The sequence below is a fragment of the Micavibrio aeruginosavorus EPB genome, from assembly GCF_000348745.1.
Taxonomy (GTDB): Bacteria; Pseudomonadota; Alphaproteobacteria; order Micavibrionales; family Micavibrionaceae; genus Micavibrio; species Micavibrio aeruginosavorus_A.
In genome coordinates, this window is the sequence record NC_020812.1 from 1,555,607 (window position 1) to 1,613,277 (window position 57,671).

The 57,671-nt window shown below is 54.8% G+C and carries 49 protein-coding genes and 2 tRNA genes (2 of these 51 running past the window's edge); 20 read left to right on the forward strand and 31 right to left on the reverse strand.

Annotation, left to right across the window (positions count from 1 at the left end):
• Both A11S_RS07265 and A11S_RS07270 read left to right on the forward strand, forming a co-directional pair.
• On the forward strand, positions 1-241 hold the 3' portion of the coding sequence (locus A11S_RS07265) for a GIY-YIG nuclease family protein (protein WP_321162821.1). 29 nt of this gene lie to the left of the window's left edge; 241 of the gene's 270 nt are visible here — the last part of the coding sequence; the start codon falls outside the window, past its left edge; the stop codon is at positions 239-241.
• A 54-nt stretch (positions 242-295) separates the two neighbouring features.
• The gene (locus A11S_RS07270) at positions 296-2,155 is read left to right on the forward strand and encodes an ABC transporter ATP-binding protein (protein ID WP_235067550.1); all 1,860 of its coding nucleotides are present in this window, start codon (positions 296-298) and stop codon (positions 2,153-2,155) included.
• 10 nt (positions 2,156-2,165) lie between these two features.
• Here the strand turns inward: A11S_RS07270 and A11S_RS07275 are convergent, their stop codons facing one another.
• The gene (locus A11S_RS07275) at positions 2,166-2,537 is read right to left on the reverse strand and encodes a hypothetical protein (RefSeq protein ID WP_015467856.1); all 372 of its coding nucleotides are present in this window, start codon (positions 2,535-2,537) and stop codon (positions 2,166-2,168) included.
• Positions 2,538-2,810: 273 nt separating this feature from the next.
• Between A11S_RS07275 and greA the strand changes: the two genes are divergently transcribed.
• Complete coding sequence (gene greA, locus A11S_RS07280) at positions 2,811-3,284, forward strand: transcription elongation factor GreA (RefSeq protein ID WP_015467858.1); 474 nt, start codon at positions 2,811-2,813, stop codon at positions 3,282-3,284.
• A 79-nt stretch (positions 3,285-3,363) separates the two neighbouring features.
• Here the strand turns inward: greA and A11S_RS07285 are convergent, their stop codons facing one another.
• The 3 genes from A11S_RS07285 to A11S_RS07295 form a co-directional block, all read right to left on the reverse strand.
• Positions 3,364-3,573: a hypothetical protein gene (locus A11S_RS07285; protein ID WP_015467859.1), complete on the reverse strand. Its 210-nt coding sequence runs from the start codon at positions 3,571-3,573 to the stop codon at positions 3,364-3,366.
• Between the two features lie 13 nt (positions 3,574-3,586).
• The gene (locus A11S_RS07290) at positions 3,587-3,823 is read right to left on the reverse strand and encodes a hypothetical protein (protein WP_015467860.1); all 237 of its coding nucleotides are present in this window, start codon (positions 3,821-3,823) and stop codon (positions 3,587-3,589) included.
• Between the two features lie 106 nt (positions 3,824-3,929).
• The gene (locus A11S_RS07295; protein WP_041802571.1) at positions 3,930-4,403 is read right to left on the reverse strand and encodes an Lrp/AsnC family transcriptional regulator; all 474 of its coding nucleotides are present in this window, start codon (positions 4,401-4,403) and stop codon (positions 3,930-3,932) included.
• Between the two features lie 149 nt (positions 4,404-4,552).
• Here A11S_RS07295 and A11S_RS07300 point away from each other — a divergent pair, with 149 nt between their 5' ends.
• From A11S_RS07300 to A11S_RS07320, 5 genes are all read left to right on the forward strand, one after another.
• Positions 4,553-5,506: a mitochondrial fission ELM1 family protein gene (locus tag A11S_RS07300; RefSeq protein ID WP_015467862.1), complete on the forward strand. Its 954-nt coding sequence runs from the start codon at positions 4,553-4,555 to the stop codon at positions 5,504-5,506.
• A 78-nt stretch (positions 5,507-5,584) separates the two neighbouring features.
• Positions 5,585-6,574 (forward strand): thioredoxin-disulfide reductase, encoded by a 990-nt coding sequence (trxB, locus tag A11S_RS07305; RefSeq protein ID WP_015467863.1) that lies wholly within the window; start codon positions 5,585-5,587, stop codon positions 6,572-6,574.
• 34 nt (positions 6,575-6,608) lie between these two features.
• The gene (locus A11S_RS07310; protein ID WP_015467864.1) at positions 6,609-7,499 is read left to right on the forward strand and encodes a LysR family transcriptional regulator; all 891 of its coding nucleotides are present in this window, start codon (positions 6,609-6,611) and stop codon (positions 7,497-7,499) included.
• 332 nt (positions 7,500-7,831) lie between these two features.
• Positions 7,832-9,103 carry a patatin-like phospholipase family protein gene (locus tag A11S_RS07315; protein ID WP_015467865.1) on the forward strand — a complete coding sequence of 424 codons (1,272 nt, stop codon included), beginning with the start codon at positions 7,832-7,834 and terminating at the stop codon, positions 9,101-9,103.
• A gap of 162 nt (positions 9,104-9,265) precedes the next feature.
• Entirely contained in the window at positions 9,266-11,014 is a 1,749-nt protein-coding gene (locus A11S_RS07320) for a patatin-like phospholipase family protein (RefSeq protein ID WP_015467866.1), read from the forward strand.
• Between the two features lie 60 nt (positions 11,015-11,074).
• Here the strand turns inward: A11S_RS07320 and A11S_RS07325 are convergent, their stop codons facing one another.
• The 6 genes from A11S_RS07325 to mfd form a co-directional block, all read right to left on the reverse strand.
• A complete protein-coding gene (locus tag A11S_RS07325) occupies positions 11,075-12,292 on the reverse strand; it encodes a pyridoxal phosphate-dependent aminotransferase (RefSeq protein WP_015467867.1) in 1,218 nt (405 codons plus the stop codon).
• Positions 12,293-12,323: 31 nt separating this feature from the next.
• On the reverse strand, positions 12,324-13,274 hold the full coding sequence (locus A11S_RS07330) for a prephenate dehydratase (RefSeq protein WP_235067565.1): 951 nt from the start codon (positions 13,272-13,274) through the stop codon (positions 12,324-12,326).
• 108 nt (positions 13,275-13,382) lie between these two features.
• A complete protein-coding gene (locus A11S_RS07335; protein ID WP_235067573.1) occupies positions 13,383-14,459 on the reverse strand; it encodes an aminoglycoside phosphotransferase family protein in 1,077 nt (358 codons plus the stop codon).
• 54 nt (positions 14,460-14,513) lie between these two features.
• On the reverse strand, positions 14,514-14,930 hold the full coding sequence (locus A11S_RS07340) for a hypothetical protein (protein ID WP_015467870.1): 417 nt from the start codon (positions 14,928-14,930) through the stop codon (positions 14,514-14,516).
• 87 nt (positions 14,931-15,017) lie between these two features.
• Positions 15,018-16,247 carry a Glu/Leu/Phe/Val dehydrogenase dimerization domain-containing protein gene (locus tag A11S_RS07345; protein ID WP_158497194.1) on the reverse strand — a complete coding sequence of 410 codons (1,230 nt, stop codon included), beginning with the start codon at positions 16,245-16,247 and terminating at the stop codon, positions 15,018-15,020.
• Between the two features lie 101 nt (positions 16,248-16,348).
• Positions 16,349-19,888, reverse strand: coding sequence for a transcription-repair coupling factor (mfd, locus tag A11S_RS07350; RefSeq protein WP_015467872.1), 3,540 nt, complete (start codon positions 19,886-19,888; stop codon positions 16,349-16,351).
• 214 nt (positions 19,889-20,102) lie between these two features.
• On the opposite strand from mfd, the gene A11S_RS07355 reads away from it, so the two are divergent.
• Positions 20,103-20,894, forward strand: a complete 792-nt coding sequence (locus A11S_RS07355; protein ID WP_015467874.1) for a hypothetical protein — start codon at positions 20,103-20,105, stop codon at positions 20,892-20,894.
• Positions 20,895-20,915: 21 nt separating this feature from the next.
• Here A11S_RS07355 and A11S_RS07360 read toward each other — a convergent pair whose 3' ends face one another.
• The 3 genes from A11S_RS07360 to A11S_RS07370 all read right to left on the reverse strand — a co-directional run bounded on the left by A11S_RS07360 (position 20,916) and on the right by A11S_RS07370 (position 22,716).
• Positions 20,916-21,833 carry a nitrilase-related carbon-nitrogen hydrolase gene (locus tag A11S_RS07360; RefSeq protein WP_015467875.1) on the reverse strand — a complete coding sequence of 306 codons (918 nt, stop codon included), beginning with the start codon at positions 21,831-21,833 and terminating at the stop codon, positions 20,916-20,918.
• A gap of 108 nt (positions 21,834-21,941) precedes the next feature.
• Entirely contained in the window at positions 21,942-22,358 is a 417-nt protein-coding gene (locus tag A11S_RS07365) for a hypothetical protein (protein WP_015467876.1), read from the reverse strand.
• A gap of 79 nt (positions 22,359-22,437) precedes the next feature.
• Positions 22,438-22,716 (reverse strand): succinate dehydrogenase assembly factor 2, encoded by a 279-nt coding sequence (locus A11S_RS07370; protein ID WP_041802573.1) that lies wholly within the window; start codon positions 22,714-22,716, stop codon positions 22,438-22,440.
• A 44-nt stretch (positions 22,717-22,760) separates the two neighbouring features.
• Between A11S_RS07370 and recG the strand changes: the two genes are divergently transcribed.
• Together recG and A11S_RS07380 are read left to right on the forward strand one after the other, a co-directional pair.
• Entirely contained in the window at positions 22,761-24,905 is a 2,145-nt protein-coding gene (gene recG / locus A11S_RS07375; RefSeq protein ID WP_015467878.1) for an ATP-dependent DNA helicase RecG, read from the forward strand.
• 80 nt (positions 24,906-24,985) lie between these two features.
• Complete coding sequence (locus A11S_RS07380) at positions 24,986-25,846, forward strand: hypothetical protein (protein ID WP_015467879.1); 861 nt, start codon at positions 24,986-24,988, stop codon at positions 25,844-25,846.
• Positions 25,847-25,922: 76 nt separating this feature from the next.
• Here the strand turns inward: A11S_RS07380 and A11S_RS07385 are convergent, their stop codons facing one another.
• The 4 genes from A11S_RS07385 to A11S_RS07400 are packed head-to-tail and all read right to left on the reverse strand — an operon-like array spanning position 25,923 to position 29,256.
• Positions 25,923-26,930 carry a hypothetical protein gene (locus A11S_RS07385; RefSeq protein ID WP_015467880.1) on the reverse strand — a complete coding sequence of 336 codons (1,008 nt, stop codon included), beginning with the start codon at positions 26,928-26,930 and terminating at the stop codon, positions 25,923-25,925.
• Positions 26,931-26,947: 17 nt separating this feature from the next.
• A complete protein-coding gene (gene cysE, locus A11S_RS07390; RefSeq protein WP_015467881.1) occupies positions 26,948-27,583 on the reverse strand; it encodes a serine O-acetyltransferase in 636 nt (211 codons plus the stop codon).
• Complete coding sequence (gene cysK, locus A11S_RS07395; protein ID WP_015467882.1) at positions 27,580-28,533, reverse strand: cysteine synthase A; 954 nt, start codon at positions 28,531-28,533, stop codon at positions 27,580-27,582. Before cysK ends, cysE begins: the two co-directional genes overlap by 4 nt.
• Positions 28,534-28,548: 15 nt before the next feature.
• Positions 28,549-29,256, reverse strand: a complete 708-nt coding sequence (locus A11S_RS07400; RefSeq protein ID WP_015467883.1) for a DUF502 domain-containing protein — start codon at positions 29,254-29,256, stop codon at positions 28,549-28,551.
• A gap of 394 nt (positions 29,257-29,650) precedes the next feature.
• Between A11S_RS07400 and A11S_RS11700 the strand changes: the two genes are divergently transcribed.
• The 3 genes from A11S_RS11700 (at position 29,651) to A11S_RS07415 (ending at position 31,392) form a co-directional block, all read left to right on the forward strand.
• On the forward strand, positions 29,651-30,313 hold the full coding sequence (locus tag A11S_RS11700) for a helix-turn-helix transcriptional regulator (RefSeq protein ID WP_015467884.1): 663 nt from the start codon (positions 29,651-29,653) through the stop codon (positions 30,311-30,313).
• Positions 30,310-31,029: a tRNA-dependent cyclodipeptide synthase gene (locus tag A11S_RS07410; RefSeq protein WP_041802575.1), complete on the forward strand. Its 720-nt coding sequence runs from the start codon at positions 30,310-30,312 to the stop codon at positions 31,027-31,029. Before A11S_RS11700 ends, A11S_RS07410 begins: the two co-directional genes overlap by 4 nt.
• Positions 31,030-31,188: 159 nt before the next feature.
• Positions 31,189-31,392, forward strand: a complete 204-nt coding sequence (locus A11S_RS07415) for a hypothetical protein (RefSeq protein WP_015467886.1) — start codon at positions 31,189-31,191, stop codon at positions 31,390-31,392.
• 17 nt (positions 31,393-31,409) lie between these two features.
• Here the strand turns inward: A11S_RS07415 and A11S_RS07420 are convergent.
• From A11S_RS07420 to ssb, 9 genes are all read right to left on the reverse strand, one after another.
• Positions 31,410-31,485, reverse strand: a tRNA-Lys gene (locus A11S_RS07420).
• Positions 31,486-31,680: 195 nt separating this feature from the next.
• The gene (coaD, locus tag A11S_RS07425; RefSeq protein WP_015467887.1) at positions 31,681-32,199 is read right to left on the reverse strand and encodes a pantetheine-phosphate adenylyltransferase; all 519 of its coding nucleotides are present in this window, start codon (positions 32,197-32,199) and stop codon (positions 31,681-31,683) included.
• Positions 32,196-32,657, reverse strand: a complete 462-nt coding sequence (locus A11S_RS07430) for an NUDIX domain-containing protein (protein WP_015467888.1) — start codon at positions 32,655-32,657, stop codon at positions 32,196-32,198. Before A11S_RS07430 ends, coaD begins: the two co-directional genes overlap by 4 nt.
• Positions 32,657-35,398: a DNA gyrase subunit A gene (gyrA, locus tag A11S_RS07435; protein WP_015467889.1), complete on the reverse strand. Its 2,742-nt coding sequence runs from the start codon at positions 35,396-35,398 to the stop codon at positions 32,657-32,659. Before gyrA ends, A11S_RS07430 begins: the two co-directional genes overlap by 1 nt.
• A 166-nt stretch (positions 35,399-35,564) precedes the next feature.
• Positions 35,565-36,017, reverse strand: coding sequence for a DUF2059 domain-containing protein (locus tag A11S_RS07440; RefSeq protein WP_015467890.1), 453 nt, complete (start codon positions 36,015-36,017; stop codon positions 35,565-35,567).
• Positions 36,018-36,096: 79 nt separating this feature from the next.
• Entirely contained in the window at positions 36,097-37,065 is a 969-nt protein-coding gene (locus A11S_RS07445; RefSeq protein WP_015467891.1) for an HIT family protein, read from the reverse strand.
• Between the two features lie 84 nt (positions 37,066-37,149).
• Complete coding sequence (locus tag A11S_RS07450) at positions 37,150-38,022, reverse strand: NAD(P)-dependent oxidoreductase (RefSeq protein ID WP_015467892.1); 873 nt, start codon at positions 38,020-38,022, stop codon at positions 37,150-37,152.
• A 48-nt stretch (positions 38,023-38,070) separates the two neighbouring features.
• Positions 38,071-38,694, reverse strand: a complete 624-nt coding sequence (locus A11S_RS07455; RefSeq protein WP_015467893.1) for a class I SAM-dependent methyltransferase — start codon at positions 38,692-38,694, stop codon at positions 38,071-38,073.
• 71 nt (positions 38,695-38,765) lie between these two features.
• A complete protein-coding gene (gene ssb, locus A11S_RS07460; protein WP_015467894.1) occupies positions 38,766-39,263 on the reverse strand; it encodes a single-stranded DNA-binding protein in 498 nt (165 codons plus the stop codon).
• Positions 39,264-39,497: 234 nt separating this feature from the next.
• On the opposite strand from ssb, the gene A11S_RS07465 reads away from it, so the two are divergent.
• The 5 genes from A11S_RS07465 to A11S_RS07485 all read left to right on the forward strand — a co-directional run bounded on the left by A11S_RS07465 (position 39,498) and on the right by A11S_RS07485 (position 49,959).
• Positions 39,498-42,008 carry an AAA family ATPase gene (locus tag A11S_RS07465; RefSeq protein WP_081604772.1) on the forward strand — a complete coding sequence of 837 codons (2,511 nt, stop codon included), beginning with the start codon at positions 39,498-39,500 and terminating at the stop codon, positions 42,006-42,008.
• A 206-nt stretch (positions 42,009-42,214) separates the two neighbouring features.
• Complete coding sequence (locus tag A11S_RS07470; protein ID WP_015467896.1) at positions 42,215-44,719, forward strand: AAA family ATPase; 2,505 nt, start codon at positions 42,215-42,217, stop codon at positions 44,717-44,719.
• A 152-nt stretch (positions 44,720-44,871) separates the two neighbouring features.
• A complete protein-coding gene (uvrA, locus tag A11S_RS07475) occupies positions 44,872-47,745 on the forward strand; it encodes an excinuclease ABC subunit UvrA (protein ID WP_015467897.1) in 2,874 nt (957 codons plus the stop codon).
• A 265-nt stretch (positions 47,746-48,010) separates the two neighbouring features.
• Positions 48,011-48,976 (forward strand): J domain-containing protein, encoded by a 966-nt coding sequence (locus A11S_RS07480; RefSeq protein WP_015467898.1) that lies wholly within the window; start codon positions 48,011-48,013, stop codon positions 48,974-48,976.
• An 11-nt stretch (positions 48,977-48,987) separates the two neighbouring features.
• A complete protein-coding gene (locus A11S_RS07485; RefSeq protein ID WP_015467899.1) occupies positions 48,988-49,959 on the forward strand; it encodes a hypothetical protein in 972 nt (323 codons plus the stop codon).
• Positions 49,960-50,008: 49 nt separating this feature from the next.
• On the opposite strand, the gene A11S_RS07490 is transcribed toward A11S_RS07485, so the two are convergent.
• Positions 50,009-50,425 (reverse strand): Rrf2 family transcriptional regulator, encoded by a 417-nt coding sequence (locus A11S_RS07490; RefSeq protein WP_015467900.1) that lies wholly within the window; start codon positions 50,423-50,425, stop codon positions 50,009-50,011.
• Positions 50,426-50,503: 78 nt separating this feature from the next.
• Here A11S_RS07490 and hmpA point away from each other — a divergent pair, with 78 nt between their 5' ends.
• Positions 50,504-51,739: an NO-inducible flavohemoprotein gene (gene hmpA / locus A11S_RS07495; RefSeq protein WP_015467901.1), complete on the forward strand. Its 1,236-nt coding sequence runs from the start codon at positions 50,504-50,506 to the stop codon at positions 51,737-51,739.
• A gap of 55 nt (positions 51,740-51,794) precedes the next feature.
• On the opposite strand, the gene A11S_RS07500 is transcribed toward hmpA, so the two are convergent.
• The 4 genes from A11S_RS07500 to A11S_RS07515 form a co-directional block, all read right to left on the reverse strand.
• Positions 51,795-51,879, reverse strand: a tRNA-Leu gene (locus tag A11S_RS07500).
• 77 nt (positions 51,880-51,956) lie between these two features.
• Positions 51,957-53,723 (reverse strand): LamG domain-containing protein, encoded by a 1,767-nt coding sequence (locus A11S_RS07505; protein WP_015467902.1) that lies wholly within the window; start codon positions 53,721-53,723, stop codon positions 51,957-51,959.
• A 23-nt stretch (positions 53,724-53,746) separates the two neighbouring features.
• Positions 53,747-55,741, reverse strand: coding sequence for a DUF1566 domain-containing protein (locus tag A11S_RS07510; protein WP_015467903.1), 1,995 nt, complete (start codon positions 55,739-55,741; stop codon positions 53,747-53,749).
• A 14-nt stretch (positions 55,742-55,755) separates the two neighbouring features.
• On the reverse strand, positions 55,756-57,671 hold the final stretch of the coding sequence (locus A11S_RS07515) for a tail fiber domain-containing protein (protein ID WP_235067590.1). Its footprint extends 6,304 nt past the window's final position; 1,916 of the gene's 8,220 nt are visible here — the last part of the coding sequence; the start codon falls outside the window, past its right edge — the gene reads right to left on this strand; the stop codon is at positions 55,756-55,758.

Sequence of the window (57,671 nt, forward strand, 5' to 3'; positions counted from 1 at the left end):
GTATATCGGCGTCACATCCGATCTGCAAAAACGTTTGTGGGAACATAAAAACAAAGTAATTAAGGGCTTCACGTCCCGCTACAATATTGACCGCCTTGTTCATTTTGAAATTTATGACGACCCAAACACGGCCATTCAACGCGAAAAATCCATGAAAGAATGGAAGCGTAAATGGAAAATTGAACTGATCGAACAGAATAATCCGGAATGGACAGATTTACACGACCAGATTTGTACATAAACGGATGAAGATCCCGGCTTTCGCCGGCATGACACAGACGGAAAGAATAAACGCGTGGCTATCACATTCTTAAAACCCAACATTCCCCCCGCCCCCTACGGCGAATTACCTACCAGCTTTGGCGGGTTTCTGCTTTATGTCTGGCGGAAAAATCCGGTTTTGTGGGGGACATTCATGTTGCAGGATATCGTGCATTTTACGCGGTATCCGATTGCGTTCATCCTGCTGGGTAAAATCATCGACATTCTGAAGGACGCCAACCCGGCCGATGGACTGCCCGCGGCAGCATGGTCTATTCTGGGGCTGATGATGCTGGTTCTGGCCGTGGGAGAATTTGCGCATATCTGGACCGCCCACACCATTCTGCACTGGAAACCAAAACTACGCACCGTGATCCGGGGGGACTTCCTGTCTTATACCATGGGGCACAGCCATGCGTATTTTCAGGATAATTTCGCCGGTGCCTTGGCCCGCAAAGTATCCGAAGTGGCGGAAAGCGCCCTGCGACTGCATGATATTATCCGGTTCCAGATCTGGTTCGCCACCATCCATATGGGCATCACGCTGATCTTTATGTTTACGGTCAGCCCGTTGTACGGCTGCGCCCTGCTCTTCTTCATTCTGGCCGTCACCGTCCCGCTGTTTGCGCGCATTCCAAAAATCCGCCAGCGGTCGTTGCGCTATTCCGAACAACGCGCCCATGTCACGGGCATGGTCGTGGATATGCTGACCAACATTCCGGCGGTCAAATCCTTTGCCACCCTGCCGCATGAAATTGACGTGCACGCAACGGAATCGCACATTGAACGCACCCGTCACAGCAAACTGATGCGCAATATGATCCAGATTGAGGACCTGCGCCGTATTTGCCTCGTCACGCTGGGCGGTGGCATGACGGCGCTGGCTTGCCTTGGCTGGGCCCATGGATGGATTACCGTGGGACAGGCCTCCAGCGTGGCCACCATGTCGATGATGTTGACGGGTACGACATGGATTTTGGGCGGCGGTATTATGCAGTTTGTGGATGAAGCGGGTTATATCACCGATGCCCTGCGCATCACCGCACGACCGCACGAAATTTCCGACGTTCCCGGTGCCAAACCGTTACAGGTTGAACATGGCGCCCTTGAATATCGCGGCGTGAATTTTGCATTCGCCAACTTCCCGATTTTCCGGGAACTGAATTTGAAGATCAACGCGGGTGAAAAAATCGCGCTGGTCGGCCCGTCCGGTGCGGGGAAAAGCACGTTTGTGTCGGTCCTGCTCCGCCTGTACGACCTGAATGGTGGTGAAATTGCGATTGATGGCCAGAACATTGCGCATGTGACGCAAGACTCCCTGCGCCAGGCCGTGGCGATTATTCCGCAGGACACCGCCCTGTTCCACCGCAGCCTGATGGAAAATATTCGCTATGGCCGACTGGATGCCACCGATGACGAAGTGATCGCAGCGGCGAAGAAAGCTTACGCCGATGATTTCATCAATACGTTGCCGGAAGGATACAATACGCTGGTCGGTGAACGCGGCATCCGCCTGTCCGGTGGTCAACGCCAGCGCATTGCCATCGCGCGCGCCATCCTGAAAAACGCCCCCATCCTGATTTTGGATGAGGCCACATCGGCATTGGACAGTGAATCCGAACGCCTGATCCAACAGGCTTTGGATGATTTGATGAAGGGCAAAACGGTGATTGCCATCGCCCACCGCCTGTCCACCATTGCGCGAATGGACCGTATTATTGTGCTGGACCGGGGCGTGATTGCGGAGCAAGGCAACCATGAAACCCTGCTGAAAAATCACGGGCTGTATGCACGGTTGTGGTCGATGCAGTCCGGCGGGTTCCTGCACGCAGACGACATTGGCGGAGAAATATCCCCCGCCAATGCCGAACCTGTGAAATCAATTGATGGATAGGTGAAGCGGCTTACGGCTCCAGCGGCTCAATCGGGCGAATGCCGTTTTTACCGACTTTCAGAACGTTATTGATCTTGCAGATATCAATGCCAAAACGCACGTTATGGTCGCCGATATACATGCTGACATTCGTGTCTTTGCATGTCATTTCATCAATGTTGCGGCCAAAACGCTTGCCGTAGCCTTTTACAGCGGCGTGCTTCTCGTCTTCGGTCATTGTGATACCGGCACGGGCTGCATCACGCGCGATATAATCGCCCATTTGTTTGATCAGCGGATCATTCTGGTGCGGAGTGTCTTCAGCGGCGGCGCATGTTGCCACCGCGCCAAGGAAAAGAGCGCCCAAAATGCGGGATGATGTGCGGGAGAAAGATGTCGTCATTGCGGTGTCCTGCCTGTTCATTTTTATCGTTATTATGAAACATCGTTTATGGCACGCCGAACCCGGGGGCACAAGAAATTATAATCCATTGAAAATCAATCCATTACCCGCCTGATTTTATCCCTATTGACCTTTGCTCCGGCCTTGGCCTAATGTGGAATTAACAGTTCTGGACCAAATCCCAATCCCGTCGCTCGCGGCGGGGTTTGTTTTTTTGGAAAAATTCCAGAGCAATCGAAAAGCAACAAGAAGAACAGACGAAGGAATATTGTCATGGATAAAGTCCCAATGACCAAACAAGGGTTTGACGCGCTGGAAAAGGAGCTGCGCACCCTCAAAAGCGTTGAACGCCCGGCGGTGATCGTTGCCATCGCCGAAGCCCGCGCCCACGGTGATTTGTCCGAAAACGCCGAATACACCGCCGCGCGCGAACGCCAAAGCTTTATCGAAGGCCGCATCAAGGAACTGGAATCCGTTATTTCGGCGGCCCAGATTATCGACCCGGCCAGCCTGGCCGGCAGCACGATCAAATTCGGCGCAACCGTCTTCCTGGCTGATGAGGACAGCGGCGACGAAGTCACGTATCAGATCGTTGGACCGTACGAATCCAACGCCGACAAGGGCATGATTTCCACCACCGCCCCGATCGCGCGCGCGTTGATCGGCAAAGGTATTGGCGACAGCGTGGAGGTTGTGACCCCGGCGGGCAAACGCTCCTACGAAGTGCTGGACGTGCAGTATCGTTAAGCGCCATTGAGTGAACAAAGAAAAAGACCGCCCTTTTTTTTTTTTTGCGGTCTTTTTTATTATTCGGTCTTCACGGGCTTTAAAGCTTCAGCTTCAAGGCCGCAATCTCTTTTTCCGTTCGCGCAATGATGGACTGCGCCGTTTTTTCATCAATCCTGATCATCGCACCACCATGGGAACCAGTGGCAATACTGAATCCGCCTTTTGCGGCGCTCAGCTCTGCTTCCAAGCCGACCAATTCCATTTTGGTGTGAAAGCGGCTGATCGTATTAAAAATCTTTGCCCACATGGTCGGCTCTTTCTTATCCCAGCTTGGCTCTCAGCTCTTTGATCCGCTGTTCGGATTGCTTGATAATCGATTGTGCCGTTTGCGGATCAATATCGCGCAAACCGTTGACCACAGACCACGGGCCGCGCATCTCCATCGGCACGAACATTTTGCCTGCTTTGGCGGCCTCGATACGGCTTTCCTGATCCTTGATTTCCAGACGGACAAAAAAGTTCGCAACAGGTTGAAAGATTGATTTCAGAGACAGCATGGCAATTCCTCCGCTGGTAGCCGGAATAAAACTAAGAACTTATGTAAAGAACTTACGCTTACCTGTCAAAGGCAACAAAATTATTTATAAAAATCAAATATTTAGGCTAAACTTCAATCGGCACGCCCGGCACATCTTTGGTCGAGCGGATGGCCAGAGAGGATTTCACCGAGGTTACGTTCGGTGCCGCGGTCAATTGTTCAGTCAGGAAATGCTGATAATCATCCCAATCCTTGGCCACGATTTTCAGCAGGAAATCCGTCTCACCCGCCAACATGTGCGATTCACGCACCATCGGCCAGGTTTCAACCAGTTCCATGAACTTCTTCAAATCATTCTCGGCCTGGGACACCAGCTTCACTTGCGCAAACACGGTCACGCCGTATCCCATTGCGGTTGAATCAACACGCATGAAATAACCGCGGATGTAACCGGATTCTTCCAACGCGCGCACGCGGCGCAAACAAGGCGGTGCGGAAATGCCCGCTTTTTGGGCCAGTTCTACGTTGGTGATGCGTCCGTTTTCCTGCAGGTGGTGAAGGATTTTCTTATCGATTTTATCGAGCTTGACGCGTCGCATGGGGATATGTATTTCGCAAAATTGTTATATGAACGAAGGACGCTCTGATATAAAGTTGCGCGTGGCCCTATGCAAGCCCTTTCTGAAGGTGTTTTTCGCATTGGTATAACACCGCAAAACAGCAAGATAATCTTTGGAAAATCCCCACAATGACACGCTGCTGGATCGTCACCGAAGGTCTGACCGGAACGGAAAATCAATGTCTTGGCGTGGCCGAAGCGCTTGGCGTTATTCCGGAAATAAAGCGCATTAACCTGAAACAGCCCTGGCGCACCCTGTCCCCATGGCTGGGGTTTGAACATGCGGGCATATTCACGGGCGATCCCATCACCGCCCCGTGGCCCGACCTCGCCCTGTGTTCCGGACGCAAGGCCATTGCGGCCGCGCGATATATTCGTAAAGCCAGCGGTGGCAAAACGCTGGTCGTACAAATTCAGGACCCGCGCGTTTCGCCGGACCAATTCGATATGGTTGCCGTTCCCGCGCACGACCCCACACGCGGACGCAATGTCATCGTGACGACGGGCGCACCAAACCGCATCAATAAAAAAACGCTGGATGATGCGCACGGTGATTTTGAATCATTGCTCTCGCCACTGCCCGCGCCGCGCGTGGCCGTGATGATTGGCGGCACCAGCAAGGCCTATGGCATGAATGATGATGTCGCCCGCACATTGGCGGCACAGTTGAAAAATTTACGCGATCAGGGATGCGGTTTGATGATCACCGCATCACGCCGCACAGGTGAAAGCCAGCAAGCCATCATCCGCGATACGTTGAAAGACGACCCGAACGTTTTCTTCTGGGATGGCACAGGCCCCAACCCTTATCTAGGGTTCCTCGCCTGGGCTGACGCCGTTCTGGTCACCGCCGACAGCGTGTCGATGTTGTCCGAGGCAGCCACCGCCGGGAAGCCCGTTTACATCATTCCCATGGCCGGGGGTGCCCCCAGGATTGATGCCCTGCACCAGGCCCTGATCAAACACGGGGCGGCCCGGATGTTTGAGGGAAAACTGGACCAATGGACATATCGCCCCCTGAATGACGCCGGAATCGTGGCTTTGGCCATATGGAATGCTCTGAAAAACCCGAAAAAGGGATGATTTTGCCCTTTACCCCTCCTCCTCCGCCAATTAAGACTATGTTATTCAAGTCATTTAGTAGAGTAAGGACGGATCGTCATGAGCACTGGCGCGGATACAACGACGCACACGAAAGTTTTGATTATTGGATCTGGCCCAGCCGGATACACGGCGGCCATCTATGCCGCGCGCGCCAACTTGAATCCGATTCAGGTGTTGGGTCTGGAACCCGGCGGGCAATTGACCATCACCACCGACGTTGAAAACTTCCCCGGCTTCGCCGATGTGATCCAGGGGCCGTGGTTGATGGACCAGATGAAGGCCCAGGCCGAACATGTCGGCACCACCATGGTTTATGATTTTATCAAGGACGTGGATTTCAACGTCCGCCCCTATCGCGCCGTGGCCGATTCCGGAACGGTGTACACCGCCGACACCGTGATCATCTGCACGGGCGCGAAAGCCCGCTGGCTCGGCCTGGAAGGTGAACAGACATTCCGTGGCCTGGGTGTATCCGCCTGCGCCACATGCGATGGGTTCTTCTTCCGCGGGAAGAAAGTTGCCGTTGTCGGTGGCGGGTCCGCCGCCGTGGAAGAAGCCATCTTCCTCACCAATTTCTGTGAAAAGGTCACGCTGATCCACCGCCGCGATACATTGCGTGCGGAAAAGATCGCACAGGACCGCCTGTTCAAAAACCCGAAGATCGAAGTGATCTGGGACAGCGTTGTCGAAGACATTCTGGGCGATAACGCGCCCGGCGGCGCGGGCGTGACCGGATTGTCGTTGAAAAATGTCAAAACGGGTGATGTTTCGACACTGGATGTCGACGGCATGTTCGTCGCCATCGGCCACGTTCCGGCGACGGAGATTTTCAAGGGCAAGGTCAATCTGGACAGCGAAGGCTATATTGTCACCGCACCGGATTCCACAGCGACCAATATCCCCGGCGTGTTTGCCGCGGGCGATGTGAAAGATAAAACATTCCGTCAGGCCGTCACCGCCGCCGGTATGGGATGCATGGCCGCGCTGGAAGCGGATCGCTATCTGGCCGTGCTGGAATCCGACCACCGCGCACAAGCCGCCGAATAACGAAACACCAAACGCAGAACAGGACAGCACGGCAATGGATTGGGACAAGCTTCGCATTTTTCACGCCGTCGCCGAGGCCGGAAGCTTCACCCATGCCGGTGAAACCCTGAACCTCAGCCAATCCGCCGTATCGCGGCAGATCAGCTCGTTGGAAGAAAGCCTGGGCGTGACCCTGTTCCACCGCCATGCGCGGGGCCTGTTGCTGACTGAACAAGGTGAATTGTTGCACAAAACGGCGCGCGATATTTTCGGCCAATTGTCGATGATCGAAGGGCAATTGCTGGATTCCAAACAATTGCCCGAAGGGCCGCTGCGCATCACCGTCGCCGAATTTATCGGTTCCACATGGTTGGCCCCCAATCTGGGGCGCTTCCGCGAACAATATCCAGATATTCAACTGACCATCCTGTTGGATGATCGCATCTTGAATCTGGGCATGCGCGAAGCCGATGCGGCCATTCGTTTGTACAAGCCGGAACAACCCGATTTGATCCAGCGTCAATTGACGACGTTGAATTTCCGCATCTGTGCGTCATCGTCTTATTTGAAAAAACACGGCACACCGAAAGACATCAAGGACCTGCAATCCCACACTTTGATCGGGTTCCCGGAAAACGTGCCCGCCCCCTATGCCGATCCGAACTGGCTGTTCCGCATCGCCGGTGTGGACCCGGAAGATTACAACAAGATCATTATGATGAACTCGCTCTATGCCATCCAACGCGCGGTGGAGAGTGACGCCGGGATCGCATCCCTGCCCGATTACATGATCCGGCAGAATCCCGACCTGCAAATCATCCTGCCCGAGGCGGAACGGGCCGGTGTCGACATGTATTTCGTCTACCCGGAAGAACGCCGCCATTCCCGCCGCATTGCGATTCTGCGGGATTTTCTGGTCGAGAACATTCAGAAGGCCGGAAAATAAACCGATTTTCGGCACTGCAAACGGCCTTTACAACGCCCGGTTACGGGCGTTTTCTTTATGAAAATCAATACACTAACCCCTCGATATGCAGAAAATGCATAGCAGGCTCTGCAAAAAATGCTGTAGACGCGAAGGAGCGAGTGGGTATATAAAGCGGCCATCGACGTTTCGACGTTGATGGGATCTTCCCAGATCCTACGTCTCCCAGACGTGAAACCTCCCTGTTCAACTCGCCGGGCCCAAGTGGTCCGGTTTTTTTTTGCGCGAATTGGATGGGGCCGCGATATACTGGATACCCGATTCACTTTCAGCGTTTTTACAGAATCACATCCGTGTCCGAATCCAACAGAACCCAGATTGCCCTTTTCAACTATGGTGGCGGCTTACGCGGCCTGATCCCCGCCTACATCATGGCGCGGATTGAGGATGTCACCGGTCTGCGCATGACCGATATGGTCGATATTTTTGCCGGGCCCTCCACCGGATCAATTTTGAACGCGGCGCTGAATTTGCGCCACCCGGAACATCCGGAACAACCCAAATACCGCGCGCGCCACATGGTACGTTTTTATGAACGCGAAGGCGCCCGAATTTTTCCGGCGGATTCATTCCGCGAGATGCGCGGCCTGATCCACGACTTTAACAACCGCACGATGAAATTGAACCAGCTGAACTGGCTGTTCAAACACGGGCATTATGATCCGTCCAATCTGGGCCATGCGTTGCAGGCGTTGTTTGGCACGGCGCAATTATCCGACTCCCTGCGCAGCCTGATCATTCCCTGCTACAACATTGATGGCGATGGGATTGAAGCGGTGACGGAACGTGGTGAAACGGGCAATTCCCCCGTACACACAAAAAACAATTTCATCAACGAAGGGGGCCATGCGCTGTGGTTGAAAAGCATGCGCACGGGTACACCGGCGGAACACCGCGCCAATACGCCGCATGTTTCTTTGTATGATGCCGTAATGGCCAGTTGCGCCGCCCCCACCTATTTCCCATGCCACCACTTCCCGGCCACATTGCCCGGGGATTCCGAACGCAAATATTACTCGGCGATTGACGGATGTATTTTTGACAACCCGTGCATCAGCTATCTGGGCGCGATCCGCCAACATATTCAGCCGGGCCAGAACTTGAAAATGATTGTTCTGGGCACCGGTTACACCAACAAATCCATCAAGCGTGATGAGTGGAACCGCTTTGGCGCGTTGGGGGTTGTCGACCCGGTCAATGATTTGCCGCTGATCAACATCTTCTTTAACGCATCAGAATCCGCGTTGATGGATTCATTCGCGGCGGAGATGGGCGACAATCTGTACGTCTTCAACAAATCCCTGCACGCTGGACGCCATGGCGATTTCCCCAGCATCCAGATTGACGACGCCAGCCCGGAAAATATGAACCGCCTGCGCCTGTTCTTCGAAGCCATCATGGAAGACAATGCCCGGATGTTTGATGATGTCTGCCACATCCTGGTCAGCAACCGCGACCGCCGGTCCGACGAAGATCGCAGCAAGCGCAAGGAAGGCATTCTGCGGTATTTCGTATCCATGTTCGATGGCCGGGATTCCAGCACGGACCGCTCGCTGGACGATTAAAAAACGCTGAATTTAGCCCCCTAACCCACTGAAACGCCGCGAATCTGGGGATATTTTCGCGCCGCACAACACCGCAAACCTGACATCCCGGGAAATATGGTCTAAGTTTCCGTTGCGATATGCAAAACAAGTCACCCGCGTAAACAAAAAGTGACGTTATATATGAGCAACAGGGATAACACCGATCATCAGGAACCGCAGGATTACGTTCTCTACGTACCCGGCGGCGTGCTTTGGGGCATTTACCCCCTGGTCGTTCTCAAGTTTCTTGAGGACCTGACCCAGCTTCCCGTCAGCAAGCAATTCAACAATTTCGCCGGATCATCCACCGGGGCCGTTGCCTTGGGCGGATTGAATATTCCGAAATCCAAAGGATCGACCGAACCGCGTTATTCCGCCGCCGATGCGCTGGAGTTTTACAAGGTCGTTGGCCGTCGTACCTTTCCACCACGGTCCGCTTACTATGAACGCCAGTTGATTATGGATCTGGTCAAGCTGGGGCATGAATTCACCCGTGAAATCGTATGGATGGCGTTTGAAAAAACGGATGCCCTGCTCTCTGCCGGGGTCAACGGTGCCGGGCGATTGATGAACCGCCTGAAGCGATCGACCACGCCGTATGAACCGTTTATCCTGAAACCCATGCGGTTCCTGCACAACACGCTAATCCGCCCGGTGGACAATGCCGTGGAACGGGGGATTGACCATTTGCTGGCCAAATCCCGCTATGACATCAATGTCCTGCGCGAGGCGCTGGACACGGCCTATCGGTTTGAAGATACAAACGAGCCGGTCAAGCTGCACGAAACGATTGTCAGCCATCATGTCACATCCATGAACGTGACCCGGAACGAACCCGCCATTTTCTTCCACTTCAAGGACGAAAACGGCATCACGCGGCATGTTTCGCACCCCGACATGGACGTCGTCGATCTGACCTGCGCCAGCAGTGCGGCCCAGACGATTTTCCAGCTTTATAAAGCCAGCAACGAAAACCATTATTGCGACATCGCCCATTTTGACACGCCGCAAACCCCGATCAACAGTTATCAGGGCCGGATGCAAAAGAACAAGAACATCAAGCTGATCATGATTGGCACCGCCAAACGCGATGCCGAGATTGATGTCCAACGATTGAACGGCATGCTGTTCCTGCAACAATTGATTGGCCGTTTGGGCGCACACCTGCTGGGCCTGCCGCAACGCTTCATTCTGCAACGCGACCTGATGAATTTGCGCCAGAATTTGGGTGCCGATAATGTCGTCGTGGTCGACAAGTCGATGAGCAAGGACACACTGCGCGCACAGGTCCTCAGCAATCCACGCCTGATCAATGCGGCGGCCCATTTCGGGGTTGACCTACGCGCCCGGTCACAGATCAGTCACCAAGACCGCACCCCATCCCCGGATTTATTCGACTCGCGCGACGATAACATTGAAAAAATGGAATCGTTTGGCTGGGACATGGTGTGGGAAAATATTGATACGCTGGTCCCCTTGGCCAAGGAACTGGTCCAGAACGCGGCCCTGCGCGGTCATATTACAAATGATCGGGCTGCCGAAATCATTCGCGGGATAGACAAAATATATCCGATGAATGAAACCGCCATGGCCCACGACCATGATAACGACAACACTCCGGCCCCGGAACCCAGCAAACCCAGCAAATGGCTGCAGTTTGATGAGCGCGCCCCAACCACGTTGCGCCAATCCATCACGGGCTTGTTTAACCGCATTGTCCAACGTGACAAATATACACCGCCCCCGCCGCCTGCGGCCCCCTACATCCGTGATCGCGACACCTTTGCGCCGCACCAGGATGCAGAGTCCTGCAATGTCTGCGCCAGCGGGAACATAGACCCGAAAAAACAGCGTCCGCCCTGCACACACAAGGGACCGGAACCGAAGTAGAAGACACAAAAAAACGGCCACACACAGGTGGCCGTTTTTTCATTCCCATATCAGATTTTGTTACGCAACCGCGCGTTTTTTCAACGCCGCGCACGCGCGCTGGATGCGGGTGCAGGCCTCGGTCAAATCCTTGTTCGACGTGGCATAGGAAATGCGGAAATACGGTGACAAACCAAACGCCGCCCCCTGTACCGCCGCAACGCCTTCGGTTTCGAGCAGATAGGTCACGAAATCGCTATCGGACTGGATCACCTTGCCATCCGGCGTTTCCGCACCGATGCACCCGGCGCAGGATGCGTAGACATAGAACGCGCCTTCCGGTGTCGGGCATGTGATGCCATCCGCCTGGTTCAGCATACCCACGACGAGATCGCGGCGTTCCTTGTACACGCGGCGCCATTCGTTCAGGAATGTTTGGTCCCCGTTCAGGGCGGCCACGGCGGCAGCCTGCGAGATCGATGACGGGTTGGACGTGGAATGGCTTTGAATGCCGCCCATCGCCTTGATCAGTTCTTTCGGGCCCGCGGCATAGCCAATGCGCCAGCCGGTCATGGCATAGGCCTTGGACACGCCATTGACGGTCAAGGTGCGGTCTTTCAAGCCCGGCTCAACCTGCACCGGAGTGGCGAATTCAAATCCGTCATAGACCAGATGTTCATAAATATCGTCCGTCATCAGCCAGACATGCGGGTGTTTCATCAGCACATCCGTCAAAGCTTTCAGCTCGGCTTTCGTGTATGCGGCCCCGGTCGGGTTGGACGGGGAGTTCAGGATCAACCATTTGGTTTTCGGCGTAATGGCGCGCTCCAGATCGCCCGGCTGCAGTTTAAAGCCATGCTGTTCACCGCATTCAACGAACACCGGCGTGCCTTCGGCCAGAATGGTCATGTCCGGATAGGACACCCAGTACGGTGCCGGGATAATCACTTCATCCCCCGGGTTCAGCGACGCCATCATGGCATTGTACAAAACCTGTTTCCCGCCTGTACCAACGGTGATTTGATCCGATGTGTAATCAATACCGTTTTCGCGTTTGAATTTTTCGCAGATCGCTTTTTTCAGCGCAGGCGTACCGTCAACAGCGGTGTATTTCGTTTGCCCGGCTTTCATCGCGGCGGTGGCGGCGTCCTTAATCCACTCCGGCGTATCAAAATCCGGTTCACCCGCACCCAAGCCAATCACATCACGGCCCGCAGCTTTCAGCTCGGCGGCTTTGGTCGTCACGGCAATGGTCGGTGACGGTTTAATTTTCGACAGGCGAGAGGCCAGAATAGACATGGTTCAGATCTCCTTCAGAGGTTAAAACTGTTTAAGCGGCAACGGGCAGGAACGGATTGCCATGCCCGCGTAAATTACTGGCGGGATAACACCCCATAATCCGCATCGCGGCGGTGTGGCCCGCAAATTCATCCAGAACCGGTTTCATCGCCGGGTCCGTCATGTTCGCACCCACATCGACATAGAATGTCGGATTGGGCCGCGCCGGGCCGGCCATGTATGTTTCCAGTTTGGTCATGTCGATATTGTGGCGTTCAAACACGTTCAGAACGCGGAACAACGCCCCCGGCTTGTGCGCGGTTTCAAACAGGATCGAGCTGATCGCCGGGCCGGATATGGCCCCCGCCGCCAGCGATTCACGCGCCAGAACCAGGAAGCGCGTGGTGTTCATATCCACATCTTCAATATTTTTCTGCAAGATCGTCATGTTGTACAGATCCGCCGCATCTTCGGATGCAATCGCCGCAATGTCCGGTGACATGGAATTGGCAATGGCACGCGCGGCCCCCGCCGTGTCGTAATATTCCTTCGCCGATGCACGCGGCAAATTGTCGGCCATGAATTTGCGGCACTGGGACAAGGCCTGCGGGTGGCTGCGCACTTCGCGGATGGATGAGAGAGCCGCGGCCACCTCCTCCGCGCTCAAATCGCTTTCTTTCCACGCGACGATGTCTTTGGTGGTCATATTTTCCGGCGGTGCGCCACGAAAGGCCTTGTGCGGGATCATCAAACAATGATGGATCGGCACCATATGTTCACCAACGATAAACAAACCGGATTCAGGCAGCAGGTTATAAACCTCCATCACCCGGCCGGATGTGGAGTTTTCAACCGGGATCATGGCGAAATCGACATCGCCGTTTTCAACGGCGTTCAACGCGTCCTGAAATCCGCGATAGCCCTGGTAATACCCGCCGGGGAAATATTCGGAACAGGCGCGATAAGAGAATGATCCCTTGATGCCCTGATAACTGACCCGCATTGGCTTGTTTTCCGTATCGCCCAAGATATCCCATCCGGTAAAAGTGACCGTGAATTTTTACTATGGGAAGTACGGCGATGCAACAGCGCCTATGCGTAAAAACGGCCCTTAAAACGCGTCCGGACGGATCAGTTTTGCCGTATCCGCGGAAACAACCGGGATAACGGTGAAATCCAGCCCCGCCCCCTGCGCCCAATCGGCCAACGGTGCCAGAAGCGGGTCCTTCAACCCCTCGCGGATATATCCGGCCAAACGCGGCAAGTGGGCCAGATACCGGTCCTTGCCATCGCGCACGGCCAGGCGGATAAACTGCCCCAGAACACGGCAATGGAATTGCGTCGCCAGCACGCGATACCACGCGCGGAAAATATCACGTTCATCATCGGTCATATCCGCACAATACCGATCCAACATGGCATTGCGCAGATCAACGGGAACATCCACCCGCGCATCTTCCAACAGGTTGGCCAGATCATACGGGGCCGGCCCCGTCATTGCGCCCTGAAAATCCAGAATACCGCAACGGTTCAGATCATTTGCCCCCGGCAACCACATCAGATTTTCGAAATGATAATCGATATGCAGCAACCCGCGCGGCACCGGCGGCAGGGATTGTTCAATTTTGTCCCACGCGGCCAGGTAATCATCGACGATGCCATCAATATTCTTCCGCCCCAACGCCGCAGGCATATACCAATCCACCAAACGGCGGCGGCCGGTATGCACGTGGCTGGCGTAATAATCAGGCAGCTTTATATCGCCAACCTTTGCCCGTTGACGCAGGGCGATCAATGCATCGGTGGCCAGGGCGTACAGATCTTCGCGTGTCGCGGCGCCTGTTTCCAAAGCCCGTTTAAAGGACACATCGCCGAAATCTTCGATCAGCACGTACCCTTCCGCCGCATCCGTATCATACACGGTGGGCGCGCGAAGGCCGATGGAACGCAGATAGGCGCTGATGCGCAGAAAATCGCTAATCGAATGACCCGGCGTGGCCATCGGGTGGCCGTCGGGCATGGCCTCCATCAAAACGCGGGTTTCACCATCCGGCTTTTGCAAGCGAACATAACGGCGGAACGCTGAATCTTCACCCACGGGATGAATGCTGGCATCCCCCCACCCGGCACGTGACAAGAAATCCGCACGCAAAGCATGGCGGGCATTAAACCATTCGAGTGGAGTCATGGATGGGGACGCAGTTGGTTTGGATTTTGATTTGGGCATTGAAGAAATCTTATTCTATTTTTTATCGGCAGGCGGTGTGCGCCCCGCCAACTTCTTCAACGCGTCAATATGCGATTGCGAAGCCTTCTTCCGTCGGCCGGACAACGCGGGTGATCCGCTTTCGTGACCGAAAATGGCCGTGCCCGCACCGGATAACGCTTTCAATATTTCCTTGCCGAATGTATCGGGGGCCATATCCAATGTGCGCGGCGTGGCGGGAATGTCCTCGTCAATAATCGCGCCTTCCGGGTGTTCGACAACGCGATTGACGGCGTGGGCCACGATACCGGTTAAGTGTGGTTGCGCCAGCGCCATCAGCAAGCGCGGGTCTTCATAACTCCACGCGATCACTTGCTGACGGGCCTTGGTGGCATTTCCACGTGACAGGCGCAGGGCCTCCCGGATGCGGCTTTCGGCATATTCACGGCTCATGGTCTGGCCCTCCGATGGCCTGTCTTTGATCCTTCCTCCAGTTTGACACAGTTTACGCCCGCGTCAAAACCGGGAAGATCAAAAACACTAACCAACTGTTTTTAAATCAAAAATTCGTGAAAGCGCCAGATATAACCCGGCCTGCACCGGGGCCACATTGTGCAGACAGGCGAGATCGACCACACGCCCCACATTTTCGGTAATTTTTGCGATCGTCATGGATTTGGCCGCCGCCACCTTGTCGCCCGCATCATGGGTCAGCTCGACAAAGGCCGCAATAATGCCCCCCGGGTTGGCAATGAAATCCGGGATCAGCATGACGCCCCGATCGTGCAGGGCCAAACGCGCGGAGTCGCTGACCGGGCCATTGGCCCCCTCGACCACCAGACGGGCCTGAATGCGCCCGACATTGTCATCCGTGATCACATTTTGCACGGCGCATGGGAACACCACATCAACATCGTGATACAGAACATCCGCCGCATCGACGGAAGTGAGCGTGCCCTCCATCGGTAACAATCCGGTGGCCGCATCAAAATCCATGCGGATCAGCGCATCGCGCAAATCACCCGACAATGGTTTTTCAAACACCCATGTGCCGCCATATTTCGGATCAGCCATGGACGCCAGTTGCGCACCGTGTTCGCTGAAATACCGCAGAACCGCCGCCCCCATGGCCCCCATGCCCTGCACCGCAAAGCGGACAGAGGACAGATCGTTTTGATTCAAGTCCAGAAAGGCCTTCGCCGCCGTCGCCACACCCAATCCGGCAATGCCTTCACGGTCGTAATCGGTGCCACCCATGTGGACAGGTTTGCCGGTAAAACTACGTGTGGATTGCAATTCATCACATGCCCACAGCGCATGTTCCGGCTTGCCACCAATATCAAACCCAAACCCACCGAACACCCCGCCATTTTCATGCAGGAACGGTTTGCACAGTGAAACGAACCGACGATATTGCGTTTCAAATCCATCGGCGGATGAATTGGCGCACAATCCCGATTTCGCCCCACCCAACGGCAACCCGGCCGCCGCGTTTTTCAGCGCCATGGTCCGCGCCAACATGCGCACTTCGTCCAGCGTCAGGTTCGGCGTGATGCGCGTGCCGCCCTTGCCGGAAAATTGCAACGGCCCGCCCGCACTGATCTTCGTGTTCCAGACGACCACATGCCCTTCGACACCGAGCGCAGGGTCGCGCACGGTCACTTCGAATTCCGGTTTCATCGCGGCGAAGCGTTGTTTCAAATTGTCCAGTTCATTGAGAAATTCAGAACCCGTGACGGCGGCCCGATCCAGCGCGGCATTGTTGGTCATGTGAAAACCCTGATCCATTTGTTTTTCAAAGAATGGACGGATTTTCGCACGCCCGCACAACCCTCAGCAAGGCGGTCACAGGGCGGTGCAACATAATGATTTCAGGTGGTTGCCAGACCCGCCAATTCGCGGATCAGGCCCTGAATCCCCTGGACCCGATGGGCGGGGCGGTCCCAAGACCGGACGGCGGCCAGTTTTTGATCGGGGCGCAGCTTGATCGACCCCGCTTTGGATTGCAGCCATTGCATGATGGCCACCGGGTTTGGCGGCGCGTCTTTATAGAATCCGATGACGGCCCCCTTCGGCCCGGCATCCACCCGGTCCACATGCGCGGCGCGGCAGAGTTGTTTAATTTCGACGATCTGCAACAGGTTTTCGACCTCGTCCGGCACGGGGCCGAAACGGTCGATCAGTTCGGCGGCGAATCCTTCGATATCCGATTTTGTTTCCAGTTCGGACAGACGGCGATAGAGGCTCATCCGCACGTTCAAATCCTCGACATAATTTTCGGGGATCAATACGGATGTACCGATATTGATTTGCGGGGACCAGCGTTCTTCATGCGGGGCCGCGCCCAATTCGGAACCCGCGCGCGCTTCGGCCACGGCTTCCTCCAGCATCTGCTGATACAATTCCACGCCCACTTCGCGAATATGACCGGATTGTTCTTCGCCCAGCAAATTCCCGGCCCCGCGAATGTCCATGTCATGGCTGGCCAATTGGAACCCTGCGCCCAGCGTATCCAGTGTTTCCATCACCTCCAGCCGCTTTTGCGCGGTGGGGGACAATTTTTGGTCCGGGGCGTAGGTCAGATAGGCATAGGAGCGCAATTTCGACCGCCCCACCCGGCCGCGAATTTGATAAAGCTGGGACAGGCCGAACAGATCAGATCGGTGGATAACAATGGTGTTCGCGGTGGGAATATCAATCCCGTTTTCAATGATGTTGGTGGCCAACAGGACGTTATATTGCCCGTCATAGAACGCCGTCATGCGGTCTTCCAATTCCTGCGTGCTCATCTGGCCATGGGCGGCGATAACTTTGACCTCGGGCACCAGCTCTTTCAGCATACGTTCGACTTCGTCCAGATCCTTGATACGCGGGCAGACATAGAAACTCTGCCCACCGCGATAATGTTCACGCAACAAGGCTTCGCGGATCACGACCGGATCAAACGGCAAAACGAAGGTGCGCACGGCCAGCCGGTCCACCGGCGGCGTCGCCATCAACGACAAATCCCGCACCCCGGTCAACGACATCTGCAATGTCCGCGGAATCGGCGTCGCCGTCAGGGTCAGAACGTGGACGTTATTTTTGATTTCTTTCAAATATTCTTTCTGCTTCACACCGAACCGTTGTTCTTCATCAACGATCAACAGGCCCAGATTTTTGAACTTCACGCTCTTGGAAAACAGCGCGTGCGTGCCGATGACGATACTCACATCCCCATCACGCAAACCGTCTTTTGCCTTTGCCGCATCACGGGCGCTGGCAAATCGGGAGAGTTGTTCGATGCGCAGGCCCAGCCCGGCAAAGCGTTTTGAAAAATTCTGGTAATGCTGGCGTGCCAGCAACGTGGTCGGCACGACCAACGCCACCTGCGCCCCCGACATGGCGGCGATAAAGGCGGCGCGCAGGGCCACTTCCGTCTTGCCAAACCCGACATCGCCGCAGACCAGACGATCCATTGGATGGTCGGTATTCAAATCTTCCATCACATCCATGATGGCGCGCAATTGATCATCCGTTTCCTGATACGGGAAACGGGACACAAATTCGTCGTAGATGCCATCGCTGACATGCAGTTTTTCGCTTCGCTGCATCATGCGGGCGGCGGCGATTTTCAGCAGCCCCTCCGCCATGCGCATCAAATCTTTCTTCACGCGGGCTTTGCGCGCCTGCCACCCGGCCCCACCGAGTTTATCCAGCTGAGTCGTGCCCTCGTCACTGCCGAAACGGGACAGAACCTCGATATTCACCACGGGAACGAACAATTTATCGCCCCCGTCATAAACGACCTTCAGGCAATCATGCACGGTTCCGGCGGCGGAAATGGTTTCCAGCCCTTCAAAACGGCCAATGCCGTGATCGACGTGAACGACCAGATCGCCGGGCGTCAGCGATGACACTTCGGTCAGGAAATTATCGGCCTTGCGCTTTTTCTGTTTCCGCCGCGCCATACGGTCGCCGAGGATGTCCTGTTCCGTCAGAATGGCCAGATCAGGCGACACAAATCCGTTTTCCAGCGTCAGGATGGCCATGCCCGTCTGGCCGGGGTTCAGCGATTTGACGTCATCCCAATGATCGCAATCCTTGAAATTGGCAAAGCCCGCATTGGTCATCAAACTGCGCAAACGTTCGCGCGATCCGGGGCTGTAGGCCGCGATAACAATCTTGCGGCCTTTTTCCAAACGCAGATGGGCGACATGGTTCGCCAGTTCGCCGAAGACATCGGCATCGGGGCGTGCGCGGATATCGCCGAAATCGCGCCCTTTGCGTCCGCCCGCATCATCGATCCCCGCTTCGTCGGCAGCGCCAAAGGGTGATAATTGCGTTTCATTGGCGGCCAAGCGGCGCCATTCATCGGTGCCAATATACAAATCATTGACGGGAACCGGGTGATAGATGGTCCCGGACAGGGACACATCACTGCCCTCTTTCCGCGCTTTCTTCTTGTCCTTGGCGGAATCTTCCAGCGTGCGGCGGGCGGCGTAGAAATCTTCCACCTGCGCCAGACGTTCGGCGCGGGATTGTTCGGCCAGATGATCAACCGTAACGGACGCACCCGGCGCATAATCGAACAGCGTATCCAGCCGATCAAAAAACAACGGCAACCAATGGTCCATACCGTTATAACGGCGCGCCGATGATACGGCTTCGTACAGCGGGTCATCGTTGCGCACCACACCGAACAAATCACGGTAACGGGCGCGGAACCGGGCGATGGAATCGTCGTTCAGGAAAAATTCTGTCGCTGGGCGCAGGGCAAAATGCGACAATTTCTTATCCGTGCGCTGGCTGGCGGGATCAAAGGTGCGAATGCCCTCCAGCGTATCGCCGAACAGATCAAGGCGCAGCGGGTCATCATAGCCCGGCGGGAACAGATCGATAATACCGCCGCGTTGCGCGAACTCGCCCGCCTCGCGCACCGTATCGGTGCGGACATAGCCGTTCTGGCCCAGGAAATTCATCAGTGAATCTACGCTCACCCGTTCGCCGACCCGCGCGATGAAGCTGGCCCCTTCCAGTGCGGCGCGCGGTGTCACGCGTTGCGTCACCGCATTCACAGTAGTCAGGATAAGGCGCGGAAACCGTTCTTTCTGCTGGTCCCAATGGATCAGGGTTGAAAGCGCCGCTACGCGGTGCGCGACGATATCGTTGTTGGGTGATACACGGTCATAGGGCAAACAGTCCCACGCCGGGAATTGCACCACCTGCACATCCGGCGCAAAAAACGCCAGCAGGTCGGCCAGTTCCGCCACGCGGGCATCATCCATCGCGACATGAATCAGCACCCGGTCATCGGGCATCAGCGCCCGCGCCCGGTCCGCCAGAATGCGCGCATCCATCCCCTCGGGTGCCCCAAACAGGGTCCGCAAGGTTGATGCAGGTTTGGATGATGGTTCAGAAGCGCCGGACATAGGCGGTTTTGTACCCCCCCAATCCATTCAGATCAAAGGTTTTTTCTGGCCGCGCGCCCGCCGAACCTGACTTTTTGCACCGCAACAAATACCCCAATAAAATCAGTGCACTATGACAAAAAAGATGGCGACAAAAAACGGATTGGGATAAATACTGTGCCGCAGCAGACAAAAACAACCAATCCAACTGCGTCAAAAACAGGACACGAGTCGTATGGGACTGCAATTTGCCAATGTGACAAAGGATCGCAAGGATCTGTTTAACGCCCTTGCCCAGGCCTACAATGAAATTTACATCCCGGCCTTCCCCGATGTGAACGAACGCGAAAGCCTGGAACAAATCCACGGCTTGATGAGCGGCGCCGTTCCGGGCGTACAGGCCATCGTGAACATTGCCGGAAACAATTTGACCTCCAATGGCCCGGACCGCGTGGTCAAGGGCATTGCCGTGGCCTATCACTTTCATCCGGAACATGTCGGGTTGCTGGCCTATAACGCCGTGTGTCCGAACGCCAAAGGCGAAGGCATTGGAAAAATTCTGGTCCACAGCCGGATTGAATCGCTGAAACAAATGTCCGCCAACCAGAATGCATCATTGCGCGGTGTGTTTGTTGAATGTCACGACCCCGCCGTGATTGATGCAAAGAACGATGTCATGGACCCCAGCGCCCGCATACGCCTGTTTACGTCGTGGGGCGCACGTGAAGTGCCGTTTAACTATGTCCAGCCGCCGCTGGACGCCCATCTGGATTATTGCGACACCATGAATTTGTACAATTATCCGGTGGACGGATGCTATGCTACCCCGGATGCCGCGCTGGATTTCGTCAAGGCGCAGTTTAACAAAGCCCTGCCCAACTTCGACCACACCCAGATCGCGCATTACCGGAACATGATGCAGGAACTGGCGGAATGGCGCGCGAAGGCCGCCAACGACAACACCCCGCAAAAGGAAACCGCCCCCCTGTTGGACAAGGCGGCGGTTCAATCTTTGAAATTCGTTTAAGTCTTTAAGAAGCGGCTGAAATTAAGCCGCTTCTTTAATTTCCACGCCATCGGCATTCCACGGGCCCGGCCAGACTTCCGGTTTGCCATGGCGGATCGCACGAATTTGGCCCAACGGCACATCACGGGAAATCAGCATCTCACCCGGCAAATCCTTGCCCGGGGATACGGCGATTTCCGCCCAGATCCCGGTGTAACCAAACGCTTCTTCGCACGGCAGGTACAAGGACGCCCCACTGTGATACGTGTCGCGCTTTTTCCCGGCCAGGGTCGGCGCACCCACGCAACCGACAACGGCCAGCGCGGTCAGCATTTCAACGGCACGCGCCTTGGCACAGCCGAATACGCGGTGATAACCCGACGGTTTCGACGTTTGCGACGGCACAAAAATCAAATCAATGTCCAACGTGGACATTTTGCAGGACAGCGCTGGCATTTCGATGTCGAGGCAGATCAGGATGGACAGGCGGAAACCGCGCCATTCAATAATTTTAATATCCTTGCCGACTTCCAATTCCCACGATGCCGGGTCCTTTTCAAACGGGGTCATGACCAGCTTGTCATGGAACGCCGCTTCGCGATCCGGGAACAGGAACCAGCAACGGTTGGTAAAACCATTGCCGCTGTCATGCGGCCACGGCATGCTGCCCGCCACCAATGCAACGCCCGTTTTCTTGACCAACTCTTGCAGGATCGGTTGAACGATCTGGGCTTGGCCCGCCATCCATTCGACTTCGCCCGTCGGGGCCAGATCGGCCGGGGCGTAATGCAACATCCCTTCCGAGCAATATTCCGGGATCAGCAGCACATCAGCCTTTTCCGCCTTCGCGCGCTCCAGCTGGCGCTCCACCAGATCGCACCAATCCTGGGCGGATTTTACGGGTGTGGCATAGTTGGCAACCCAATGGGCAATCGTCATGGTTTCGGTATTGGTCGTCATCTCATTACACCAGTCTGCTACAGGTCAAAGGGGATTATATTGCGGCGCCAATAAACCATTGCCGCCGCCAAGTTTCAACACATTCCGACACGGAATTGAGCCAAAGCGTCAATCAAACAAAGGGGCCCATCCGCCGTGTCCGTCTTTGCGAACACCATAAAGGCGGCGGCAAGGGCTGAGCGTATAGCCGTTGGGATTTTTCAGGATATTGTCCGCCCGACGGGCCTGAACAAAAATATGGTACAGCGTATCAATCGCATCCTTGCCCGACACTGTGGCGTTTTCCGCCAGCAGGCCCCGTTCCCGGCGCGGGTATTTCAAACCGGAATTTTCCATCCCCGTCCGGTTGACCAACCCGTGCGCCACGGCCCGGTTCAAAACATCGGACAAATCGACCGCCCGGATCGCCTGCCCCGCCACGGCGTTGAAATGCATGCGGGCAGAGTCGGCCCGCAAGGCAGCAATATCCGCCGCGCGATGCGCCTCGGCCAAGGCCTTTTCTTTCAAAATTTTTAATGATTTCATCGCCTTAAGCCCTCTGTCCCGCCATTACCGCATGGCACAAGAGGAGCATAAACGCGGATCGGGCGTTATGTCAATATAATCAGCGATCAAACGGCTGGTGATCCAGCAGTTTTTGCAGCACCGGCGTAACCAGATTGGCGGGGGGCGTGGCTTGTCCCGTGACCCAGTTATACAAATCCACATCGTTCAATTGCAGGACATTAGCATAATCGGCCAGTTCCGCGGCCGAGAAGCCGGGCACATAATCCCGGGCAAAACGGCCCAGAATGATGTCCATTTCCTTGGTTCCGCGATGATCGGATTGATACATCAGGCGGCGGCGCAGATCGTCAACGGGTTCGGAAGGGTGCGTGTTCATAATGGCGACTTTACCCGCCCCCCATATTTTGGTCAAATCCCCCCATGACCAATAACTCCAGCCAGCCCGAACATGCCGAAGCCGCACCACCGCCCAAATCCATCGGGCGGCCTTTTGCGCTGGACCCGCTGTTCCGGCCATTGACCGTTTTATCCGGTATTGGCCCGCGCAATGGCAAATTGCTGGAGAAGCTGGTCGGCGGACCGAAGATCCTCGACCTGCTCTGGCACAAGCCCATCGACTTTATTGATCGGCGGTACGCCCCCACGCTGGCCGAAGCCCTGCCCGGTAAAACCGCCACGCTCACCCTGCGCGTTGAAAAACATACGCCGAACACGCGGCGCAACCTGCCCTATCGCGTGCGATGCACGGATGATACGGGGTCCATTGATCTGGTGTTCTTTAACGCGCATAAGGATTACATCGAAAAAAACATGCCGCTGGGTGCCACCATCATCGCCAGTGGCAAGGTTGAAGCGTATCAAGGCCAGTTGCAAATGGTCCACCCCGACGCGTTGGGCGCGCTGGAGGACAAGGATGCCATCGCCACCATCGAACCCATCTATGCCCTGACCGCTGGCGTTACAAACAAGGCCGTGCGCAAGGCCATCCATTCCGCCCTGCCCGCCGTTCCGCAATTGCCGGAATGGCAGGATGCCGCCTATTTCGCGCGCCAGCACTGGCCCGCTTGGGATGAGTCCGTGCGCGTCCTGCACAATCCACCCGGCGAAAACGGGTTATCGCCGCTGCACCCCGCCCGCGCGCGGCTGGCCTATGATGAATTGCTGGCCAACCAATTGGCGCTGTCGCTGGTGCGGTACCGCCAACGCAAGGTGAATGGCCGCGCCTATAACACCAACGGCCCGCACCGCGCCCGCGTTCTGGCCGCCGTGCCGTTTGAATTGACGGGCGCGCAGAAACAGGCTTTGACCGAAATTGACGCCGATATGGGCAGCGATGAACGCATGTTGCGTCTGCTCCAAGGTGATGTGGGCAGCGGCAAAACCGTTGTAGCCGCCCTGTCCATGATGAATGCCATTGATGCGGGCGCGCAGGCGGCGTTGATGGCCCCGACCGAAATTCTCGCCCGCCAGCACGCGCAAAGTTTGAAACCGTGGTTGGATGCCGCCGGGGTGCGTTTCGTCATCCTGACGGGCCGCGACAAGGGCAAAGCCCGCGACCTGCTCCTGCAACAAATCGCCAGCGGCGCGGCGCAAGTGGTGATCGGCACCCATGCTTTGTTTCAGGATGACGTTATTTTCTCCGACCTCGGCCTCGCCGTGATTGATGAACAACATCGTTTCGGCGTTCACCAGCGCCTGCAACTGGCATCCAAGGGCAAGGGTGTGGATACGCTGGTCATGACCGCAACGCCGATCCCGCGCACCCTGACCCTGACCGCCTATGGCGATATGGATGTCAGCCGCTTGAATGAAAAACCACCGGGGCGTAAACCCGTGGACACGCGATTGATGTCCCAGGACAAGCTGGATGAAATGATTGACGGCGTCGCCCGCCAGATTGCCACGGGGGCCCGTGTGTATTGGGTTTGCCCGCTGGTCGAAGAGTCCGAGGTGATGGATCTGGCCGCCGCCGAAGAACGGTTCGATATTCTGCAGGCCCGTTTTGGCGATCGTGTCGGCCTTGTCCATGGGCGGCTGAAGCCACAGGAAAAAGACGATGTCATGGAAAAATTCGCCCGCGGCGATCTTTCCATCCTCGTCGCTACGACGGTGATCGAAGTGGGCGTGAACGTACCCGAAGCCACCATTATGATTATCGAACATGCTGAACGGTTCGGCCTGGCCCAGTTGCACCAGTTGCGCGGGCGCGTGGGACGCGGCGGGGATAAATCATTTTGCTTCCTGCTGTACTCTGGCCCCCTCTCCGATAATGGCAAGGCCCGATTGGCCACCATGCGCGATACAGAAGATGGATTCCTGATCGCCGAGAAAGATCTGGAACTGCGCGGCAGTGGCGATATCCTCGGCACCAAGCAAAGCGGCTTGCCCACATTCCGCCTCGCGGACCTGTCGGCCCATGCCGAATTGCTGGCCACCGCCCGGGATGATGCCCGGTTGATCATCGACAAAGACCCGGACCTGAAAGGCCCCCGGGGCAACGCCCTGCGCCACCTGCTTTATCTCTTTGAAAGAGATCAAGCGATTCAATATCTTAGGTCCGGTTAAGCGCAGAATTTGCGCCCTTTTTCCGAATTGATTAAGATGCGTCACCGCATATTTAACGGCTTTCATAATAGAGGCAGGCCATGACAAATCTGGTTCCCCAAAACGGTCAAAACCCGGACGACAATAGCGACGAAGACAAAGACACCAATGCAAATGCCGTTGGGTTTGTTCGCCGCAATGAAGAAGAAGAAAGCGAAGATGACCGCATCGCTCGCCGCCGCCGCGAAGAAGCGATGGAAAACGCACTGATCCGCCTGAACCAGGTGCATGAAGAAGAAGGCACAAAGACATTCGGCTCCGCCCGCCGCGATGATGATGCGATCGAAGGCGAATTTATCGAAGCCGATTTCGGCCCCGCCGAACCGCAAAGCACCATGGCCGAGGATGCCGCGATCAACGCCGAAGCCGAACGCCCGGATGCGGAACGTGAATCCTTGCGTGATATGTTCAACCGCATGGCCCACTTGCAAAGCGTCCTGTGCAAAGTGTTCGAGCAGGAAACCGTCAATCCGTATTACGTCGAAGAACTGGCGAAGACAGTGACGGTTACAGTTGAGCTGGAAAAATCGTTCGAAGCCAAGGGCGCAGATGATTTCATCTCCGTCTCCCGCGACCATATTTTCGCGCAAAACAACGATGTGTCATTCGCCACGGCCTATGAAATGACCCTGATCGCCATGACGGATCCATCTTTGCGCGAAGAAGGCGTAGATGTCCGCGGCAATGCCAAGGACCGCTTGATCCTGAGCCTGATGGCCGAGGAATGCGGATTGCCGGTGAACAATGCACCAAACGCAGATGCAGAAACGATCGCACGTTTGAAATCCGACATTCAGGGATGGATCGCCCAACGCAACGGCGTCGGCCCCATCACCGCCACACCGGACGAAGACGAACCTGAACAAAAACCGGCCTATCAACGGACCTTTGCCCCGGCGTAATACAGCCGTACAAACAGATAAAAAAGGGACGGTGGTTATTCACCCCGTCCCTTTTTTATTCCGCTCAATACGCATACTACCAACAACGACCGCTGTCGGCTAACACTTGAAACACATCGGCCTTATCCATGCCCGACTTGATCGCGGGGCAATAAAGTAATTTAAGAAGATATTTTTGATAAGCCGTGGCATAGCCCACACTATCAGGGCTTTGCACTTTAGATAATTCCGGCAATCCCAACGCACTCATAAGGCACTTCGGGACCAATCGGTCAACATCACCCTCCGTTGCAGACAGATTGATTTTGCAAACCACAAGATCAATATTGTTGTTATGATCTGGCAGAATATACGCCTCCATCAACGGATCAGATGCATCAATCATAACGCCACCCCAAAGCCCGCGCTCTTGCAGTTCAACCTGGTAGCTATCAACCCCGGGATTATTGACGTAACGCGCCTTTAGCGAATTTGTTGGAACAATTCGGATTCTTGCATAATTTTCCGTCGCGTCATCGACGTCTCCCATGGGCATGAACGTCAAAGAAGGCGCTCCCCCCCCGGATAATTGGGGAATGGTTTTCCGGACAGATTTTTCAATAGAAGAATACAGTTTGTCGCCCTCTTTTTTATTATAAGGACTGATACTGGAAAAATTTTGCCCCTGTGAATAAGCAGGCCACCCAAACGCCACAGATATTTTTGATTGCGGCCATTTGTTTACAACACCGGATTTAGGCCACCCATTGGGACGATGAATATGATCCGCAATCCATGGGCGATATTTCTTCTCCGTTTCGTAAGTGCCGTTTTCACCCTTCATATAATAACCAACCATCGCTCCAAAAAGCGATGATCCGTCCTTATTTACAACATCGTCGTTCCAAAAACGGTTCGAAAAAGCGGAATTCAAGAAAGCCGCGATTAAATCACCGCGCGTGTAAACTTGATCATCCAGCATGATCTCCGCACTGGCACGATCTTTACCAGAGTCAAAAAATGCGTGCGACGCCTTGATGGAACAAAGGAAAATTGAAAAACAGGCAATTGATAATAAAAAATATGCTTTATAAGAAAATCGCACGCCCCCCCCTTTCGAGATTAAATCCCCGACCCTTTCCACTTTTCCGCCATCACACGGACGGACACGCGGTCGTCGTCCGCGGCATCACCGACGGGCAAGCCGTAATAGACTTCTGTGTCTTTATCTTTCTGCCCCGTGATGCGGGCGGGAATGCCGACGACGGTGGCCCCCGGCGGCACGTCGCGCGTGACGACAGAATTGGCCCCGATGGCGGCGTTGTCGCCGACGCTGATCGGGCCCAAAATCTGGGCCCCGGCCCCGATCATGACATGGGTGCCGATATCCGGATGGCGTTTGCCGCATTGCGGGCCATGCCCGGTACCGCCCAATGTAACACCGTGATAAATGGTGCATTCATCCCCAATTGTCGCGGTGGCCCCGATGACAACGCCCGTACCATGGTCGATAAAAACATTTTTACCGATTTTCGCCGCCGGGTGGATTTCGATGCCCGTGATCCACCGTCCGACATACATCCAGAACCGTGCCAGCGCGCGCAATTTATGGGCCCACAAAAAATGCGCCAGCGGATGGAAGATCGTCAGGATATGAAAGCCGGGATAACAAAACACAACCTCGGCCCATGTCGGACACGCGGCATCGCGGTCACGAATGGAGCGAATGAAATCCTGTAATCCCGCGATTAAATTCATTCCAGCCCCTCAAACAAAACGGTCGACAAATAGCGTTCGGCAAAGGATGGAATAATCACAACGATCATTTTTTCCGCATTGGCGGGGTCTTTGGCCACCTGTATTGCCGCCCACAACGCCGCGCCGGACGAAATGCCGACGGGCAGCCCTTCGACCCTTGCCACCTCACGCGCCATTTTGACGGCATCATCGTTTTCGACTTTGATGATTTTATCAATCAAATCGGTTTGCAGGATGGATGGCACGAAACCGGCACCAATTCCCTGAATTTTATGCAGGCCCGGTTCACCACCGGACAAAACCGGGCTGGCCGCGGGTTCGACGGCGATGGTTTTAAAACCGGGATTGCGTTCCTTTAACACGCGCGACACGCCGGTCAACGTCCCGCCCGTCCCCACGCCGGAAATCAGAATATCGGCCATACCATCAGTATCATTCCAGATTTCTTCCGCCGTGGTCCGTTCATGAATGGCTGGATTGGCGGGATTATCAAACTGCCCGGGGATGAAACTGTCGGGATATTCGGCTTTTAATTCATCCGCCTTGGCAATTGCGCCCTTCATGCCCTTGTCCGCCGGGGTCAGGACCAGTTCCGCCCCCAACAGTTTCAGCATTTTCCGGCGTTCCACCGACATGCTTTCCGGCATGGTCAAAATCAGGCGATATCCACGCGCCGCCGCGACAAAAGCAAGGGCAATGCCCGTATTCCCCGATGTGGGTTCGATCAAAACAGTTTTACCGGGTGTAATCTCCCCCGCGGCCTCCGCCGCGTCGATCATGGCAAAACCAATCCGGTCCTTAACCGACGCCAGCGGATTAAAAAACTCCAGCTTGGCCACGATGTCGGCGGTCACACCATATTTTTCCGACAGGCGTTTCAATCGCACGATGGGCGTTGCGCCGATCGTATCAATGACCGAGTCATAAATTTTTCCACGAAATTCGGTCATGCTTTGTCTCCTCAACTATTTTTTCTTGCCGTTCCCGTTCTTCGGTTGCGGCGGGTTTGATGTGGGGTCCGGCGGGGTAATAATGCCGCCGGAAACAATCATCTTGATTGCGTCTTCAACATTCATTTCTAAGAAAATTAAGTCTTTACGCGGAATAAACAACAGGAAGCCCGATGTCGGGTTCGGCGTGGTGGGCAGGAACACATTCACCACCTCATCATCCGTTAAGCGCTGAACCTCGCCTTTGGTCGATCCGGTCACAAACCCCATCGCCCAAATGCCGGGACGCGGGTATTGAAACATGACGGCTTCGCGGAAGGCTTGCGATTGCGCGCCCATCACCGTTTCAAAAACCTGTTTCGTGGCCCCGTACAACGTGCGGATAACGGGCATACGGTCAACAATATATTCCGAAATATTGATGACCACACGGCCCATAAAATTCCGCGCGAACCACCCGATGGTGATAAAAAACGCCACCGCAATAATCAACCCCAACCCCGGCACCGCGGTTTGCGGGTAATAATGCGCGGGAATAATGGCCGACACTTGGCTGTCGATAAATTTCAGAAACACCCATGTCAGATACAGCGTGATTGAAATCGGCGCCGTCACCAAAATACCCGCAAGGAAATACCCGCGAATTTTTGCAAAGACGCTCAGATGGAACGGCTCACGCTCCTGCGGTTGGTTGGGGGTGGTTTGCGGCTGTTCGGTGGTCATGCGCCACATCTCCTGAAAGACAAGGTGGAATTACGCGAAAAGGATCATGGAAAAGATACCATGTCCGCGCCCGATGACCAGTGCACATGCGCAAAACGCGCAAAAAGCGACCCCCTGAAGGTGTGTGGGCCTTCAGGGGGTCTTTTTTATCGTGGGGCTTGGGGGAAGCTATCCACGGCGTTTGGTGTGTGAAGCATTTATTGGTGTGTGTGTATGGGGAGATACCAATAAACGCTATAATTCCAAACGTAAGGCGATATAAACCATAGTTTTCCATAGCGCGTCAACATTATTTTTGATAAAAAATAAGTTCCCACGCTATAAAAAATAATGTATAACAGACCGACTAGCTAAAAACCGCAGGAAACTGCCCTTTTATGAGGTTTTGACGCACGTGGCCATTACCGCAGACCAAATCCGCGCCGCCCGGGCCTTAAAAAACTGGAGCCAGGCCGATCTCGCCGAGCGAGTCGACATGGCCACGCCGTCCATTGGCAACATCGAATCCGGCAAACACAACCCCACCCCCCAAACCCAAGCCGCCATTATCGAGGCGTTTGAAGATGCGGGGATTGAATTTATTGATGGGGGTGTGCGGAAGAAACAAGACTTGGTTACCATTTTCGAAGGTGACGACTGCTATCTGAAATTATTGGACGATGTTTTTCGCACCTTGGCCAAATCAAAGGGCGAAGTCCTTTTTAGCGGATCAGATGAAACGCGATCCCCGCCGGAAGTCATTGAAAAACTGCGTGCCATTCGCCGCTCTGGCATACGTATGCGCTCACTGGTCATGGAAAATGACACCTATTTAATGGGGAGTTTGGGCGAGTATCGGTATATGCCCAAATCCGTTTTCGTCGACAGCGACGTCAAAGTTATTTTCGGTGACTGCATCGCTTATCTCGTAAGCTGGAAAGACGTTTGGAAGGTTATCATCCTTCGAGAGCCATCAATTTCCGCCGAAGCCACAAGGATTTTTGAGTTTTTCTGGTCTGTTGGACAAATTCCGACAACCTCCACAGCAGAGATTCTGTATGAGGAGAAAACCCAATGATGAAGGTTGCCCCCAAAAGCCTTTCCATCTGGAAAGAGTACAAAACCGCCTGCGTTGGCATTAGCATGCACAGCGAGAACCATGTTGGCGAAGCGTTGCATGGCATGTTGAATTGGGTTCAAGAAAATTTTGAGAACTGTATTCTCGATTTCTCTGACCTCCTGTATCGGCACAACTATATTTCGGCGGGATACAGCCCTGAAGTTGCATTTAAACTATCCCAAGAAGACGGGAGCAAATGGCTCCGCAATAACATGGATATAATCCAATCTATATCCATACCGACCAAAATTATACATTGGCAGACATGGCTGAATCATCCGGACTTCATCCCAAATCTTAATCAGTTCCGCCATGCGTATAACACGCAACCGGCATTCCGCGACGCCTTACTGGGTGACGTATCAAAATTTTATAAGCGGAAAAATTCTGAACCGTCATCGGGTATCGAAAGCATAGAGAATTCTGTTGAATACATGCTGGAAGAGCTGGCAGCACACTCTATCCTTTACACAGAGCACCCATCTGCCGTCATTTATCCAGGCAAGCAACACGAATCCTTTAAAATGGTTCGCGCCGGACAAGTTGCCTCTGTTCCGCAAGGCATCAAGAATTCAAAATATGTACGCATGATCGTCTATAATTTTGACAGCAAATGTACACACACCCCTGATGTACGCGGGGCCGAGACGTGCTTGATTAGTCAAGCCGCATAAAATATCTCTAAAACTAGCCCCTAATTCCCCACAAAAACATAACGCACTGGCGTGACATGATTTTCCTGTCACGCCATTTCTTTTGTTTTTTATGACGTTGACGTCAATGCGATATGCGCCACGTTAGTCACGACGTTAAAGCCAGCATGGAGAAGGCCCATGATTCATCTTGGCCCCGATGCGCCGGGCATCATTTTGTTTTCATCCAGTCTCAGCGCCATCATCGCATTCGGCACCGTGATGGCCTTGTGCATGACCATGGCTTTGGAACCCCTCGCCCCGCTGCGTGGGGAGGATGGACGGCCGGACCCAAGCGTGACGATCCCGCAGGACCTGCCGGAGACAACGTTGAAGTTATATTGATGTTTGGGAAGAGAGGGTGGTGACTGCTCAGGGATTCGAACCCTGGGCCTACTGATTAAAAGTCAGTTGCTCTACCGGCTGAGCTAAGCAGTCTTACCCGTTGCGAACGCCCCGTAGTGGCTGGGTGCGTATATTAGGCCGATGCAAAATATGAATACATGGGCCCTTCGTCAAGGTTTCTTTTCAAAACAATCCCAAAGAACTGCATTTTTTTTGAAAATATTGGAATCTTTGGGATTTTTCAGCCCCACAGCCCCACCCATACGGGGCGGAGCCGTGGCCCAAAGGCTATTTCAGGCCGAATTTGGCCTTCATCCGGGATTCGACATTGGGCGTCACCACACCCGATACATCCCCACCCAGCGAGCAGATTTCCTTCACAAAGGACGAGGATACGAACTGCCACTTGTCCGAGGCCATCAAAAACACGGTTTCAATGTCCGGGTTCAGCTTGGCGTTCATACCCGTCATCTGGAATTCGAATTCAAAATCCGACACGGCGCGCAAGCCCCGGATAATGCACGATGCCCCAACGTCACTGGCGAAATCAATCAACAGATTGCTGAACGGTCGTATTTCAATCTCGCAATATTTATCATGCATATTGGCGATATCGGTTTTCACCAGATCAATCCGTTCATCAATGGTGAATAACGGCCCTTTGCGTACGTTCCCGGCCACGCCGATAATCAAACGGTCCACCATCTTGCTGGCGCGTTGAATAATGTGCAGATGCCCCTTGGTCAGCGGATCAAACGTGCCGGGGTAAACGCCGACGCGGTGTTTGCTATCCAGATCTTGGGTCATTTGCTTGTTCCTTTCAGATTCATTCCCATGTAACGCACAGCCCCCAGGCCATCGCGCCACGCCCCATCACGAAGGAAATTGGGGAACACGATGTCCACCGCCTGTAATTCCTCGTGGGTGAAAAAACGCACTTCTTCAACCGCACCGCCCTGGTCTACCCAGCCATCCTGAACCGCGCCGGATTCAATGGCACAGATGAAATGGACCTGTAACGTGTGAAACGTTTCAGCAGCGTCATAATATTCGGATACGGCATACATATCGCCGACAGAAACGATCAGCCCCGTTTCCTCATACACCTCACGTCGGACGCAGGTTTTAATATCCTCGCCCAGATCGGCCCGCCCACCCGGCAGGGTCCAAAACGTGCCATCGCCATCCCCGCGCACCAAAAGCAGACGGCCCCGATCAACGATCAGGGCCCGTCCGGCAACTTGTGGCGCGGTGTATTTCGCCATTATTCCTCAACCGGTGCGTCGGTATCGTTGGCCGGAGCCGCGGCGTCACCATCGATGGCGGCATCGTCCCCTTCCTCACGGATCAACCAGGCGACGGAGACGACTTTTTCACCCTCCGAAACCTTGAACAGGGTCACGCCCTGGGCGCTGCGGCCCGTGAAGCGGACGTCATGGACCGGCATGCGGATCAATTGGCCCGCATCGGACACCAGCATCACTTCGTGTTCGTCCGTGACCGGGAATGTGGCGATCATTTCCCCGCCATTCTTCGCCGTCAGGGACATGTTGGTCACACCCTGACCACCACGACCGGACAAACGGTATTCATAGGCCGATGTCCGTTTACCAAAGCCCTTGGCCGTCACGGTCAGCAGGAATTGTTCTTTTTCCTGCAATTCCTTGAAACGGGCCTCGGACAAGTCGATGTCGCCACCTTCAAATTCCACGCCCTCTTCGTCCGCGCCACGCAATTTGTTGGCCATCTTCAGATAGGCCGTGCGTTCGTCGGCGGTCGCCTCAACATGGGTCAGGATGGACATGGAGATAACTTCGTCATCATCCTTGGCCAATTTCACGCCGCGCACACCGGTCGATGTCCGGCCCGAGAAGACGCGAACGTCATCAACGGGGAAGCGGATGGCCTTGCCCAGACGGGTGGCCAGCAGGATATCGTCGTCTTCGCGTGCGATTTTGACGGAGATCAGCTTCTCGCCCTCTTCCTCCAGCTTCATGGCAATCAGGCCATTGGAGCGGATGGAGCGGAAATCGGACAATTTGTTCCGGCGGACGTTGCCCTTGCTGGTCGCAAAGATAATATCCATCGTATCCCAGATTTCTTCATCTTCCGGCAGACGCATGATGACGGAGATATTCTCCCCCTCCTCCAGCGGCAGCATGTTGATGAGAGCCTTGCCCCGGGCCTGCGGCGTGCCCAGCGGCAATTGCCAGACCTTCAGCTTGTGCACGATCCCACGGCTGGTGAAGCAGAGCAACGGCGTGTGGGTCGAGGCCACGAACAGATCGGTTACGAAATCTTCGTCTTTCAGGCCCGTACCGCTGCGCCCCTTGCCACCACGGCGTTGCGCGCGATAGGTGTCCAGCGGAACGCGTTTGGCGTAACCGCTGTTGGTGATGGTCACCACCATTTCCTCACGCTGGATCAGATCTTCGATATCTTCTTCGAATTCCGCGTTGACGATTTCCGTGCGGCGCGGCGTGCCGAATTTGGTTTTCACCTCGATCAATTCGTTGGTCAGAACGGCCAACAATTTTTCACGGCTGCCCAAAATGGCCAGATATTCGGCGATGGCATCGGTGATTTCTTTCAATTCATCGCCGATTTTGTCGCGTTCCAGACCGGTCAAACGGTGCAGGCGCAGGTCCAGAATGGCTTTCGCCTGAACTTCGGACATTTGGTATGTCCCGGCACCATCGACCAGATATTCCGGATCGTCGATCAACGCGATCAACGGGGCGACATCGCCCGCCGGCCAGCGCTTGGACAACAGTTTTTCTTTGGCTTCCGCCGGGTTCGGGGCGTTACGGATCACAGCGATGATTTCATCGATGTTCGCAACGGCCACAGCCAGACCGGCCAAAACGTGCGCCCGGTCACGGGCCTTGCCCAGTTCGTAAATTGTGCGGCGTGTAATGACCTCTTCGCGGAATTTCACGAAGGCGGAAATAAAATCGCGCAACAGCAAGGTTTGCGGGCGGCCATGGTTCAGGGCCACCATGTTGCACGGGAATGATGTTTGCAGTTGGGTATGTTTGTACAGCTGGTTCAAAACAACATCGGCGATGGCGTTTTTCTTCAGCTCGATAACAATACGAACACCGTCGCGGTCGGATTCATCACGAATTTCCGCCATGTCTTCAACGATTTTTTCGCGACCCACTTCGCCCAGGCGTTCGAGCAAGCGGCCCTTGTTCACCTGATACGGCACTTCGTGCACGATGATGGCTTCGCGTTTGTCGCGCATATCCTCAATCGAGCATTTCGCGCGCATCATGATGGACCCGTTACCGGTCATGTAAGCGGATTTAATGCCCATGCGGCCCAAAATTTGCGCCCCTGTCGGGAAATCCGGCCCATGAATGTGAGCCATCAAATCTTCGGTCGTCACATCCGGGTTTTCGACATAGGCACAGCACGCATCAATCACTTCGCCCAAATTGTGCGGCGGAATGTTCGTGGCCATACCAACGGCAATACCACCCGCCCCGTTGACGAGCAGGTTCGGAACGCGTGCCGGCAGAACGGTCGGCTCCAGCGTGGATTCGTCGTAGTTGGGGCGGAATTCAACCGTGTCCTTGTCGATATCATCCAACAGGGCTTCGGCCGGTTTGGCCAGACGCGCTTCGGTATAACGCATCGCCGCAGCCGGATCGCCGTCCATGGAACCAAAGTTACCCTGACCATCAATCAACGGCAGACGCAGAGAGAAATCCTGCGCCATACGAACCATGGCTTCGTAAATCGCGGAGTCGCCGTGCGGGTGGTATTTACCCATGACGTCACCGACGATACGTGCCGATTTCTTGTAGGATTTATCGGACGTGTACCCGCCCTCTTTCATCGCGAAGAAGATGCGGCGGTGAACCGGCTTCAAACCGTCGCGCACATCGGGCAGCGCACGGGACACGATCACGCTCATCGCGTAATCGAGGTAGGATTTCTTCATCTCGTCTTCGAGGGAAACGGTCGGGAGAATCGGATCCTGGGTCGCGGTATCGGTCATTGTTCTACGGCCTTTATCAAAAACGGCGGAAACGCTTGGTTTTCTTGTGAAATTTCAAGGTCATTAAGTAGCATTTTTGCCACCTTCAAACAACGCCAAAATGGCAAAAAGCGGGGCTTTTCCAGCCCCGCAAAATCACACATAACGCATTGTAATTAAACGTATTTTATTCGGAACCCGCCGGGGCCGATGTCGCATTGATCCCAAAACGCTCATCCGCCAGCGCTTTATCCAACATACGGATAATTTCCGGCTGTAATTTTTCCTGATAAATCGGCAGTTTTTGGGCCACGGCCTTGGCCTCGGGTGAACCGAAATAATCCACCATCGCCTGTAATTCCGCCGTGGTGAACAAATCCACCATCGTATCGACCGACATTTTTTCCAGGGCGGCATAATCGAACGCCTTGTCCACCATGGCGATAAAACGTTCCTGATCGGCCGGAGGCAGGTTGCGCGCCACTTGCTCAACAGCCTCGCTCACCTGTTCGCGGGCCGGGCGAATTTTGTGCATTTCAATTGCCAATTCGCGGCGTTTGGTCATATCCGCATCATCCTGTGCAAAGGCCGGGACGGACATGGCAAAAACGACAAAAGCGGACAGAAACAAGCGCAACATGGAGGGTCCCTTATCTGGCGGTGAAGTCCCCTATCATAGCGGCTTCCCCCCCAAATGTCACCCCAGCGCAATCGGCATCTTAGACGGGTTTTAAATCCATAACATTGGATCGGGACGGGCTGTCCCAGAAATCGAAGGGGAAGGTCACGATGTCTTTCAACACCACATCCTTGCCCACGTTTTTGGCATCGTAATAATCGGTGTTGTTCGGCCAGGCGGCTTGCGGGATCAGGCGAACAATCCCGCCGCGCGGGCTGTCCATATCCCCGGCATAACGCGGCAACACGTGCAGATAGGCCCGGCTCATCATTTGCCCGCCGGCACGGCCAACATCCCACCCGATATTATATCCATCGGGTGGCGTTGTGCCCGCCTGTTGCATGGCCATGATCTCCAGCGCCAATTCCAGTTGCGCCAGAAATTCGCCTTCGGAACAATCCAGCAGGGATTTACGGGGCGCATGCGGCAACACCACGCTGTGCCCCTGCGCCACCGCCACATCACGCGGCAGGTTGACGGCATAGGCCAGATCATTGCGCGCCACCAACGGCATCATGGTGGTGACATGTTTTTCCAACGTGCGTTGCGCGGATTTGGATGCCGTATTGTAAAAATCGGGAATGGATTGAAACGGCATGCGCACCAACCCGCCCAACGGATTGATTTTATGTGCGCGGTTCACCGTATTGTAACGCGGCATGATATGCATATGCGCATGCGCGATGGATTGCCCGCCATGAAACCCAATATTCCAACCCACATTGTACCCATCGGGTTTGAAATGCGCATTGAACGCGGCGGTCAGGGTTTTGAACATGCGGAAATGTTCCACCAATTCATCGCGCGCCAGATCGGTAAAACGATACGTGCCAAAATCACGCGGCAGAACCAGCGTATGCCCCAACGTGGATGGAAACCCGTTCGACACGGCAAAGGTCAATTCCCCCTGCCCCAGCCAATCGGCCCGATCGGTAAAGGGGCTGGGCCGCATGCCTTCGGGCATCCGGTCGCGGGCGGCGTTATAAAATGTCGGCTTGATGGGGTTCATGCCTGTTCCAACGTTTTATTTTCCGGAACATAGGGCCATCCCCCACAAAAAGGCAATAAAAATCCCCCGATTGGGGGAATTTCATCAGGAAACCAGCCGCTTTATCAATACACTGGCATCACAGCGCCCATGCCCCTGATCGGCCAATTCTTTGTAAAATTCCCGGATCTGTGCGGTGACGGGCAGGTTTGCGCCGTTGTTTTTGGCCTCGTCCAAAGCGATGCCCAGATCCTTGTAAATCCAATCCACGGCAAAGCCGAAATCGAATTGATCGCGCACCATGGTTTTGCCGCGGTTTTCCATCTGCCAGCTTTGGGCGGAGCCCGCACTGATCACGGCCAACACCTCATCCATATCCAGACCGCTTTTCATGCCAAAGGACAAGCCTTCGGCCAAGCCTTGCAACACACCAGCAATGCACATCTGATTGACCATTTTGGTCAATTGTCCGGTACCGCTGGGCCCCATGTGGCGAATTTCACGCGCGTACACCGCCTTGAGGATTGGTGCGACTTTGTCATACGCGGTGCGATCACCGCCGCACATGATCGTCAGAACGCCATTCACGGCCCCGGCCTGCCCGCCAGATACGGGGCAATCCAGAAACGTGACACCCTTGTCCGCAAAGAACGCCGCCATCTCACGCGAGACATCGGCGGACACCGTTGTGTGATCCACGATGATGGCCCCCGCCTTCACCGTATCCGCCACACCGTTTTCACCGGTCAAAACCTGACGCAGATCATCATCATTGCCCACGCACAGACATATCAAATCCGCGTCCCGCGCGGCATCCGCCGGGGTCAGCGCTTTGCGCCCCTGATATTCACCCAGCCATTGATCCGCCTTGGCGACACTCCGGTTATAAACCGTCACATCCGCGCCACTCTTTTTCGCCAGATGCCCCGCCATGGGATACCCCATGACGCCCAAGCCAAGGAACGAGATTTTTTGCATGATGATACTCTTTTCTCTTAACGGCGCAGAACCATGAAAGCGCGCCGATTAACGGCGCAGGGTCATGTAATCCCACCACACACCCTGGCGGCCCTGACGGTCGGTGTCATCGCCCAAGACGGTGGCCTTAAACCCGACATCAGCGGCCAGACGTTTCACTTCATTCGCCCCCACCTTGTACATCGGGCGGTCATCCGGCGATGGGCCATGGCGCAGTGACATATAAATCAGCGCCCCCGGCGCGGCCATATCCCACATGGCGCGCATGGTGGTTTTGCGCGCATCGGGGGACAAATGCATCCACACCGCGCTCATCACCATCACGTTAAATTCACGGTCCAACGCCATGACGTCGCGCATATGCGGCAGGCTGTCGACCATGTACTGCACATTCGGGTGGGATTTGCGGTCTTCGGCCACGCGGATCATGTCAGCTGCGGCGTCAAAGGCCACAACATGAAACCCCTTATCCGCCAGCCATACAGCATCGCGCCCCGTGCCACATCCAATATCCAACGCGTTCATGCGCGTGGTGCCATCGCATTCCGGCAACAACGGCTCCAACCCCGGCAATACGGCAGGGGAACTCATCGCATTGTACAAATCAGCCAGTTTTTCAGCCTGCTGGTTATACGCGATAATGCTGATGTCATTCTTGCTTTTGGATGTCATGCGCGTGTCCCCTTTTAAACAATAAGGCCCCGGCTTTATAAAACCGGGGCCTTAAAACATTCAAACTTTATTTAGAACGGAATTTCGTCGTCCATATCATCGATACGGGCGCCACCGCCGGACGCGGCACGCGCCGGAGCCGGTGAACCGTAATCGGCCCCCCCGCCCATACCAGAGCCCATATCGTTGGCGCCGCCAAAACCAGACCCACCGCCGCTGCGGGAATCCAGCATGGTCAGTTCGCCACGGAACGGGCGCAGGACCACTTCGGTCGTGTATTTTTCTTGGCCGTCTTTGTCGGTGTATTTGCGGGTTTCCAATTGGCCTTCGATGTACACTTTCGCGCCTTTTTTCAAATAACGCTCGGCAACAGTGGCCAAATTGTCGTTAAAGATCACCACGCGGTGCCATTGGGTGCGTTCCTGACGCTCGCCGGAATTTTTGTCTTTCCAGCTTTCGGATGTGGCGATGGACAGGTTCACAACCTTGCCGCCCGACTGCATCATCCGCACGTCCGGGTCGTTGCCCAGATTGCCTACCAGAATAACCTTGTTCACGCTGCCAGCCATGGCCTGCTCTCTCTCATGTTCTATATTTGTTTCGGGAAAACCGGGGTCACTATTACCCATCGTGCGCCGGATGAAAAGCGCGTTTTGCGCCATTTTTACGGTTATGCACCAGGACAGGCCCCCCCGGCCACTTTTTCCTTGCCCCACTTGTCCAGCTTACGTAAATTACCGTCCTTGCAAAAAGAGTACGTAAAAAGCCCGGAAAACGTGGGCGCCTATCAGGGAGCACATATAATGGTACTGACTCAGCACAGTGAAAACCACCTGAAAACCTTCGCGAGCATCAGTGTCATCGCTGAGCAAGTTGGGGCCCTGCCCACGCATTTTCCCGACTTGAATGACAGTTTAAAAACATTGCCACAGGATGTCGTCCGCGGCCGCTCATTCCATGAAATCGTCATCGATGATTTTCTGGAGCTTTACGCCTGCATCGCCAAAGACCTTTCGGCGGACAAGGCTTACCCCGAATTTTACGGCGAAATCATGCGCCACCGGAACGGCGAAACGATTGTCCCGGAAACCGCGCAGGAATTTCTGGCCGCGCATATCGAACAGGTGAGAAAAGACGCAAGCCCGTCCTATAACATGGAATGTGTCGGTCTTTTGGAGCTGTCGCCGAAGGGCCAAGAGGTTATTCCGACCGTGGCAGGCTTGTTCAAAACCATGGCCCGCCTGTTCGGCCAGCTGCATCTCAGCGACGAAGCCATTCAAACCAACAGCTTGGCCGAAGGCCTGGCCGCGGCGATGGAGCAAATCTATCCGGAGCCAACCGAAACACCGGCACAGAGCGCGGAAGCGCAGGCTGTTTCAACCGACGATTTCGGCCCCGAGGAAGACGCACACGATGTCTTGTCCATCTATGGCATCAACATCGCCGAAAACATTGCAAAGCCGCCGCAGGCCCCCGAATTTGACGGCGCGATTGAAACCCTGTCGCGCGTCCTGTTACGCCCGCATGGCGCACAGGCCTTGCTGCATGGAAAAGATTACAGCAACGCGCGTATTCTGGTTGATATCCTGGCCCACAAAATGGCCGCGGGTGAAGGACCGGGATATTTGAAAGACGCCTCCATCTACCGCATCAGCCTGACCGAGATGCTGTTGAAATCCGCCGATTCCGGCCCCGCCGGCCAGAGCGCCAAATCGATGCTGAGCGACGTTTTAGACACCACCAGCGCCCACAATCTGGACAACCCGGATGAACCGATCATCCTGCATTTCGACGATTATGGCTGCGCCCAAAAACCGCTCAGCTATGACGCGATGATGATGGATTCCACGGGAATGTTGCGGACCATTATCAAACATTACGCCGACAATGACCCCAGCCTGATGATGGTGTTTAACGCCACGGATGCGGAATTGCATGACCTGAATGAGGATACAACAAAATACGAACGCATTGCGACACCGGAACTGTCCACGGATTCCGTGCTGCTTCACATGCTGAGAACCGTTGTAAATCTGGAATCACAAAAATCCATTGAGATCAGCGATTCCATTCTGGAAGATATCATCCAAAAATCCGATGCCCATATGCCGAAAACAGCATCGCGCATGATCCGTGCCACCGATGTTCTGTTGTCCGCCGTTGCGGATGCAGAATTGAAGGGCCACGACACGCTGACATACGAATCTGTCTGCGTCGCCGTTGCCGCACGGTCGAAAAAACCACTCGAAACGATCAATGGTGACGGGGCCAGCCGCTACACCAACCTGGCCGAAAAATTGTCCGGCAAGGTTTTTGGACAGGACGAAGCCATCAAGATCGTTGCCGACACGCTGGAACTGGTTGGGCATGGATTGCATGATCCAAAACGCCCGTTTGGCGTATTTTATATGACCGGCCCGACCGGCGTCGGGAAAACCGAATTGGCCAAAGTTCTGGCCGATACGCTGGGCACCGACCTGATCACCGTCAACATGGCGGATTTCAGCGGCGAACATACCATCAGCCGCCTGCTCGGCTCCCCCCCGGGCTATGTCGGATATGGTGATAAGACCGCATTGGAAGACGTGGCACAGAAACCCTATGCCGTCATCCTGATCGATGAGGCCGAAAAAGCCCACCGCACCGTCGACAACGCATTCATGAAGATCATGGACGAAGGGGAACTGACCCTGCTCAACGGCAAACATATCGACTTCCACAACACGGTTTTAATGTTCACCAGTAACCTGGGGGCCCGTGACGCCGAAGAGGCTGGGAAAAAGAACGGTATCGGGTTCAGCGCCAGCAATGGGCAGACTGAACGCGATCAGGCCAGCAAGGAAGCCCGTACCAAAGCCATTCAGGAAACACTGAAACCGGAATTCCGCCAGCGCGCAACATTGATCGACATGAACAGCCTGACGCCGGATTCCGTGCGATCCATTGCCTTTAAAAAGATCAATGAGGTGTCCGATCGCCTGCGCCAGAACAAGGCCTATGCGAATATGGACATCGACCTGACCCAACAGGCCATGGATGAATTGATGAAAATTGGTTATGACCGCGCCAGCGGCGCACGCCACATGGAACGGGCCATCCGTGACAATGTGAAGGTACCGCTGGTCCACTGGCTGAACAAAAACGCAGACCAAGTCGCTGGCAAAGATTGCACCCTGGTCATTGAAAGCGTTTTGAAAGACAGCTTCCGCGCCAGCGTCACGCAAAATGCAAGGGCCGTGAACGACAACAGCGAGGGCAGGCCCCAACGCCGCCCGGCCGCACGTACGCAGCCAAGCCCCCCGAAACCGGAATAATCACAAAAGCCCGCCCCAAACAGGCGGGCTTTTTGCTGGCACCATCCGGGAAAAGCGGCAGAAACCATAGACTTTTTGGCATCTTCCCCAGCCTCGTACTTTTTTATAAAGATATTTCTTGCCCCATACCAAAGCTTTATGTAAATTAAAGCCCAGAGAAAAGACAAAAACCGCGTAATTTATAAGCGTTATCAGGGAGATAAAGAATGGCCGAGACCGCCCGCGAAACCACCCTTCTGAGCATCTTCAACACCATTGAAGCCGTCATGGCCCAGATGCAAACGCTGGATAAACATCCAGGGGTTCTGACATTCCTGGAAAGCGCTCCGACGGACCTGGTTCAAGGCCGCACCCTTAAAGAAATTGTTGCAGATGATTTGATGGAGCTTCACGCCCTCGTCTTCAAAGATGTGTCTGCCGATGGGCGAAATGCCGATTTTTATTTCCAACTGATGCAACACCGCCATCAAGCCATGGTGTCTCGCCCCGATGCGGATATGACGTTGCGTTACAACGCCGACAAAAAGGCAGAGACAAAACAAAGCGCCTATATCCCCATGGCCCTGCGTCTGACGAAAGACGTTCCGTCGATGGTGCAGGTTTACACCTATCTGCAAGACAGCTTTGAACAACTCAGCGGCGGATTTGGACAGATTTTGTTCAGCAACGACGCCATGGTGTCCTATCAGGCCGCCAATGAGGCTGTCAGCGCCCTGCAACAAAGCGATGATAGCGGGACAAAGAAAAACCTGGCCTTCGTCCACGCGGATGACAGCAAGATCTCGAAAAAATTGCGCTCGCTGTTGAATGAATATGCGTCCGACTTCACAATCGAAGCCAAAGATCTGGACGACAATCATGGCCGTGACGAAGACGTCAAACGCCTGTCCCGTGTATTGCTGCAACAAAAAGGGGCCAGCGCCCTGCTCCATGGCGGCGAAGGCATTGGCAAGAGCACTGTGGTCAAAGCCCTGGCCAGAAACATGGCCGAAGGCAAAGGCCCCGGTCAGATGAAGAATGGCAGCATTTTCAAATTGAATCTGGCCGACATGCTGTTTAACGGCCCGTCATCGGTTATCGACAAAAAACCGCAGGTGAAAGACGTCCTGCTGGATATTTTGAACAATGTGGCCGATCACAACGCCAAAAACCCGAAAGAACCCGTTATCCTGTATATCGAGGACTTTGGAAATTCGACATCGGCATTGAAAGAAAATATGACAGCCCTGCGCGCGCTGATCGCCCACGAATTGTCCCAGAACAAAGACCTGCATTTGATTGCCAGCGCGACAGACCAGGAAATATTCCTGATCAAAAAACAATCGCCGGATGTTGCAGCCGTATTTGAAACACTGAAACTTCAAGAACTGCCCGCCGATATTGCAATGATACAATTGCAACGTCATGCGGAAAAAATTTCCAACTATCACTCGGTTGAAATTACACAGGACGCTTTGGATCATATCGCGGCAAAAACCGATCGTTATATGCCCAACCAATTCCGCCCCGGAAAAGGCATCGGCATTTTGCTGTCCGCCGTTGCGGAAAGCGAGCTGAACAATGAATCCACGCTGAGCATTGCGACGATTGATAACATCATCGCCGAAAAAACAGGCCTGCCGCTGGCTTTAATCGGCGGATCGGCATCGGATCGCATCGAAAATCTGGGCGATACTTTGTCCCAACGGATTTTCGGCCAGGACGAAGCCGTAACAAAAATTTCCAAAACCATTGGGTTGGTGAACCGCAATTTGCACGACCCGAAAAAGCCGCTGGGCGTCTTCTACCTGATGGGCAGCAGCGGCGTCGGGAAAAGCGAGCTGGCAAAATCCTTGTCGGAATCGCTGTTTGTCGATGAAAAAGCACTGATCACCGTGAACCTGGCCGACTTCGCCGAAAAACACACGGTCAGCCGCATCGTCGGTTCCCCGCCGGGCTACATTGGTTACGGTGAAGAAACCGCGCTGGAAGCCGTGGACAAAAAACCCTTCTCTGTCGTGCTGTTCGACGAAGCCGAAAAGGCCCACCCGGAAGTGGACAACGCCCTGATGAAAATCATGGATGAAGGCGAGCTGACCCTGCTGAACGGCAAGAAGCTGAACTTCCGCAACTGCGTCCTGATCTTCACCAGTAACTTGGGGGCAACCGCAGCCCAAAATGCCGCCGATGAAATCAAGGAAAAGGCGACAATTGGCTTCACCGCCCCTTCGAGAGAAGATCGCGAAAACGATGCCCAAAAAGCCGCCGCGAAAGAACGGTTACAAGCCGCGAAAGACCGCCTGAAACCGGAATTCCGCAACCGGGCGACCTTTATCGACATGAAGGATCTGACGCCGGAGGTTGTCCGCACCATCGCGCTGAAGAAAATCGACGGCGTGTCGGCCAGCCTGCGCCAGAACAAGCTCTATGCCGGATTGACGGTCCAGCTGTCCGACAATGCGCTGGATGAGTTGATGAGCGTTGGCTTCGACGCCAAGAACGGGGCCCGCCCGATGGATCGCGCCATCCGCGATTACGTCAAGGTTCCGTTGGCCGATTGGTTGAAGCAAAACGAAGCCGATCTGGCCGGGGAAGCCAAAACCCTGACCGTCGACAGCGTGAAAGACAGCTTCGCCGTGACAGCCACCGCGACCGCCGCCAACCAGAACAAGGCCGAGACCGCCAAACCGGTCACCCGCAAACCGAACGGCCCGGCGGCGCAGCCGGCTTAATAGAGCACAGTTTTAACACCACCTCGCCCCCGGCTGGTCACCCTGCCGGGGGCTTTTTATGCCCATGGGGCCAAAAAGCCCCTAGCCAAGCCGCCCCCGAATCCCATATACATGGAAAGCCAGAGTAGAACTTTTCGGGAACATTTCGCACTATGTTAAAGACCATCAGCATCCGCGGCGCGCGGGAACACAACCTGAAAGACGTCAATGTCGACATGCCGCGCGATTCCCTGATCGTGATGACGGGCTTGTCCGGCTCGGGCAAATCCTCCCTCGCCTTTGACACGATTTATGCCGAGGGGCAGCGCCGTTACGTTGAAAGCCTGTCGGCCTATGCCCGCCAGTTTTTGGAGCTGATGCAAAAGCCGGATGTGGATTCGATCGAGGGCCTGTCCCCCGCCATTTCCATCGAACAAAAAACCACCAGCCGCAACCCGCGATCCACCGTCGGCACGGTGACGGAAATTTACGATTATATGCGCCTGCTCTGGGCGCGCGTTGGCGTGCCCTATTCCCCCGCGACCGGATTGCCGATTGAAAGCCAGACGGTCAGCCACATGGTCGACCGCATCATGGACATGGGCGAAGGCACGAAACTGTATCTGCTCGCCCCCATCGTGCGCGGGCGCAAGGGTGAATATAAAAAGGAACTGGCCGAACTGCGCGCCAAGGGATTCCAGCGTGTGAAAATTGACGGCACGCTGTATGAAATTGATGAAACCCCTGCGCTGGACAAGAAAATCAAACACGACATCGAAATTGTCGTGGACCGGATTATCGTGCGCCCCGATCTGGGCAACCGTCTGGCCGACTCGGTCGAAACCGCGTTGAAAATGGCCGACGGACTGCTGATTGTTGAGAACGCCGAAAGCGGCGAACAAACGCTGTTTTCGGAAAAATTCGCCTGCCCGGTATCCGGCTTTACCATTCCCGAAATTGAACCGCGTTTGTTTTCATTCAACAACCCGCACGGCGCTTGCCCGACATGCGACGGGCTGGGTGTAAAATTGTTGTTTGATGAATCTTTGGTCGTACCGGACCCGTCAAAAAGCATGGAAGACGGCGCGATTGATCCGTGGTCGAAGAATTTCAGCAAATATTACCTGCAAACCCTCGCGTCCGTGGCCAAGCATTACAAGGTCACCGTGGACCAGCCGTTTAAATCCATCCCGAAGAAGGTCCGCGACATCATCCTGTATGGCAGCGATGAAGAAGTGATCACCTTTACCTATGACGACGGGGTGCGCAGTTACAAAACGAAAAAACCATTTGAAGGCGTCATCCCCAACCTGCAACGCCGCCTGTTGGAAACCGACAGTGCCGGGGTGCGCGATGAATTGTCCAAATACCAATCCTCTGCCCCGTGCGAGGCGTGCGAAGGATACCGCCTGAAACCCGAAGCCCTGGCCGTCAAGATCAATAAAATCCACATCAGCCAAGCCGCCGAAATGGGCATTGGTGAGGCGCTCGACTGGTTCGGTGCGCTGGATAAAAAACTGACCAAGCAACAACGCGCCATTGCCGAGCGGATTTTGAAAGAAATCAATGAACGGCTGCAATTCCTGATGAATGTGGGACTGGATTACCTCAACCTGTCGCGCTCGTCCGGCACATTGTCGGGCGGGGAAAGCCAGCGTATCCGTCTGGCCAGCCAGATTGGCTCTGGCCTGACCGGGGTTCTGTATGTTCTGGACGAACCGTCCATCGGTCTGCACCAGCGCGATAACAATCGCTTGCTGGAAACGCTGAAACGCCTGCGCGATCTGGGCAATACGGTGTTGGTTGTTGAACATGACGAAGACGCCATCCGCATGGCCGATTACCTGATCGACATGGGCCCCGGCGCGGGCATTCACGGCGGCCAGATCGTCGCGCAAGGCACCCCCGCCGAAGTGATGAAGAATAAAGACAGCATCACGGCCGATTACCTGACCGGGCGCAAATCCATCGCCGTGCCAAAAACCCGCCGCCCCGGAAAGCCGAAACAGTTTATTGAACTGAACGGATGCACCGGAAACAATTTGCAAAATATCGACGGTAAAATCCCGCTCGGCACCATGACGTGCATCACGGGTGTGTCCGGGTCCGGCAAATCGACCTTTACCATCGACACGCTGTTCCAGGCCGCCAGCCAGAAATTGATGGGCACACGCGAAGCACCGTTGCCGTACAAGGAAATCAAGGGCCTGCACAATGTCGACAAAGTCATCGACATTGACCAATCCCCCATTGGCCGCACACCGCGCTCCAACCCCGCCACCTACACCGGGGCATTCACCCCCATCCGCGAATGGTTCGCCGGGTTGCCGGAATCCAAGGCCCGCGGGTACGAACCGGGCCGTTTCTCTTTTAACGTCAAGGGCGGGCGGTGCGAGGCCTGTCAGGGCGATGGCGTGATCAAGATTGAAATGCACTTCCTGCCCGATGTGTATGTCACATGCGATACATGCGATGGCAAACGTTACAACCGCGAAACGCTGGAAGTAAAATTCAAAGGCCAGTCGATTGCCGACGTTCTGGACATGACGATCGAGGAAGCGGCGGAGTTTTTCAAAGCCGTCCCCTCCATCCGTGAGAAAATGGAAACGCTGGTCGATGTCGGTCTTGGGTATATCAAGGTTGGGCAACAAGCCACCACCCTGTCCGGTGGCGAGGCCCAACGTGTGAAGCTGGCCAAGGAACTGGCCCGCCGGTCCACCGGGCGCACGCTCTATATCCTCGACGAGCCGACCACGGGCCTGCATTTCGAAGACGTCCGCAAATTGCTGGAGGTCCTGCACAAGCTGGTGGATCAGGGCAACAGCGTCGTGGTCATCGAACACAATCTGGAAGTCATCAAAACCGCCGACCACATCATTGATATTGGTCCCGAGGGCGGTGACAAAGGTGGGCGCGTCGTGGCCCAGGGCACACCGGAACAGGTTGCCGCGACAAAAGGCAGCTACACCGGGCATTATCTGGCCCCCCTGCTCGCCCCGGCCAAAGCGCCTGCGAAGACGACGGCGAAGGGAAAGAAGTCGGCCTAGCCCCCCCCCTTACGCCCCACCGTCATCCCCGCCTTGCGCGGGGATCCGGGGGCATAGGGCATATATCGCCACGGCCCTTTCCAGATCCCCGCACAAGGCGGGGATGACAAAAAGTGCGCACGATAACACATTGAAAATAAACAATAAAATGCACCAAATTTCCCTCTTGCACCCCACCATCAAGTTATGGTAAATATAAGGGCGCCTGAATGCAAAAAAACCAATAAAAATCAGGCGTCAAATTGGTAAAAAACGGTGGTGTGCAATGTTAAACGGTAAAACATATTACGAAATTCTGGGCGTTGATCCGAAAGCGGACGATGCGGTGATCAAGGCCGCCTATCGCGCCATCACCAGCAAATATCACCCCGACAAAAACCCGGGCGATGCGGCCGCGGAAGAAAAAACCAAAGAAGCCAATATTGCCTATGCCGTGCTGAGAGATGATCGCGCCGGATACGACAGCATGCTGGCCTCCACATACGCGGCAAACAAACCCAGCGTTAATCAACCGCCATCAACCGAAGTGCGCCAGTCATACAGCCCGCCGCAAAAATATACAGAACCAGAAGCACAGCAGGCCAAACCGGGCTTCGACCGCACCGAACAAAAACCCGGTTTTGAACGCAGCCAACGCAACGCCGCGCAACGCCAAGCCAACCTGAGCAAGAAATCAGGTCTGGGAAAATATTTCGTCGCCGCCGCTTTGGGCGGTGCCGCCCTGTGGGCCTATAACGAATTTTTCAAAAATGACATCGACATTAAACCGATCCCGACGCCGGTGCCAAACACCGTGCAACAGGCCCCAAAAACGGCGGCCCCACAACAGCCAACGGGGAATGGTTACGTGATCCAGCCGGGCGAATTGTCCCCGCAATGGAAAGCCATCGTTTGCGTCCCGCGCATTCCGCAAGACCGCATGGGTGACAACGCCTATCGCGTCAGCGAAGTTCTGCCGCAACAGGAAAAAATTGATGCGATTATCGAAGGCATGAAACGCGATCCGAACAGCGAACTGGTCAAAATGGCCCAACGCAATAACACCCATATTCGCGTCACCTACACCCCGGCGGGTTACAAGGCCGAGCCGATTATTCACAATATCACTAACACATTCTCGCTGAATTGTGACAAGGGCTTCTTCCGCTATCCCAGCACGAAGGAACCGCAATACAGTCTTGATAAATTCATGACTGCCCCGATCAGCAAGCTGAAACCCGTTCGTTATTAAGAGTACGTACCATGACCGAACAGAACAAACCCGAACAAGCCAGAATTGAACACAAACCCACGACAGCACAACGCTTAAAGCAGAAAGCGGCCGCGCTGTTCAAAAAAACGCCGGGTGCCATGGGCACAGGCGGCCAGATGGCGTGGAGCGGCCTGCGCAAAACCGGCAAAGGGCTGGGTGTAGCAGCTCTGTTCGGAGCCGCACTGGGTAAAAAAATGGGCTGGAAGGGTTTAGGCTATCTCATCGGCATTCCGGCCGCTATTGCCGCGGCCGTTGTCGTTGGCGGTATTGCCATCCCTGTTATTGCCGCTGTTGGTGGCTTCTGGGGCCTGAAAAAATTAAACAACCATATTCCACTGCAAAAAGCGCTCGGCTGGGTCGCCATCGGCCCCGTTATTGTCGCCGCAGGACAGGCTTTGTTCCAAGAGCGTATCAATCCGATGGAAAACCCAAAGGATGCCTTCGACTATACGCTCAGCCAATCAGGCCAGAATTACAAAACACTGGGCACGTGGATTATGTCGGGCGGCATGTGGGCCGTCGACAAAGTCAACAGCACAGTGGATATGAGCAAAGTTCCGGCGGAAAAAGTCAAAGAAACAGCCGCGTCTTATGGCCTGACGGACACGTTCACCAAGCAAACAACGGTTACGCTGAGCATTCCCGATAACCACATGGCGATTGAATGCCATGAAAAACTGACATCGGATTTCAAGAAAGCGAATGGCGAAAAACTGGCCGCATTAAAAGACTACAACACCAAACGCATCAATGAATGGAAAGCGGACCCGAACGGGTTGATCACGCAATACGCCGCAAAGGGCGACGTGATGATCATTTACCCGAGATTCAATGATAAATCCCAACATCTGGTGGCCCCGCGCTCCTACGCGCCCAGCTCCTACGCCGCGTGCCCGCAAGGTTATGAACGCGACCTGCACTCGCTGAAATCCTGGCTGCAGAACAAGCACACATCCCGCTAAGCTTTGCGGACAAGAACAAATAAAAAACCTCCCACACGGGAGGTTTTTCTTATCCAAAAATGGATTTGTTTTTCACGGTGTCGGCCAAAGTGTGTTCATTCAGCGCCGCAATAAAGGCCCGGTTTGCATCACGCAGATAATGTTTTAACTGGCATGCCCCCGTAATCCTGCATGTATTGGTTTTGCTGTCGAAACATTCCACCAAATTCATATTGGGTTCCAGCGCCTGTACAATGTCCCCCAAGCGCAATTGCGCGGTTCCGTCGGCCAGACGAATGCCGCCCCCCCGCCCCTTTGTCGACACGATGTATCCGGTTTGCGATAAATGGTGAACCACCTTCACCAGATGGTTGCGGGATATACCGTAATGATCGGCGATGTCCTTCACGCTGCACATATCGCCCGCACGCGCGGCCAGAAACATCAACGTTCTCAATCCATAATCTGTAAATACGGTCAGTTGCATACAACCCTCATATCCTGCTTGACCTTTGTAGCATATTTTATAATATATATCAAAAATACATATTATAAGGATACCATCATGCTCGACCAAAAAACCATCGATATTGTTAAATCCACCGCCCCCGTTCTGGACCAGCACGGCGAAACGCTGACCCGGCATTTTTACCAACGCATGTTCACCCACAATCCAGAAGTGGTCCCCTTCTTCAATCCCGCGCACCAAAAATCCGGCAGCCAGCAACGCGCCCTCGCCGCTGCCATCTGCGCCTATGCGGCCAATATCGAGAATCTGGAGGTTTTGGGAAATGCCGTTGAATTGATTGCGCAGAAGCATGCGTCCCTGCACATCAAACCGGAACATTATCCGATTGTTGGCGAAAACCTGCTGGCATCCATTCGCGAAGTGCTCGGCGATGCGGCCACCGACGACATTATCAATGCATGGGCCAATGCCTATGGCTTCCTGGCCAATATCCTGATCAACCGTGAAGCCCAGATTTATAAAGACAACGCCACAATGCCCGGCGGCTGGGATGGCTTTAAGACATTTCATGTTATGCGCAAAGAACGCGAAAGCAGCATCATAACATCGCTATATTTAACGCCGCAGGATGGATCGGATCTGCCCACTTTCAAGGCCGGGCAATATATTACCATCCGCATGCCGACGCCGAACGGGTCAACAACCATGCGCAATTACAGCCTGTCCGACAAACCGGGGCATGATTATTTCCGCATCAGTGTAAAACGCGAAATGCCACCCGAATCCAACACCCCCGCCGGATATGTGTCGAACATGTTGCACGACGCGGTCAATGTTGGCGATACGGTTGAACTCTCCGCCCCGTGTGGTGAATTTTTCTTCGACCCATCAGAACATCACACCCGCCCGCTGGTCCTATTGGCCGCAGGCATTGGTATTACGCCGTTGATGAGCATTCTTCTGACCGCGTTGGATACTCACAAGGGCCGCGACATTTTCCTGATCCATGGATGCTTGGATACCGATGTCCAGCCATTTAAATCCACATTGGATCAATTGTCGCAAACCCACCCAAACCTGCGCGTCCATTACCGTTACAGCGATATGAAACCCGCAGACATCTCAAACACCACCAATGTCAGCACCGGTTTTGTGGACGCGGAACTGATTGAATCGATTATTCCGGGGCGGAATGCGGATTATTATTTCTGTGGCCCGAAAATATTCATGGTGAATATTTATCACCAGCTTCTGGACTGGGGCATCCCGGCATCACAGGTACATTTCGAATTCTTCGGCCCGCGTCAGGAATTGGATAAAAAAGCCGCCTGATCCACACAGAACCACAAAAGCAAAAAACCTCCCGCAAGGGAGGTTTTTTGTGGAATGGTGCCCCAGGTCGGACTCGAACCAACACACCTTTCGGTACCGCATTTTGAGTGCGGCGCGTCTACCAATTCCACCACTGGGGCACTGGCGGGGACTATAGGCAAAAATTATCCGCGGATCAATAGGATAAATTCGATAAAAATCAGTATGTTGGCGTTTTTTATTTGCCAATCCCGACCCAGTCGGTGCCGTTACAATACTGCATGACGCTGTGGGTGGTGTTGTAAACCATCGCCCCCCGGTTCCCCGTCGGGTTGGAACATCCGGATCCGCCGGGGGCGACAGTCGGCCCCATGGAAATCCAATCCGCCCCATTGCAATACTGCATAACACCGCTGGTGGAGTTAAAGACAATCTGCCCTTCGGCCCGGAACGGGTTCGCACACACGCCACCTTCCGGATTGTCGTACAGGGCTGCGACTTCATTTGCGGCCAGAACACGGCCATACATCCGCACATCGTCGAGCAAACCGTTAAAGGTCCGCGCCGTTCCATTGTCATTCCCGATGTTGATATTGGCCGTTTCGGCCACCACCGACCCCGTCGGGGTTGTGGATTCAGTAACACCAACAGGGGAACCATTCACGTAGAGAGCGGGATCGTTACCAAGGGCACCGTAATCATAGGTCACGACAACATGCGTCCAGGCGTTGAGCGGAATAACAGGCGAGCTGGACCCCCAAACGCCATTGCTGCCGTTCCATCGTGACGCTTCAAACACCAAATGGCCGGGATTCAGTAGATAGAAGATGAAACCCTCTTGCCCGCCGGTTCGTTTGTCGATAATACGCCCACGATCCCCCTCGCCCCAACCGCGCGGGTAAATCCAGGCTGAAACACTCAATGTGTTAATGTCGTTGAAGACCGGATGGGTGTACACAATCACGGTGTCGTTTACGCCATCAAAATCCAGCGCGCCATTGACGCGGCCGCCCGTCGGTTGCCATATCGGGCCACCACCCAATGTACCGATATTGGCGTTTGGCGAAGAATCCGTTGCAATCAACCCACTGGATTCATCGAATTTCCACCGCCCCAACAGGCTGGCATGGGCCGTCGCCGTCCCCGATTGCAAAACTTCCTCGACCTCAGCCTGAGACAGCGCACGATTATAAATACGCGTATCATCCATGGCACCCAGCAATGTTCCACCACCAGCCAACTGGCTGCGCCCCAGCCAGAGCGCGGCGTTATTCTGCAGCGGCGTAAACGGTCCGGATCCATAGCCTGCGGCCACGCCGTTGACATACATAATCAGCTCTTGCGCCACATTGTCCCATGTACAGGCCAGGTGATACCAGACGCCCAGTGACGGTGCCACCGTCTGTTCAATCTGTCGCCAAGTCGTACCATCATGGAACCCGCAGTTCAGGACATAGCTCGACCCGTTATAATAAATGTAGAAACGGTAATTCGCCTGTCCCGCGACTCCTTTTTCAAAGAAATAATTGGCAGCCACAGGCCCATCAAACCGCGCCCATGTGGTCAAACTAAAGGATGACAGATCAAGTGTTGAATGATCGGGAATAGCCAAATAATCATTACTCCCATCGAACAACAACGCGCCGCCACGGATACCAGAAATCCAGGCAGACGTCGTATTCATATTCGTCAAGGTCGCATTGTGCAGGCCCAGCATATCGGCCGCAATCGCGCTGCCTGTACCGTCATCCATTTTCCACCGCGCGACCAGCCCATCGGTTGGGCCATTATTTCCGCCCGGTGCGATACTGGCCCCCATGGAAATCCAGTTTGTGTCGTCACAATACTGCATCGTGCCATGCGTCGTATTATAAACAATCTTGCCCTCTTCCCCCGCGGGATTGGCACAGGCGGCGTGGGCCGATTTTGGCAGAAAAACAACAGACAACAACAGCATGGCCACCGCAATTGGCACCCATTTTTTATTGATCGACTGTTGTCCCATAATTCGGCTCACTGTCTTTACCCTTATTCCGGCCCCATTGAGATCCACGTATCACCTTCGCAGAATTGCATGACGCCATGCGTGGCATTATAGGTCATATCCCCCGCCGCGCCCGTCGGATTGGAACACCCGCCGCCGCCATTCCCGTTCGGCCCCATCGGCACCCAATTCGTTCCATTGCAATATTGCATGACATGATGGGTCGTATTGTAAATAATATCGCCCTGGTCCGCCGCGGGACTTGTGCACGACCCGCTTGCCGGGTTGACCTTGCGCACGCACCGTGCCGTGTTGATCTCGTCTTTGACCGGATCACCAGTGACGCCATCGGGCATATTTTGACGCCAGGCGGTGAATTGCCCGTTTTCAGTCGATGACCACAAACGACGCTGCGCCCCCGCGGCTCCGGCATTGAGTTCAAACCCGCCAATCGCAACACGGTTGGTGCGCAAGACGGCCAGCTCGTCCAAGGCGGGCAGATACCAGTCACTCCGCCCCGATGATGTCAAATTGCCACAATATTGCGCGGCTTGGTGCGGCTGTACCCCGCCTGTGATGCTGTCGGCATCCGTAATCAGCAGGGACGCCGTGTTCGCGGAACCACTGGTCGTGCTGCTCGCCCCGCCGACCGTATCGCCGCTGGCGTTCGCATTGTTATATGCGAATGTGGATCGCGTTCCGGTACAGCTTGCACCGTTCCATGTCATCCCCGCATCACAATGCGTCGTATACATTGGAAAGCTACCATCCGGTGAAAGACCGGCATAGACCGTCCCGTCAGAGCATTCCTGCCCAATGGTTGTACACCCATCCGGCGCGCCGCCTGATCCGCCACCGGTGCTCAAAACAACCAGGGAACCGGCCAGTGTGGCCGTCACATAAATATAATTCCCGTTCACAATCACATCGTGCGCGCCATTCAGATACGTCGCGCTTTGTACCGTATAGGCAATTGATGGATCGCCCTTATCGGTTACATCGACAATTGCCAGTGAATCGTTGTCATAGGACGTCGTAAAAACGTAATCGTCGACAAAAAATACATCCCGAGAATTGTTAAACCACGTTGTATCTTCCAACGAGCCAACAACCCACGAGTTGGTGGGGCTTGAAATATAAACGACACCAAAACGATCTCTTTCGCTCGAGACCGCATACGCGTATTGGCCTGACACGTCAATCGACAAAAATCCGTAATAGTACGTCGGATCAGGACCCAGAACATGCGTCACCGTCGGCGAACCCGGCGTTGTCAGATCAACGATACCAAACGCCCCGGCATAGGTAACAACGTAACCATAATTGCCGGATATTTTAATCGCCGTTGTTTCGTCCAAATTCGCGCTAAACCCAGTCCCCCCAACGGTTGGCGGCGTTGTCGCCACATTAACCGCGGTCACCCCGGTGTTTGCAGTGCGCAATGTGACGTAGGCATAAGACCCAAGAACATCCACACCCGTGACACGATCCAATGTCGTCGCATTCGTCTGCGATGTCGCAATCACCGGGCTATCAGGATCAACCACATTAACCTTGTACAGGGTATCGTTCGGGTCACCCGTTACATACACAAAATCATTATTTGGGGCCGCCACGCGCGTGGCCCCGGTTACCGCTACACTGCCCCGCAAAACAGGATTGGCGGGGGAGCTGATATCAAAAATGCTCAGCGTATCCGCCGTTTCATCAATGACATACAGAAAGTTGCCATACTTCGCCATATTCCCGGGCGCAGCCACGCCGGATACAGCATTCAGAATTGTCGGTTGCCCAATCGTCGTCGACGTCGATTCAGACCCAACACCAATCGCCACCCAATTGGTGTTGTTGCAATATTGCATGACCTTGTAATTGTCATTGAACAGCATGTCGCCGGCATTCCCGGCCGGGCTGACACATGCGGCAAGAGCCGTGCTGGAAATCACCCCTGCCCCGGCAACACTCAACGCGGCCGAAAGAAGAAACGATGATAAATGCCGTTTCAAAGAAAATGATGGGGGCATAACGGGCTGTTGCATGGGACAGCCTTTCTTTATTCGGCTCTGCGGCGACGACGCAGGCCCGTGTTGTTCCACATAAAGGCCAGACCCAAACCACCGAGAATAACAATCACACCCGCAACCATACCGGCACCAAAGCCAGCTTTGCCGATGCCATATCCCGTATGCGCCTTCATGCCATTCATATCCGCGCGCAGATCATCAATCGAATCCATCATCGCAACCTGTTCGGTTTTCAGCGACGCCAGTTCTGCTTTCAGATTGTCGTTCTCGGCTTTCAGTGTCTTGGTCGCCTCGATCAGCGGCGCAACGAATCCGCTATAGTTGACCGATTTCGTGCCCATTTCATCCTTGGCCGTGCGCACCAGTTCGGGGAACACTTTTTCCACTTCCTGCGCCATCACACCCAGCTCCAGTTGGCCGGAAACATTATCGCGCATGCGGAAGCTGTAGGTGTCGATCTGATCCAGACGGGCCAGAACGTCCTGCGCATCCAGTTGCTGGATGTCGGTTTTCAAACGAATATCCGATGTATCAGTCAGAACACCGGTGTACGTAATGTCGCCTTGGGCATGCAGTGCAACACCGGTGCTGGTGTTTGTGAAGTAACCGCCATACCCAGCGGAACTGCCAGATTGACCGTAAACACCATAACCAATACCCGATGCATTCGGGTTGTAACCAAACACGCCGCGGCCCGTCGTGCTTGCAGCCTCGCCCCATACACCACTGGTGGCCCCGCTTGCGCCAGCAGCATAACCTGTGATACCGCGACCGCTTGTGCTGGCCGATTGACCGAAAACACCTGAGGTCGTGCCCGTTCCTGCCACGGCCAAACCATAAACACCACGGCCGGAAGTACTGTTGGTTTGACCGAACACACCATCCGCCACACCAGTCGCAGAGTTCGCCAAACCATAAACGCCGCGGCCCGTATCACCGTTCGACTGGCCATAAACGCCATAGTTCGCCGCGCCGCCGGTCGTTGACGTGGCGATACCATAAACACCATACCCCGTTGCACTGGCAGACGAACCATGAACGCCAAAGTTGGTGCCACTCAGTGCCGTAGCCTCACCCTGCACACCATAACCCGCAGAGCTAGCCGATGAACCATAAACACCTTTGTTGCTGGCAGATGTGTCCGATGCTGTACCAAATACCGCAGCACCGGTAACCGAGGTCCCCATAACCCCTGAACCGCCCCCATCATGGTTTCCTCGAACGCCCGACACGGCCGCAGCATTGCCCGTTGAAACCCCGAGCACAGCCGCAGCACCATTCGCGTTTGTTCCTGAAACTGTATTAATCTCACCGTAAACTGCGGAACTGTTTTGGGAGGTACCGCCATTTCTGGTCACAATCGACGACAGACCACGAACGCTCGCTCCCCCTGTCGTCGTTGTGTTGATATTAAGTAGCCCCACGCCCGCGCCCGCCGTGGCCGGTGCAGACAAGGACAAAAGCGCACCCGTCGTACGCGAGGTCGATTGCAACGACAAACCCGTTTCAGTGGTTAAAGAATCCCAATTCCAGGTTTGCGTATAATTCCCATTATTAATGCTGTTTGTTGCAGTGGCCGCGGTCAGCCCGCTGATTGCACCACCACCGCCGCCGCCACCGCAGGCCGCGTTTTCCCAGTTCGTGCCGTCATAAACCAGACATTCACCGTTCGCCGGGCTGGCCAACGCGACGTCGCCCAGATTGGCGATGGTCATTTCATTCGGGGCGTTCCCGGCCTGACCCGTGATATTGATGCGGTCGGATACGTTAATGCGGCCCGTTACGCCCAACGTGGTGGTGGCGTTATTCCATGTGAAACCAGCAACGCCATGCAATTCGCCATTCGAATTAAACTGAACATAAGTATTGGCACCGCCCGGCGTTGCCCCGGCAGCCCCCGGAACCCATTCGGACCCGTCATAGACCAGCGCATCACCATTGGCCA

What these genes read in the sequence shown, in the direction of transcription:
- A11S_RS07320 (WP_015467866.1), top strand. Translation starts at nt 9,266, where the DNA reads ATGAGCAACAGGGATAACACCGATCATCAGGAACCGCAGGATTACGTT.
- cysK (WP_015467882.1), bottom strand. Translation starts at nt 28,533, where the DNA reads ATGACCGAATTTCGTGGAAAAATTTATGACTCGGTCATTGATACGATC.
- A11S_RS07440 (WP_015467890.1), bottom strand. Translation starts at nt 36,017, where the DNA reads ATGTTGCGCTTGTTTCTGTCCGCTTTTGTCGTTTTTGCCATGTCCGTC.
- gyrA (WP_015467889.1), bottom strand. Translation starts at nt 35,398, where the DNA reads ATGACCGATACCGCGACCCAGGATCCGATTCTCCCGACCGTTTCCCTC.
- A11S_RS07325 (WP_015467867.1), bottom strand. Translation starts at nt 12,292, where the DNA reads ATGTCTATTCTGGCCTCTCGCCTGTCGAAAATTAAACCGTCACCGACC.
- A11S_RS07455 (WP_015467893.1), bottom strand. Translation starts at nt 38,694, where the DNA reads ATGACATCCAAAAGCAAGAATGACATCAGCATTATCGCGTATAACCAG.
- ssb (WP_015467894.1), bottom strand. Translation starts at nt 39,263, where the DNA reads ATGGCTGGCAGCGTGAACAAGGTTATTCTGGTAGGCAATCTGGGCAAC.
- A11S_RS07285 (WP_015467859.1), bottom strand. Translation starts at nt 3,573, where the DNA reads ATGTGGGCAAAGATTTTTAATACGATCAGCCGCTTTCACACCAAAATG.
- cysE (WP_015467881.1), bottom strand. Translation starts at nt 27,583, where the DNA reads ATGAATTTAATCGCGGGATTACAGGATTTCATTCGCTCCATTCGTGAC.
- A11S_RS07450 (WP_015467892.1), bottom strand. Translation starts at nt 38,022, where the DNA reads ATGCAAAAAATCTCGTTCCTTGGCTTGGGCGTCATGGGGTATCCCATG.
- mfd (WP_015467872.1), bottom strand. Translation starts at nt 19,888, where the DNA reads ATGTCCGGCGCTTCTGAACCATCATCCAAACCTGCATCAACCTTGCGG.
- A11S_RS07505 (WP_015467902.1), bottom strand. Translation starts at nt 53,723, where the DNA reads ATGGGACAACAGTCGATCAATAAAAAATGGGTGCCAATTGCGGTGGCC.
- A11S_RS07345 (WP_158497194.1), bottom strand. Translation starts at nt 16,247, where the DNA reads ATGACCAACAATGCCGCGCTGGATCGGGCCGCCGTCACGGGTTCTGAA.
- A11S_RS07480 (WP_015467898.1), top strand. Translation starts at nt 48,011, where the DNA reads ATGTTAAACGGTAAAACATATTACGAAATTCTGGGCGTTGATCCGAAA.
- A11S_RS07430 (WP_015467888.1), bottom strand. Translation starts at nt 32,657, where the DNA reads ATGGCGAAATACACCGCGCCACAAGTTGCCGGACGGGCCCTGATCGTT.
- A11S_RS07380 (WP_015467879.1), top strand. Translation starts at nt 24,986, where the DNA reads ATGACAAATCTGGTTCCCCAAAACGGTCAAAACCCGGACGACAATAGC.
- A11S_RS07465 (WP_081604772.1), top strand. Translation starts at nt 39,498, where the DNA reads ATGGTACTGACTCAGCACAGTGAAAACCACCTGAAAACCTTCGCGAGC.
- A11S_RS07295 (WP_041802571.1), bottom strand. Translation starts at nt 4,403, where the DNA reads ATGCGACGCGTCAAGCTCGATAAAATCGATAAGAAAATCCTTCACCAC.
- A11S_RS07340 (WP_015467870.1), bottom strand. Translation starts at nt 14,930, where the DNA reads ATGAGCCGTGAATATGCCGAAAGCCGCATCCGGGAGGCCCTGCGCCTG.
- A11S_RS07400 (WP_015467883.1), bottom strand. Translation starts at nt 29,256, where the DNA reads ATGACCACCGAACAGCCGCAAACCACCCCCAACCAACCGCAGGAGCGT.
- greA (WP_015467858.1), top strand. Translation starts at nt 2,811, where the DNA reads ATGGATAAAGTCCCAATGACCAAACAAGGGTTTGACGCGCTGGAAAAG.
- A11S_RS07330 (WP_235067565.1), bottom strand. Translation starts at nt 13,274, where the DNA reads ATGCGGGTCAGTTATCAGGGCATCAAGGGATCATTCTCTTATCGCGCC.
- A11S_RS07415 (WP_015467886.1), top strand. Translation starts at nt 31,189, where the DNA reads ATGATTCATCTTGGCCCCGATGCGCCGGGCATCATTTTGTTTTCATCC.
- A11S_RS07370 (WP_041802573.1), bottom strand. Translation starts at nt 22,716, where the DNA reads ATGAACACGCACCCTTCCGAACCCGTTGACGATCTGCGCCGCCGCCTG.
- A11S_RS07355 (WP_015467874.1), top strand. Translation starts at nt 20,103, where the DNA reads ATGGGACTGCAATTTGCCAATGTGACAAAGGATCGCAAGGATCTGTTT.
- coaD (WP_015467887.1), bottom strand. Translation starts at nt 32,199, where the DNA reads ATGACCCAAGATCTGGATAGCAAACACCGCGTCGGCGTTTACCCCGGC.
- hmpA (WP_015467901.1), top strand. Translation starts at nt 50,504, where the DNA reads ATGCTCGACCAAAAAACCATCGATATTGTTAAATCCACCGCCCCCGTT.
- recG (WP_015467878.1), top strand. Translation starts at nt 22,761, where the DNA reads ATGACCAATAACTCCAGCCAGCCCGAACATGCCGAAGCCGCACCACCG.
- A11S_RS07310 (WP_015467864.1), top strand. Translation starts at nt 6,609, where the DNA reads ATGGATTGGGACAAGCTTCGCATTTTTCACGCCGTCGCCGAGGCCGGA.
- A11S_RS07365 (WP_015467876.1), bottom strand. Translation starts at nt 22,358, where the DNA reads ATGAAATCATTAAAAATTTTGAAAGAAAAGGCCTTGGCCGAGGCGCAT.
- A11S_RS07290 (WP_015467860.1), bottom strand. Translation starts at nt 3,823, where the DNA reads ATGCTGTCTCTGAAATCAATCTTTCAACCTGTTGCGAACTTTTTTGTC.
- A11S_RS07410 (WP_041802575.1), top strand. Translation starts at nt 30,310, where the DNA reads ATGATGAAGGTTGCCCCCAAAAGCCTTTCCATCTGGAAAGAGTACAAA.
- trxB (WP_015467863.1), top strand. Translation starts at nt 5,585, where the DNA reads ATGAGCACTGGCGCGGATACAACGACGCACACGAAAGTTTTGATTATT.
- A11S_RS07300 (WP_015467862.1), top strand. Translation starts at nt 4,553, where the DNA reads ATGACACGCTGCTGGATCGTCACCGAAGGTCTGACCGGAACGGAAAAT.
- A11S_RS07335 (WP_235067573.1), bottom strand. Translation starts at nt 14,459, where the DNA reads ATGACTCCACTCGAATGGTTTAATGCCCGCCATGCTTTGCGTGCGGAT.
- A11S_RS07485 (WP_015467899.1), top strand. Translation starts at nt 48,988, where the DNA reads ATGACCGAACAGAACAAACCCGAACAAGCCAGAATTGAACACAAACCC.
- A11S_RS07275 (WP_015467856.1), bottom strand. Translation starts at nt 2,537, where the DNA reads ATGACGACATCTTTCTCCCGCACATCATCCCGCATTTTGGGCGCTCTT.
- A11S_RS07360 (WP_015467875.1), bottom strand. Translation starts at nt 21,833, where the DNA reads ATGACGACCAATACCGAAACCATGACGATTGCCCATTGGGTTGCCAAC.
- uvrA (WP_015467897.1), top strand. Translation starts at nt 44,872, where the DNA reads ATGTTAAAGACCATCAGCATCCGCGGCGCGCGGGAACACAACCTGAAA.
- A11S_RS07510 (WP_015467903.1), bottom strand. Translation starts at nt 55,741, where the DNA reads ATGCAACAGCCCGTTATGCCCCCATCATTTTCTTTGAAACGGCATTTA.
- A11S_RS07470 (WP_015467896.1), top strand. Translation starts at nt 42,215, where the DNA reads ATGGCCGAGACCGCCCGCGAAACCACCCTTCTGAGCATCTTCAACACC.
- A11S_RS07490 (WP_015467900.1), bottom strand. Translation starts at nt 50,425, where the DNA reads ATGCAACTGACCGTATTTACAGATTATGGATTGAGAACGTTGATGTTT.
- A11S_RS07445 (WP_015467891.1), bottom strand. Translation starts at nt 37,065, where the DNA reads ATGAACCCCATCAAGCCGACATTTTATAACGCCGCCCGCGACCGGATG.